Here is a 56754-nt window from a genome sequence, read left to right as displayed (position 1 = left end):
TGCCCAGCGTGTGTGTGTGGGTCGGGTGTGGCAGCGGCTTGCGCAACGTGTTGCGTGAGCCGCGCTGGCTGAGGTTCTTCAATGTGTCGATGGCGGGGCTGCTGGTGCTGTCGCTGTACCCGATGTTGTTTGCCGGTTGAGCGTCACACGGGGGAGATGGTCGCCAGCAGGCCGATGCCGATGGTCAACACCAAAAAGCCGAACAGGAAAAGTGCCATCTTGGTCATAAGGCCTCCGAAGGGAAGGGGGTAGGAATGGCGCTATTGTCCGCCCAAACAGTGTTTCGATACAGACGCAGATAGCGAAGAAAAAACCGTATCAGATGCCGTTGCCACTGTTCTGCTGCGGGCTTGATGCGGTTGCGGTTTGCTCAAGATCAGCGCCTGAGACAACTCACGTGTTTGCCCCTAAGATGGTGCACATTGCATCAACAATAAGAGTGGGCAAACCCTCGATGGAAAGACGTCAATTCAGCGGTGGCATGAAAGGCAAAAACCTGCGCTACCTCAATGAAACCCAGCAGCCGGCCTCGGTCACTCGCGTTGGCTTCCTGTTGCTCGAACACTTCTCCTTGCCCGCATTTACCCAGACCCTCGACACGGTGGTTACCGCCAACCTGCTGCGCCCCGAACTGTTCGCCTCGCGCACCTTCGGTTTGGACGATGGCGAAGTCATCAGCGACCTGGGCCTGGTAATCCGCCCCGACGCGCGCCTTGATGGGGCGGCCCTGCAAGACCTGGAACTGTTGGTGGTCTGCGGCGGTTTCCGTACTGAACTCAAGGCCAGTGAAGACCTCATCCACCTGCTGCGTACCGCCGCCGAGCACGGTATCGGCCTCGCCGGTCTGTGGAATGGCGCCTGGTTCCTCGGCCGCGCCGGCTTGTTGCAAGGCTATCGCTGCGCCATCCACCCTGAACACCGCCCAGCCCTGGCCGAAGTGTCCAAGGCTGCGCACGTGACCAGCGAACCCTACGTGATTGACCGCGACCGCCTCACGGCTTCAAGCCCCTCCGGCGCGTTCCACATGGCGTTGGACTGGATCAAGGGGCTGCACGACAAGGCACTGGTCGAAGGCATCGAAGACATCCTGGCTTTCGAAGAGTCACGTTACCGGCGGATCAAACCCACCGAAAACGTCAGCGTCAGTGCGCCCCTGCGTGAGGTGGTGAAGCTGATGGACGCCAACCTCGAAGAACCCCTGGAACTGGACCAACTGGCCGTCTACGCCGGCCGCTCGCGCCGCCAACTGGAGCGCCTGTTCAAGGAACAACTGGGCACGACACCGCAGCGCTACTACATGGAACTGCGCGTGACCGAAGCGCGGCGGCTGTTGCAGCACACCGAGCTGTCACAGGTGGAGGTGTTGGTGGCGTGCGGGTTTGTTTCGCCGAGTCATTTCAGCAAGTGCTATAGCTCGTATTTCGGATATCGCCCCTCCAAGGAGAAGCGGTTGGTGAAGTGATTGCACTCGATTCCTCCTGTGGTGAGCGGGCTTGCCCCGCGCCGGGCTGCGCAGCAGCCCCAATCAATACAAAATGCGGTGTGTCAGGTGCTCCTCACCGTCTGGTTTTGGGGCTGCTGCGCAGCCCAGCGCGGGGCAAGCCCGCTCAGTACATAGGCTGCGTGTGCTGTTGTCAGAATCGGTCCAGACGATAAGGCGTGAGTGACTGCACTTGATCCTTACCCGCCAACTCTCGCACCATCTCCGCCGTCACCGCCGCCTGCGTCAGCCCCAAATGCTGATGCCCAAACGCAAGCAACACTTTCCCTTCACACACCCGATCAATAATCGGCAGCGAATCCGGTAACGACGGCCGAAACCCCATCCACGGGGTGGCATCCCGTGCACTCAAATCATCGCGGAACAACCCCTTGCTCAGCCGATGCAGTTGCCAGGCGCGTTGCATGTTCGGCGGGCGGTCGAGGCCGGCGAATTCGACGGTGCCGGCCAGGCGCAGGCCGTCGGTCATGGGGGTCATGATGAATTTGCGCTCCAGGGAGGTGACGGCGAATGGCAGGCGATGCTGCTCGTGGGGCAGCATCAGGTGGTAGCCGCGTTCTGTGTCCAGCGGGATTTTTTTGCCGGTGAGCGCGGCGGTGAGTTTGGCCGAGTGGGCGCCGCAGGCGATGAGTACCTGGCGGGCGCTCAAGGGGCCCTGATCGGTGGTCAGTGAGACGCCATGTTCCTCAAGGCGTGCGTCCTTCACCTCGCGCTGGAGGAATTGCACGCCCTGGGCCTTGGCGGCCTGGACCAGTTCGCACACCACGTGGTAAGGGTCGATAAAGTGCCCGGTGCCGGGGAAAAACAGCCCGCCCTGGAGGTGCTCGCTCAGTTGCGGCGCGGCCTGGCGAATGGCATCGCCAGAACAGAACGCCACGGGCACTTGCTGTTGCTGCATGCGCCGTTGCAGGGCCTCAAGGGCCGGGCGTGAGTCGGCCTGTTCAAACACCAGCAGCGAGCCATCCTCGCGCAGCAACTGCGGGCGCCCGATGCTGTGCAGCAAGCGCTGCCAGGCGCCCAGGCTGCCTTCATTGAGCGTGCGTATACCCGCGACCGTGCGCTGATAGCTCGCCGGACGCAGGTTCCACAGCAGGCGCAGGAACCAGGGCAGGGCGTGAGGCAGGTATTTCCAATCCAGGCGCAATGGGCCCATGGGGTCCAGCAGCATGCCGGGCAAGCGCTTGAGGATCGACACGTCGGCAATCGGGAACACCTGTTCTGTGGCCAAGTGCCCGGCGTTGCCATAGGAGGCGCCCCTGCCGGGTGCCTGCTGGTCAACCACCACCACGTGCCGACCGAGGCGCGCCAGTTGCAGCGCGCAGGCGACGCCGATAATACCGGCGCCGACCACTACGATATCGGGATCGGACATCGCCTATGCCTCCCTCTGGCCGTCAAGCAAGCGCCGCAGCAGCAAAGGGTTGCCGTGCTGGAGCGCGGCGGGCAGCAACGCATCGGGGAAATTCTGATAACACACGGGGCGCAAAAAACGCTGGATCGCCGCCGTGCCTACCGACGTGCTGCGCGAATCCGAGGTGGCCGGGAACGGACCGCCGTGGACCATGGCATCACACACTTCCACGCCGGTCGGCCAGCCGTTGACCAGCAGGCGGCCGGCCTTGCGCTCAAGCACCGGCAACAGGGCCTTGGCGTCTGGCAAATCGGTTTCGTCCAGGTGCAGAGTGGCCGTGAGTTGACCTTCGAGATGCTCGGAAACCTGGCGGACTTCCTCGGCATCGGCGCAGACGACCATCAAGGAGGCCGCGCCAAAGACCTCGGCTTGCAGGTGTTCATTGGCCAAAAAAGCCTGTGCCTGCGTCACGAACAGATGCGCCTGGCCTTGGTTAGGACCTTCTGCCGCCAGCCCCTTGGCGGCGACCTCGGCGTGTTCCGTCATTGCCGCCACCCCTGAAGCGTAGGCACTGGCAATCCCCGGTGTCAGCATGGTCTGTGCTGCACAGGTCGGCAGCCGTTCACCCGCAGCCTTGATAAAGCGATCCAAAGCGGGCCCTTGTACCCCTATCACCAGTCCCGGGTTGGTGCAGAATTGCCCGGCGCCTTGGGTCAACGAAGCGACAAAACCTTCGGCCAACGCCTCAGCCCTGGCTGCCAACGCCGCCGGGAACAGGTACACCGGATTGATCGAACTCATTTCCGCGTACACCGGAATCGGCTCCGGCCGCGCCTGCGCCGCTTGGATCAGCGCAAGGCCGCCGCTGCGAGAACCGGTAAAGCCGACGGCCTTGATACGCGGGTCGGTGACCAGCGCAATGCCGACCTCGCGGCCCGAACCGTACAACAGCGAGAACACACCCTCCGGCAGCCCACATGCTTTGACCGCCTGAGCCACCGCTCGGCCGACCCGTTCGCTGGTGCCAGGGTGCGCACCATGGGCCTTGATAATCACCGGGCACCCGGCCGCCAACGCTGAGGCGGTGTCGCCTCCGGCCACGGAAAACGCCAGCGGAAAGTTGCTCGCGCCAAACACGGCCACCGGGCCCAACGCGATGTGGCGCTGACGCAGGTCTGGCCGGGGCAGCGGCTGGCGCTGCGGTTGCGCGGTATCGACCCGCACATCCAGCCATTCCCCGGCGCGGACGGTGCGGGCGAACGTGCGCAGTTGCCCGCAGGTGCGCCCGCGTTCGCCTTGAATGCGCGCGCGGGGCAGGCCGGTTTCGGCAACGGCGCGGTCGATCAGCTCATCGCCCAATGTTTCGATCTGCGCGGCGATGGCTTCAAGCAGCTCTGCGCGCGCTTCCAGCGATGTCTCGCGGTACCCATCAAACGCTGCCCACGCCAAGGCGCATGCCTGCGCGACCTGTTCGCCGTCGCCGCCCTGGTAAGCCGGCTCCAAGGCTGTGTCGGTGGCGGGATTGATCGCCCGGATGGGCTCGCGATTGCCGCCAGTGGCGTGCTGACCGATCAGCATCTTGCCTGTCAGAGTCATGGAATCGTCCTGGAAAAAAGAGGGTGGCCGCTGCGAGCGCCGCAGCGGCACGCAAGGGCTCAGGCGACGTTCTGTTCCGCCGACCAATGGGCGTACCATTGCCGGAACAGCACGTACTGCGTTTCTGCGTAACGGCGCTGAGCGTCGCTGAGCTTATCGGTCTCGTTGAAGTGCAGGGCGTACTCCTTATCGCCGTTAAGCACCATCAGGTGTTTGTAGTACAACACCAGGTCGCAGCCTTCATCGAACGACGACAGCACCGCGAGCGCGGCTTCCAGTTCACGTGCCTGGCGGCGGGCCTTGGCGTCGCCCTTGGCGGCTTTTTTGCTCAGTGCCACCAGTTGCAGGACTTCCCGCGGCAGTGCGTTGCCGATGCCGGTGATCGCACCCGTGGCGTTACAGTTGACGAAGCCGTGCACCACCTGGGTGTCGACACCGACCATCAGGGTCACGTTATCGTCCTGGGAGGTGATGTGTTCGGCGGCATAGCGCAGGTCGGCACCGCCGCCGAACTCCTTGAAGCCGATCAGGTTCGGGTGTTCGCGGCGCAGTTCAAAGAACAGCTCGGCGCGGGTGGCGAAGCCGTAATAAGGGCTGTTGTAGATCACGGCCGGCAGGTTCGGCGCGGCCTTGAGAATCGCCGAGAAGTGCGCCTTTTGCGCGGTGGCCGAGGCACCACGGGACAAGACGCGCGGAATCACCATCAGACCATGGGCGCCGACCTTGGCGGCGTGGGCCGCGTGGGCTACTGCCTCACGGCTGTTGACCGCACCCGTACCGACGATGGTCGGCACGCCGGCCGCCACCAGCCGCGCCACGCCTTCCTGGCGCTCGGCCTCGGTGAGCAACGGCCAGTCGCCCATGGAACCGCAATACACCACGGCGCTCATGCCGATATCGATCAACTCGCGGCCCTTGGCAACCAGGGCATCGAAGTCCGGCTTGCGCGCGGGCGTGCACGGGGTCATCAGGGCGGGGATGCAGCCGGTGAAGATGTTGTCGCTCATTGTGCTAACTCCTGCAATCGTTCAGTTAAAGGTGGCCCGGGCTCAGATGCCCCAGGCGAAAGGGTCCTGTTCGTCGATCAGCAAAGTGCTGTCGGCGGTCATATAGGCGCGGCCGGTGATGAAGGGGCGCACGCGTTCGCCGTCCCACTCATAGCGGCCCTCGAATTGGCTGCCGGTGATGCTCGCTTGTGTCCAGGTTGCTCCGGGCGCAAGTGTTCCATCGGCGGCCAGGCAGGCCAGCTTGGCGCTGGTGCCGGTGCCGCACGGTGAGCGGTCGTAGGCTTTGCCGGGGCACATGACGAAATTGCGGCTGTCAGCGTGATCGTCGTCGGCGAACAGCTCGATATGGTCGATCAGCGCGCCGTCGGCACCGTGGATACCTTGGTCTTCAAGGGCCTTGAGCATCGCCCAGGTGTAGTCGGTGAGGGCATCGACGTTGTCCATCTGCAAGCGCTGGCCGTGTTCGGACACCAGGAAAAACCAGTTGCCGCCCCAGGCGATGTCGCCCAGCACCACCCCGTGGCCCGGTACCTCCACCGGCACTTGGCGGCGATGGCGGTAGGCGGGCACATTGCCCAGGGTCACGGCGCCGTCTTCGTGCAATGTTGCTTCTACCAGGCCGACAGGCGTGTCGATGCGATGCACGCCGGGTGCGATGCGACCCACGTGGTGCAAGGAGGCGACCAGGCCAATCGTGCCGTGCCCGCACATGCCCAGGTAGCCGGCGTTATTGAAGAAGATCACGCCGCAGATGGCGCCCGGCGTGACCGGCTCGCAGTACAGCGCGCCGACCAGAACATCGTTACCACGCGGTTCCAGAATGCAGGCACGGCGCCATTTATCATGCTCGCTGCGCAGGTTATTCAACTGCTCAGCCAGGGTATTGCCGATGAGCTTGGGGAACCCGTCCATCACCAGGCGCGTCGGTTCGCCGCCGGTGTGGGAGTCGATCACATGCAATCGCTTCATAAAACGCTCCAGAATCAGTGGGTGGCCGGGGTCAGCGGGGCACGGCCGAGGGGCTCGTCGACCGCTTCGCTTTCATCGGCTTCGTGTTCCAGGCGCACCAGATGGGCCGGCACGCCAGTGGCTGCGCCCCAGTAGTAAATGCCCAGCGCGCAGACCGCGACGACGAGGGTGTCAAACGGGTGGGCGAGTACGCCGATACCGCCAAAGCTGCCGAGCTTGGAGAGCAAAAGGGTCACCGCATAGAAGCCGATCAGCCACGCGGATGAGCGCACTTGCTGCTTGAGGTTGAGGTGCGCGGTCGGCACCCAGCGCGCGCACAGCAGGTACACCCCGAACATCAGGATTTGCAGGCCGAGCAGCCAGGAAACCGTACTCCAGCCCGACCAATACACGATCAGCGCGGCGATGATGAACGACAGTGGGCCGAGCACCGCCATGCCCTTGACCCGGAACGGCCGCGCCATCTGCGGTGCATTGCGTCGCAGCGCCGCGACGGTGACCGGGGCGACCGCATAGCTGAGGATCAACGCGGCGGACACCACATTGATCAGCGCTTCCCAGGACGGGAACGGCAGGGTCCAGAACACCGACAAGCCAAAGGTCAGCCACAGCGCCGGGCGGGGGATGCCGGATTTCTCATCGATACGCGTGAAAATCTTGAAGAACGTGCCTGTCTGCGCCCAGCCGTACACCACACGCGGGGTGGCATTCATGTAGATGTTGCCGCAGCCGCTGGGGGAGATCACCGCGTCGGCCACCACCAGGTACGCCAGCCAACCCACGCCCAGCGCCAGGGCGATATCCCGATAGGGCAGCGCCAGTTGTTTGCTGATTCCGGCCCAGCCATCGGCAAGCATTTCCGTGGGTACGCCACCGAGGAACGCGGTTTGCAGCAACACGTAAATGGCGGTCGAGAGCAGTACCGAAAGGATCAACGCAATCGGAATGGTGCGTTGCGGGTTCTTCACTTCGCTGGCCACCGAGATGATCGGCGTGAGCCCCAGGTAGGCGAAAATCACGCCGCCGGCCGACACCGCCATCTCAATGCCTGACAGACCAAACGGCGCGAAACCCTGCACTTGGAAATTCGCCGGCTTGAAGAAGGTGAAGAGCACGCCAATCACCAGCAACGGCACAATGAACTTGAACACGCTCACCAGGTTATTGGCGATGGCGAAGGTTTTCACGCTGCGGTAATTGAGGATAAAGAACAGGCACAGCAGGGCGAACTGTACCAGCCAGCCGAGGGTGGTCGGGTCGCTGGAACCGGCTTTGGTCAGCTCGGGAAACCACGCCGCAGCGTATTGGCGCGAGGCGACCACTTCGATGGCCACCAGGCTGGAGAACGCAATCAGCGTGATAAAGCCCATCAGGTAGCCCAGCAGTGGGCCGTGGGAGTAGACCGGGTAGCGCACCACGCCGCCGGCGCGTGGCAATGCAGCGCCCAGTTCGCAGTACACGATGCCCAGCAGCAGCACCGCGAAACCACCGATCAGCCAGGAAATGATGCCCGCAGGACCTGCAATGGCGGAGACGTGACTGGCCGCAAACAACCAGCCCGAACCAAAGATGGCCCCCAGCCCGATAAAGGTGAGGTCCATCAATGAAAGTTGCTTCTTGAACTTGCCTTGACCTGACATAGCGTCGCCTTCTTGTGAGTTATTGGATAGGCATGCAGTGCCCCTACAGTGAACTCATGAACGGCGGCGCGATTGATGTTTTTTGCCGACAACGATGACGAAATCAGCACAGTTTGCACCGCTCGACAGCGCCTCAGGCATCGGGCAATCTGCTACGCGTCGAGGCCGCCAGTGGGGATCAGCCGTCATGATGCAGAGCGCGTTTGCAACCCTTTGCCAAGGGCCTGAGGCCAATCGGCCCCACAGCATCGAGCAGCTATTGGCCGGCGTGGCGCAGTTACTGCCGATGCTCGATGTGATCCCCAATGCGGCGATTTTCATCAAGGACACCGAGGCCCGTTATGTGCTCGCCAACCACACCCTGGTGCAGCGCTGTGGCCTCAAGCACCTGCAACCGTTGCTGGGCAAGACCAGTGCTGAAGTGTTCCCCGCGCAACTGGGGCCGGGTTACACCGAACAGGATCAGCGCGTGCTGGAGCAGGGGTTTGTACTGGAGGACCAGCTGGAATTGCACCTCTATGGCACCCGTGAACCGGGTTGGTGCCTCACCCACAAGTGGCCGCTGTACAACCACATGGGCGCCATCATCGGCCTGGCGGGCATCTCGGTGGACCTGCAAACCGCCAGCGAAAGTCATCCGGCCTACCAACGCCTGGCGGCCGTCGACGCGCACATCCGCGCGCACTTCAATCGCCGCGTCACCCTGGGTGAGCTGACGCGTATCGCAGGCATTTCCGTGGCGCAACTGGAGCGCTACTGCAAACGCGTGTTCCACCTCACGCCCCGGCAGATGATCCAGAAGGTGCGGTTGGAGCATGCCCACCGCTTGTTGCACACCGACATGCCGATCACCGAGGTGGCGCTGCAGTGCGGGTACACCGACCACAGTGCTTTTACTCGCCAGTTCAAGGCCTCGACGGGGTTTACGCCGAGGCAGTATCGGGAGACCTGAGCACCTACCCGCTGGGGTGTTAATGAATACCCAACTGTGTGCAGGCTTCCTGTGGTGAGGGGGCTTGTCCCCCGACGGGTTCACCGCCGACCCAAGGGCTGCTTCGCAGCCCGGCGCAGGGCAAGCCTGCTCACCACAGCAAGCCCGCACGGTGATCGCTTTGTGTCAGTGCGGCCAGCGCAATGCAACGAATAGCCCGCACAACCCTCATATGTTCACGAGTAATGCTTCACGACGACAGGTATCAGGCTTATGACGGCGGCTGAAAACAACCATGTGAACTGGCTGGTGGAACAATCGATGCTGCACGCGGCACGCCAGCGGGCCAAGCTCTATTCGGGCCAAGGCCGGTTGTGGCAGCAACCCTATGCGCAGACGCGGCCACGGGATGCCTCGGCCTTGTCGTCCGTGTGGTTTACCGCCTACCCGGCGTCGATCGTGACCCGTGAAGGCGGTACGGTGTTGGAGGCGCTGGGGGATGAAGCGCTGTGGCATGCCTTGTCGAAGATCGGCATTCAAGGCATCCATAACGGCCCGTTGAAAAAGTCCGGCGGCCTGAACGGCACGGAGCACACGCCCACCATCGACGGCAATTTCGACCGCATCAGTTTCGAGATCGACCCGCAACTGGGCACCGAAGCACAATTGCAGGCGTTGACGCGTATGGCGGCGGCGCACAATGCGGTGATCATCGACGACGTAATCCCGTCCCATACCGGCAAGGGCGCGGATTTTCGCCTGGCCGAGATGGCGTACGAGGATTATCCCGGCCTTTACCATATGGTGGAGATCCGCGAAGAAGATTGGCCATTGCTTCCTGACGTCGCAGAGGGCCGCGATGCGCAGAACCTCAGCCCCGTCCAGGTTGATGCCTTGCGTGACAAACACTACATCGTCGGCCAGTTGCAGCGCGTGATCTTCTTTGAGCCCGGCGTCAAGGAAACCGACTGGAGCGCCACAAACGTGGTGTTGGGCGTGGATGGCAAGCCGCGCCGCTGGGTGTACCTGCATTACTTCAAGGAAGGCCAACCGTCGCTGAATTGGTTGGACCCGACCTTCGCCGCGCAACAGATGATCATCGGCGATGCCCTGCATGCCATCGACGTGATGGGGGCGAAGATCCTGCGCCTGGACGCCAATGGGTTCCTCGGCGTGGAACGCAAGCTGGACGGCACGGCCTGGTCCGAGAGCCATCCGCTGTCGATCACCGGTAACCAACTGCTGGGCGGGGCGATTCGCAAAGCCGGTGGCTTCAGCTTCCAGGAGTTGAACCTCACCGTGGATGACATTGCGTCCATGTCTCACGGCGGTGCCGATCTGTCCTACGACTTCATCACCCGCCCTGCATACCAGCACGCGTTGCTGATGGGCGACGCCGAGTTCCTGCGCCTGATGCTGCGCGAAATGCACCGCCAGGGCATCGATCCCGGTTCGCTGATCCATGCGTTGCAGAATCACGATGAATTGACCCTGGAATTGGTGCACTTCTGGACCCTGCACGCCCATGACACCTTCCTGTACCAGGGCCAGACCTTCCCCGGCAATATCCTGCGCGAGCATATTCGCGAACAGATGTACGAACGCCTGACCGGCGAACATGCCCCCTACAACCTCAAGTTTGTGACCAATGGCGTGTCCTGCACCACCGCCAGCATCATCACGGCGGCGCTGGGGATTCGAGATCTGGAGGCCATTACCGCGGCGGATATTCTGCAGATTCGCCAGATCCATTTGCTGTTGGTGATGTACAACGCCATGCAGCCTGGGGTATTTGCCTTGTCGGGCTGGGACTTGGTGGGCGCGTTGCCGCTGGCCGCCGAAGAGGTCGAGCATTTGATGCAGGATGGCGACACGCGCTGGATTCATCGCGGCGCCTATGACCTGGTGGACCTGAACCCGGACGCAGAATTGTCCGCCGGCCATATGCCGCGCTCGAAAAGCTTGTATGGCAGCCTCAACAGCCAATTGCAGGACCCTGAGTCCTTCGCCTCGCAACTGCAGAAAATCCTCGCGGTGCGCCGGGCCTACGACATCGCCGCCAGCCGCCAGATCCAGGTGCCGGAAGTGCAAAACCCAGGGCTGTTGGTGATGGTCCACGAATTGCCGGCCGGCAAAGGCACGCAAATCACTGCGTTGAACTTCGGCGCCACGCCGATCACCGAGACCCTGCACCTGCCGGATATCGCTGCGGGGATGGTGGTGGACATCATCAACGAACGGGTCGAGGGGGATTTGACGGCGGAGGGAGCGTTCACCATCACGCTGGATGCGTATGAAGGGTTGGCGCTAAGGGTCGTCAGCAGCGCCCCTATCTGACGCCCCGATACCCGGTCACCTTGCGCCTGGCAGCGCAAAGTAACCGGGTGAGTCTGTGCAAGGCGTTCGCAAAGGGTGAGCGGCAGCCTCCGGCAGGCTGCGCTTGGAACGGGCCATGAACCACTCCAGTACCAGGTATTCCGGTAAGCCGCAGCGCCAGTAACGCTCACCGTGGCTGGGCAGGTGCACCTGTTCGCTGTCGGCAGGCCGGCCATAGATAAACACGTTCGCGATGTCGTAGGCATCAAACGCCGAACCCGCTACGCCAGGCTTGCGTACCACGTGGTCAGCGGCCAGCAGCACATCGAAGCGCCTTAGCCCGGCGCGACTCAATTGCCGGCCTTCCCGGTCGCTGCTGGCGGTGGCGATGCAGTGATAGCCCATGCGGTTCAGCAGCTTTTCGATCTGCACGACATGGGCGTGAAGCGAATCCACGATGAGGATCCGCAGGTGTTTGTCGATCATGGCGAGGGTACCTGTCAGCTGTGCGCCGGGCGCGTTCCACATAGGGGTAGGGAAGGGGCCAGCGTACCGATGTCAGGCAGGAGATGATTTAAGACGGGTCTGAAAAAACAGGGAGGCGAGCGAACATCCCGATTCGTGATGCCGCCCGCCACCTACCCGCGATGGGGCTAATCAGTAGCGCTGCGGCACGATGAGTTCCGGCGGCGTCGGGCTGCGCGAATAATCCTCCTGCCTAACGCGCTGCGGCAGTTCGATCACCGGCAGCTCGACTTCTTCATACGGCATCTGCGCAAGCAAGTGGTGGATGCAGTTGAGTCGGGCTTTCTTCTTGTCATCGGCTTGTACCACCCACCACGGCGCTTCGGCGATGTGGGTGCGTTCGAGCATGATTTCCTTGGCCTTCGTATACGCTTCCCAGCGCCGACGCGACTCAAGGTCCATAGGGCTGAGTTTCCATTGCTTGAGCGGGTCGTGAATGCGACTGAGAAAACGCAGGTGCTGTTCCTGGTCGGAGATCGAAAACCAGTACTTGATCAGTTGGATGCCGGAGCGGGCGAGCATCCGTTCGAACTCCGGAACGGTGCGGAAGAACTCTTCGTACTGGTCCTCGTTGCAAAAACCCATGACTTGCTCGACACCGGCGCGGTTGTACCAACTGCGGTCGAACAGCACGATTTCGCCGGCGGCTGGCAGGTGTGAGACGTAGCGCTGGAAGTACCACTGCGTCTGTTCACGGTCATTGGGCGCCGGCAGCGCAGCCACTCGGCAGACCCTCGGGTTCAGGCGCTGGGTGATGCGCTTGATCACGCCACCCTTGCCGGCGGCATCCCGTCCTTCGAACAGGATCACCACCTTGTGGCCGGTCTTGACCACCCAGCTCTGCAATTTCACCAGTTCGCCTTGCAGGCGGAACAGTTCGCTGAAATAAATGCGGCGCGCGGCTTTTTCGCTTCCTTCACCGACGTGCTCATCAAACAGCGCGTTCACGTCATGGCCATCTTCGGATAATTCCAGTTCCAGCTCTTCGTCACTGTGATCGAGCAATTCACGGTGGATGCGCTGTATCAAGGTGTCGTCTAGTGAGGACATGGCGGAACTCGCGTCGTGGGGGATGGCAAAGTCTTAGTCGCATTTTGTTACGAACCAATGACCACAAAATGCGGTGTTGTGGCGGGAGAGGGGGACAACTGGGCGTTTTGCCACTGCACGTTCATAAAACCGTAACAAGATTGTTGCAGAGTTGCCGAGCCCGAAATCACAAGGATTTTCCTTAATGAAACGTCTGATGAAGTCTGCTGCACTCGCCGTTGCGGTTTCTCTCAGTGCCACCTCGGTGTTTGCCGCCGAAAGCATCCGCCTGACCGGTTCCGGTGCGAGTTTCCCAGCGCCGATCTACCTCACCTGGTTCAAGGATTTCAGCAAGAAAACCGAAGGTGTCACGGTTGACTACCAGTCCAAGGGGAGCGGTGCGGGTGTACAGGACTTCCTGAACAAGACCGTCGATTTCGCCGCCAGCGACTCGGCCATGAAAGACGAAGACATCGCCAAGGTGGCCGAAGGCGTGCAACTGCTGCCGATGACCGCGGGTGAAATCGTGCTGGCGTTTAACCTGCCGGGCAATCCTAAAGAGCTCAAATTGCCTCGCGATGTGTACTCGAACATCTTCCTGGGCAAGATCACCAAGTGGAACGATCCAAAGATCGTTGCCGCCAACCCAGGCCTGAAACTGCCTGACATGCCGATCACCGTTGTGGTGCGTGCAGACTCCAGCGGCACCACCGCCGTCTTCACCAAGCACCTGGCGGCGATCAACCCTGAGTTCCAGAAGGACTTGGGCGAAGGCAACACCGTCAACTGGCCCGCCAGCGACAAATTCATCAAGTCGCCGAAGAACGATGGTGTGACCGCCACCGTACGCCAGACCCCAGGCGCAATCGGCTACATCGAGTACGGCTTCGCCAAGCTGGCCAAGGTTGACTTTGCCCAACTGCAGAACAAGGCCGGCAAGTACGTGGTACCGAACGCCGAAAGCGGCGCCGAAGCCCTGGCTGCGGTGAAAATGCCGGAAAGCCTGGTGGCCTGGCTGCCGGATCCGGATGGCGCCAAGTCCTACCCGATCACGTCCTACACCTGGATGATCTTCCGCAAGGACAACGGCAACCCAGCCAAAGCCAAGGCCATGCGTGAAATGGTCGAGTACAGCTTGACTGAAGGTCAGAAAATCGCTGATTCGATGGGCTACATCCCACTGCCGCCATCGGTGGTCGAACAGGTTCGTAAAGCGTCCGCCAACATTAAGTAAGGCTCGCCAGGCCGCTCTCGGTGAGGGTTTCATCCTTGCCGGGAGCGTTCCCCCCTTGTTCCGGAATTAGCCCATGAACACACCTTTTGTCGTACCGGATAACCCGGATTCTGCGTGCCAGCCGCCGTCCACGAAGGACTTCCTGGTTGACCGCACCTTCCGTGCACTTGCACGCATAGGCGTGGTGCTGGTGCTGGCGCTGGTATTCGCGCTGGTCTTCGAAGTAGGGCGCAAGGCACTTCCAGGCATGGAAAAGCACGGCTTTGATGTGCTCATCGGCAGCGTCTGGGACGTTAACCAAGGTAAATACGGCATTCTGCCGGCGATTTGGGGCACGCTGTACAGCGCCTTCATCGCGTTGCTGATCGCCGGTTTTTTTGGCGTCAGCATGGCGATCTTCCTGACTCAGGACTTTTTGCCCGCCAAGCTTGCTGCAGTGTTTCGCACCATCGTCGAGTTGCTCGCCGCGATCCCCAGCGTCGTTTACGGCCTGTGGGGGATCTATGTGGTGATCCCGGCGATTCGCCCGCTGACCGCGTGGTTGAACAGCGAGCTCGGCTGGATTCCGTTTTTCGGCACCTCCTTGAGCGGGCCGGGCCTGCTTCCGGCAGCCCTGGTGTTGGCCATCATGATTTTGCCGACCATCGCTGCCGTCTCCCAGGACGCCCTCACGGGTGTGCCGATGAAAACCAAGCAAGCCGCCTACGGCATGGGTACCACCCACTGGGAAGCGATTCTCAAGGTAATGGTGCCATCCGCCGCGACCGGCATCTTCGGTTCGCTGGTGCTGGGCCTGGGCCGCGCCTTGGGTGAAACCATGGCACTGGCCATGTTGGTCGGTAACGCCAACAACATTTCTCTGTCGCTGTTTGCACCGGCCAACACGCTGGCGGCCTTGTTGGCGCTGAACTTCCCCGAAGCCGGCCCGAACGAGATCGAAGTGCTGATGTACGCCGCACTGGTGCTGATGTTCATCACGTTGCTGGTGAATGTCATCGGTTCGATGATCATGGTCTACGCCCAGCGGGGGACTAAACAATGACTGACCTTTCTTCGCCTATCACCGCGATGCCCAGCCTGCAGCGCCGGTTCGAAGGCCGTGCCCTGCGCAGCCTGGTCCTGACCACCCTGGTGTGGTTCGGGGCGTTGCTGGCCAGCGTGCCGCTGATTTCCGTGCTCTACATGCTGATCACCCGTGGCGGTGCACGCTTGAGTCTGGAAGTGTTCACCGAATTGCCACCCACCGGTTTCGAGACCGGCGGTGGTTTCGGCAACGCCATGGCGGGCACCTTCGTCATGGTCGGTATCGCGGCCGCTATCGCAGTGCCGGTTGGCATTATGGCGGCGATTTTCCTGGCTGAACTCGGGCCAGACAGCAAGCTGGCAAACGCCTCGCGCTTTGCCGCGAAAATGCTCACCGGCTTGCCGTCGATTCTGGCCGGTGTGTTTGCCTACGCCCTGGTGGTGATGACCACCGGCACGTACTCGGCACCGGCGGGTGGCGTGGCGTTGGCCGTGCTGATGCTGCCTATCGTGGTGCTGACGGCCGAAGAGTCGATGAAGATGGTGCCCAAAATCATGAAGGATGCCGCCTACGGGATGGGCTGCACCCGTTCGCAGGTGATCTGGAAAATCGTCTTGCCCACCGGCATGCCCGCGATCCTCACGGGCGTGATGCTCGCCGTGGCACGCGCCGCCGGCGAAACCGCACCGCTGTTGTTCACCGCGCTGTTCAGCAACTACTGGATCTACCACGACGGCAGCCTGGCAGTCATGAATCCGACGGCCTCCCTGGCCGTGCTGATTTACAACTTCTCCGGCATGCCCTTCGACAACCAGCTGGAGCTCGCCTGGGCGGCCTCGTTGGTGCTGGTAATGATCGTACTGGTCGTGAATATCGTGAGCCGTATTTTCGGCAAGCCCAAGTACTAAGAACGGGAGCACCTGAATTTTGAACATGTCATCCGCGCAAATAGCCGCTCCGTTTATCACCCAGTCGCCTGTGGTCATGGACTGCAAGCTGGACAAGATTTTCTACGGCAACTTCATGGCGGTGCGTGACAGCCATGTGCCGATCGAGAAAAACAAGATCACCGGTTTCATTGGCCCGTCCGGCTGCGGCAAATCGACTGTATTGCGCAGCCTCAACCGCATGAACGACCTGGTGAAGGGCTTCCGTTTCGAGGGCCATGTGCATTTCCTCGGCCAGGATGTGTACGGCAAGGGCGTTGACCCTGTAGTCGTGCGCCGTTACATCGGCATGGTTTTCCAGCAGCCCAACCCGTTTTCGATGAGCATTTTTGACAACGTGGCCTTTGGCCTGCGTATCAACCGCTACAAGGGCGACCTGGGCGACCGCGTCAAGCACGCGCTGCAAGGCGCCGCGCTGTGGGATGAGGTCAAGGACAAGCTCAAGGTCAGCGGCCTGTCGCTCTCCGGCGGCCAACAGCAACGCCTGTGCATCGCCCGCGCCATTGCCACCGAGCCGGAAGTGTTGCTGCTGGATGAGCCGTGCTCGGCACTGGACCCGATTGCCACGCGCCGGGTTGAAGAGCTGATGGTCGAGCTGAAGAAGGACTACACCATCGCGCTGGTGACCCACAACATGCAGCAGGCGATTCGTGTGGCCGATACCACCGCGTTTTTCTCGGTGGATATCTCCCAGGGCACGCGCACCGGCTATCTGGTTGAAATGGGCGCCACCACGCAGATTTTCGAGAACCCACGCGAACAAATGACCGGGGACTACATCAGCGGCAAGTTCAGCTGACCGACTCATGCACCGTTTTTCAGGATTGCCAATGTCTGCAACGCATCGTCTTGATCTGGCCGCGATTGAACGCGCACTGCGCGAGGTACAGAGCCGTTTTGCCCAGCTCAGCCGGGACTTTACCGAGCCACGCGACCCGCTGACGGACGAAGTGCTGCAGAATGTGCTTGAAGGCTACGCCCTGATTGACGACTATGTTGCGCGCGGCGTTGACCTGTTCGACCTCCAGCAACTGAACCTGATGCTGGAGATCAATGCCACCGTGCTCTGCGGCAAAGACCCGGTTCGCCGGCAGGAATACGCCCAACACCTGGCGGCCACCGAAGAGCATTTTTTCAACAATGTCGAGGGTGGCATCAAGGATTTATACGGCTGGTACTGCAGGCACCACAGTGAATCGGTGTGGAAGCGCGCCGCCGGTGTCTACGTGCGAGTCCTCAGCAGGCCGCAGTTGTTTGTCGAAGGCAATCACCGCAGTGGGTCGCTGATTGTCAGCTACCTGCTGATGCGCGAGGGCTTGCCGCCGTTCGTACTGACGCTGGACAACGCCGAGGGCTATTTCAACCCGTCCTCGGTCATACGTAACTCCGCCAAACATGGCGTAATGGCATTGTACGAATTGCCCAAGATCAAGAAAAAATATGCAGCGTTCCTGGAAGATAAGGCCCCTGACCCTATGGCGTTTTTCCTGAGCGACACACCGGCGCCCGTCTGCCAAGGGGGCCATTGATGGGAAGGTACCCAGTGCTCGACACAATCAAGCGGGTGTTCAAGCGTCAGCGTATCCGTATCTCTTTTGATATCGACGACACGCTGGCCTGCCAGCTTCACCACAGCGCGACCGAGCACAGCCGTTTGCCGGCATGTGTACACCGTTGGCTGGGCGAGCCGCTGCGCAGCGGCACCCGCGCCCTGACCCGCGAACTGCGTCGCCAGGGTTGCAGCGTCTGGGTCTACACCTCGTCCGGCCGGACCCCGTCCTACATCCGCCGTTGGTTGCTGCTGTATGGCATTCACGTCGATGGCGTGGTCAACAGCGTGCGGCACAATCAAGCGCTCACGGAGCGCGGGCTGTCGAGTACACCGTCGAAATTCCCGCCGGCATTCGACATCGACCTGCATGTCGATGACTCCGAGGGGGTCCAGCTTGAAGGCTTCGATCACGGTTTTCGCGTTGTGGTCGTGGACCCGGAAGACGAGCAATGGGCGCAGCGCGTGCTGGATGCCGTCGCACAGGTCCAGGCGCAGCTCGCCCGGCAGCAACCGCAACGGCACAAGGTGCCTGTGCGGGCCTATCCGGGGCTGACGTTGAACGGATAAGCCATTCCCAGGGCTGAGCAAAAAGGGGGCGACTGATGGATCAGTCGCCCCTTTTTTTGCTTATTTTTCGCGCAACGCCCCAAGGAACTCGGTGTGCCGCAACACCTGCGAAAACATGGGCAGCGTGAAGTTTTCAGCGGCCTTTTGTTGCTCATCGGTGAACGTCGCCGTGCAGTCGCTCAAGGTCACCACGTTATAACCCTTCTCATACCCTGACCGCACCGTACCCTCGACACAGCAGTTGGTCAGGAACCCTGCCACCACCAGGTTCTGGATACCATTGTTGCGCAGCACCAGGTCCAGGCCCGTGGTCGCAAAACCGTCCAGCCCGCGCTTGCCTTCCACGAGAATATCGCCGGTTTCACGGGTGATCGCTTCCGAGATCTCGGCGCCCCAGCTGCCGGTGCGGAACGCGCTGCCGTCGGCGACACCTTTGAGAATCCCGTAATCGCGCGTGGTCAGCTCTGGATAGCCGTCGGCGAACTGGATCGGCAGGTGGATGATCTTCACCCCGAGTGTGCGGGCTTGCTGCACCGTGGTTGCGGTGTTGGCCAGCATGTCGCCGGTGTGCATGACGTCTTTGACGGCGTCATGGAACACGCCGCCGGGCGTGGTGAAGTCGTTCTGGAATTCGATCAAGACAAGGGCGGTGGCGTTTGGATTCATGTTGGGTCTCCGATAGGGGTCACTGTGGGGGAAGTCGGGACGGGTCCTTCAGCATAGTTAACCGCGTTCGTTAAGGCTGGGGATTTAAGGACAATGTACAGCAGCGCAGATCGGTCACGTCAGAATCAAACCAAATGGGCTTTTGGTTATTTGATTAAAAGTTTTATTGACTAAAGAATATTCGTCGGTTAATCATGACCTGGCATCTGCTCGCATGCAGAGTCATTTCCAGGGTTATCCCATGGGTCAGAACATCATGCCGTCATTGGCCAGCCTTTACGTTGAGACGAACGAGTCTTCCACCCAGCCCCGCTTGGCGCCTTTACTGATGCAGGGCTTCCCGGCGGGGCCTAAATACCGCGTCACTTGGCACAACTGGATGCACCCGCCCTTTAACCAGTGGGGGTTTCGCAACCTGGCGCGACTGCGTCCCTCCATCGATGTGCGCGCGGGCGCCGGCCCCGTCGGGCCCTTGAACACCGCGCCACAGGCGTTGGATGCCCTGTACTTCGACAGTGAGTGCGGGTTGAGCGTGAGTGTCATTGAGCATCTGCTGGCCAGCCAGACCGATGCCTTTTTGGTGATGCAGGGTGACACCGTGCTGTTCGAACGCTACTTCAACGGCCAGCGCGCCTGTGACCGGCACATCATGTTCTCGGTGACCAAATCGCTGGTCGGCACCCTGGGCGAAGAACTGGTGACCCGCGGCGTGCTCAACCCCGAGCTGCCCGCCGGGTACTACGTGCCGGAACTGGTGGGCAGCGCGTTTGGTGATGCGACGGTGCGCCAGCTTTTCGACATGGCGGTGGGCATCGATTACAGCGAGGTCTATGACGACCCCAATTCAGAGAGCTCGCAGTACGGCTATGCCTGTGGCTTCCAGCCGGCATTGGCGCAATACGCTCAGTTCGAGTCGTTGTACCAATACCTGCCGTCGCTGAAAAAACGTGGCGTGCACGGCGGGTTTTTCCACTATGTGACCGCCACCACCGAAGCCTTGGCGTGGGTGATGGAGCGGGCTTCGGGCAGCGCCTGCAGTGAGCTGCTGGAGGGTATCTGGCAGCAGTTGGGGTGCGACCGCGACGGGTATTTCATCGCCGATCCGTGGGGGCGTAATGTCGCCGGGGCGGGCTTTAGTGCCACCTTGCGCGACATGGCGCGTTTTGGTCGCCTGCTGGCCAACAACGGCCGCCAGGACGGGGTTGAGCTGCTGTCGCCCGAGACCGTCGCCCGCATCACCGCAGGGGCCGACCCGACGGTTTACGCGCAAAACGCCGAGTTCTCCCACTGGACACCCGGTGCGTCCTATCGAAGCCAGTGGTACGTGTTCAACGACCACAGCCAGGCCCTGATGGCCGGGGGCATTCACGGTCAATACCTGTTCATCGACAAACCGTCGGGCGTGGTGATCGTCAAGCAATCGTCGCTGAACGAGGCGGTCAGCCCGTTCGATACCGACAGCGTGCGCATGCTGCGCGCGATTGCCGCCCACCTGAGCCACTGACCCCGTCAAAAAATAAGAGTTTTGCGTTCTATTCACCTGGCTTGCCCAGGTGTTGGCGACGCCCTGCGTCGCCATTGACTGCCCTGTAACAACAATAATTCCACAGGAGCTTCTTATGGTTTTCACCAAGCGTTTCTCTCGAGCGCTCTTAGCGGTCGGCTTACCCTTGACCACCCACGTCGCATGGGCGGGCTACACCTTTGAGGACGGCAATCTCAAGGGTGAAGTCAACCTCACGGTGGGCGGGGCGACGCTGTTTAGTCGTGGCGTCAACTTCGGCAGCGGCCGTGTGGATGCGCGCAACGGCAAAAACGGCGGCGCCCGGATCAACTGGCAAGAGTTCTACGTAAAACCGGGCGCCAAATTTGAGTACGCGGTGCAACCCGATTTCAGCCTGCTGGCGGGCGGTTCGCTGGTGGCGGCAAGCACGTTCGGCGACGGTGATGCCGGTGGCTTCACCCGCAGTTCCGACGGCAAGGTCGCGGCCGAAGAACTCTACGGTGGTTTCCGCGCTGGCGAATGGAAGCTGACCGCCGGCCGCCAGAACTACATGATCGGCACGGGGTTCATCGTCATGGACGGTAACCTCGACCAGCACAAAGACGCTGCCTACTGGCTGGGCCCTCGCACCGCCTTCAAGGACTCGGCGATCCTGGCCTGGGACCACGGCGCACTGAAGTCTCAGGCGTTCACCCTGCGCACTGATGATGATCTGGGCGATTTCCGGATGACCGGCGTCAACCTCGATTACAACCTCGATGACCAGGTGACGCTGGGTGCGATGGCGTTGAAGGTCAATGCCCTTGGCCCGAGAGGCAGCACGCTTCCCCGTCGCCGGGACGGCATGCGGGTGTACAACCTGAGGGCGCTCAATGCCAAGGTTCCCGGCATGCCGGCACTGACCTTGAACGCCGAATACGCGTTGGAGCGCGGCAGCGGCGAGGGGGTCGATTACGCGGCCAATGCCTGGTATGGCCAGGCGGACTATGCGTTCAGCACATTGCCGCTGACCCCGATCATCGGCTACCGCTACGCGAGTTTTTCCGGCGACGACAACCTCTCCGACAACCGGCAAAAAGCCTGGGACCCGCTCAGTAAGGGCTTTGTCGACTGGAGCACCTGGCTGATCGGCGACGTGGTGGGTAACTACCTGCTGTTCAACAGCAACGAAAACGTCCAGCAGTTTTCCCTCAAGACCCACCTCAACGAAACCGTGACCCTCGGTGCGATTCACTACCAGTTCTGGCTGGACGAGAAAAACTACATGGGTGCACCGGTCAACGATCGGCGCTTTGCCGACGAGAGCGTGGTATTCCTCGACTGGACGCCCACGCCGTCGTTCTATACGTCGCTATCGTACAACTGGGTCAAGCCACTGGCCGCCGCCAAACAGGTGTTCGGCGATGACCAAACGTTCAGTGCGCTGGAGCTGTATTTCACCTATCGCTATTAAGTGCTGCGAGCCATCGTGGCCGCGCTGGAGTGTTTTCACCATGAACAGTTTTTTGCGTAACACCGTGCTGGGCACTGTCGCTTTGTTGTTGATCAGTGGTTTTTGCCTGGCTGAAGAACGCACCGTACGGATCTACAACTGGATCGAATACCTGCCACCCGAGGTGCTCAAGAGCTTCCAGGAGGAAACCGGCATTCGCCCGATTTACGATGTGTTCGACACCGTCGAAACCATGGAGTCCAAGCTGCTGACGGGCAACTCCGGGTATGACGTGGTGTTTCCCGGCTCCTCCAACCTGGGACGCTTGATCACGGCCGGTGCAGTGCAGCCGCTGGATCGCAAGCAGTTGCCAAACTGGCAGCACCTGGACCCGCAATTCATGCAAACCCTGGAAACCGCAGGTGACTCCGGCAATCGCTACGCCGTGCCTTACCTGTGGGGCACCACGCTGATCGGCTACAACGTCGACAAGGTGTGCAAAGCCCTCGGCCCTGACGTGCAGATGAACAGCTGGGACATCATCTTCAAGGAAGAAAACCTCGCCAAGCTCGCTAGTTGTGGCGTGGGTTTCCTCGACGCCGCCAACGAGATCCTGCCGATTGCCTTGCACTACAAGGGCCTCGACCCCAATAGCCAGAAGCGCGAGGACTATGTACAAGCCCAGGCCCTGATGATGAAGATTCGCCCTTACGTCAGTTACTTCAACTCGTCGCGCTACGGCATGGACCTGGCCAACGGTGATATCTGTGTGGGCGTGGGCTGGTCCGGCGGTGTCGCACTGGCCGCACGACTGGCGGATGCCGCCGGCAAGGGCGTCAAGGTCGAGATGGCGCTGCCCAAGGAAGGCGCGCCGATGTGGTCTGACGTGATGACGATCCCGGCCAAGGCCCCCGATGTGGCGGAGGCCCATGCGTTCATCAATTACATCCTGCGCCCGGACGTGATTGCGCGTATCAGCAACAAGATCGGCTACCCCAACCCGAACAAGGACGCCACTGCGCTGGTGGACGCCAGCATCCGCAACGACCCGAACATGTATGTGCCGGACGAAGCGCGCAAGACCCTGTTCGCCCTCGAGCCGATCCCGGCTGCCGCGGAGCGCATCCGTACCCGCACCTGGACCGCCATCAAGAGCAACCGCTGATCAGTGTGGCCCGGTGCGTGCCCGCCGGGCCCGAGCCTGGAAGCTGTCAGGCCCATTGATCTATACATTTCGATGAAGACATAACCTGAGAACATGAGGTGCTTGTGGTGAGCAGGCTTGCCCAGCGCGGTGCAAGCCCTAATGCCAGTCAGTTAATAAGCAGTAAGAGCGAAAAGTAACCCGTGGCGAGGGAGCTTGCTCCCGCTGGACTGCGCAGCAGTCCCAGTCTTTTGAAACAAAGAACTGGGGCCGCTTCGCGACCCAGCGGGAGCAAGCTCCCTCGCCACAGCGTTATGTGTCAGCGTTTAAGATTTATATACATGCCTATGCCCTCAGGCCTGCATGCCGTAGAACAGCAACTCGGTGATACGCCTGACCTGCGTAGAGTGCGCATCGATATCCGGGTGTTCCTGGTTGACCAGCCTGAACAGTTGCAGGTGTGAGTAGTCGTTCAACAGGAATGCGGCCAGTTCCACATCGAGTTGCGGGCGCAGCTTGCCGGCCCGTTGCAGCTCCCTCAGCAGTTCACTGATTTGCGCCCTGAGGGCATCGTTCATGGCCCGATAACCTGCGGGCAGTTCATTGCTGCCACCGAACAGGATCAGCGGCAACAGTTCGCGCCACAGGCTGGGATGCATGACTTCGAGGGCATAGCCCGTGAGCAGCCGTTCCAGGTGGCAGAGCGCGTCGACCGGGTCGTCTATTGTGTGGATCAGGCTGCGGGTATCAGTGATGGCCCGCTGATCGGCGTGGCGCAGGATCTCCAGGATGATTTCCTGTTTGTTGCCGAAATACTTGAACACCGTGGGCGGCGACACGCCGGCCTGACTGGCGATCTGTTCGATGGTGGTGTTCTGGAAGCCCTGGCGCTCAAACAGTTCGATCGCCGCCTGGCTGATGGCTTGGCGGCGTTCGGCTTTCTGACGTTCACGCAGTCCGCTCACAGGAGATCCTTGTCACGAGTAGGAAAAAAGGGCGCTTGTAGCCCGGTACCTCTGCAAAATACTTAATTGGGTAAAGCTTTTAAAGCACTCATTTCCAATCACGAGGTTTGCCGCTGATGCTTCTTCAGCCGGTAGGCAAATTGCGCACGGCTGAGGCCCACGAGCCGGGCGGCGGCCGCGAGGTTGCCGGCGTTGTGTTGCAGCGCCTCATTGATCAGGCGCGACTCCAGGCCATCAATGGAAAAGCCCTGGTCCAACTGGCCAAGGGTGTCCAGCAGCGCGGGGCGTGGGGCTTGCAGTCCCGTGTTGGACAGGCTGCCATGGTCGTCCAGGCCATAGGGATCCGTCGGCATGGGTTCGTTGCGAAACAGATGCACCAAGTCAATGGCTTGGCCTTCGTCGCTGGCAATCAGGCCGCGTTCGATCAGGTTTTGCAGCTCGCGCACATTGCCCGCGAAGTCGTAGCGCAGCAGTACCTTCAGGGCGCGCATGGTCAGGCCCGCCGGGGTTCGGGCGTATTCCTGGCAGAAGCGCGTGAGGAAGGCGTTGATCAGCAACGGAATATCATCCCGGCGCTCACGCAGGGGCGGCAGGGCGATGGGGTAGACATTCAACCGGTAGAACAGGTCTTCACGAAACGTACCGTCAGCCACGGCTTTGCGCAGATCAATATTGGTGGCGGCTACCACCCGCACATCCACCTTGATCCCACGCACGCCGCCGACCCGTTCGATTTCGCGTTCCTGCAAGGCACGCAGCAATTTGCTTTGCCCTGCCAGGCTGAGGCTGGTGATTTCGTCGAGGAACAGTGTCCCACCCTGGGCCCGCTCGAAACGCCCGGGGCGCGAGTGCGTGGCGCCGGTATACGCGCCGCGCTCGACGCCGAACAGTTCGGCTTCGATCAGGTTGTCCGGGATGGCGGCGCAATTGAGCGCCACAAACGGGCGCTCGTGCCGGTGACTGAGCTGGTGCAATTGGCGCGCAAACATCTCCTTGCCCACCCCGGATTCACCGCTGATCAGCACCGTCGCCGGGGTCAGCGCAACGCGTTGCAGGGCTTGCGTTGCGGCGTTAAACGCCGCGCTGGCGCCCACCAGCGCTTGCGGCGGGTTGACCCAGGCGCCGTGGTTCACTGGGTGGTCGGGAGTGGTGGAGGGGGCGGGGCTGGTGACGGCCTGGGACACGTTCAGGTAGCGCAGGTCTTGCTCGACGTCACCCCATTGTTCAGCCGTCTTGCCGACCACCCGGCAGCATCGATGGCCCATGCCCCGGCATTCCACTTCGCGGAAAATCACCATTTGCCCGAAGAGGCCGCTGACAAACCCGATGGCATAGCCGGTTTCAGTCCAGCACACCGGGTCCTGGCCGAGGCCATAGGCGCTCACGTGCTCATCGGCTTCGCAGGAGTGATGCCAGAGAAACTCGCCTTCGTAGAACCCCGAGTCGGCATCGAACTTGAAATGCAGCGGTTCGACCTTGGTCATGCCTTCCAGGGTGTGCAGGTGGGTCCCGGCGCGAAACACCGCGGCGGCATCGGCCTGTGGCCAGCGCTCGCGTATCAGCCGCGCATCCCGCGCGCCGGAGGCGTAACCGGTGCGGGTGAACAGGCCGCGCGCCTGCTCCAGCCCCAGGCGCTCGATGACTTCCCCGCGCAGGGCGCCGAACGAGGAACTGTGCAGCAACATCATGCGTTGGTCGTTGAGCCAGATGCGCCCGTCTTCTGGGGAAAAGAACAGGCAGTCGGCCAGTTCTCCAGGCGTCGGCGAGCTGCTGTCGCTGAGTTGGCGGCTGTCGCCCCGTGGATGATAGGGCGCGGTGGCCACCCGATCATCGGGCAGCGCGCTGTGGGGATTAGTCATTGTTATGCCCCTGCAAAGCGAATGAACGATTTGAGTAACTGCTCAGATAGTTATTAAACATAACCTTATCAATTGAACAAGTGGCGAGGCCGTGGTTTTTGCCACGGACCGACGCCTGATGGCTGAGTGGTACGTGGCGGGCCCCGGCATAGAGCCTTCGGCGATTTATGTCAGCGTCGCCGCGCGCAAGCGGCATAGCCTTTGCTCAAGACCTGATGCGGCGTTTGCCTATGTGCAGGCGATGACAATTACAAGAACCGGGAGTTGCCATGTCAGTGTCTGAAACCACCCACCTGTTACAGCGGGCCCTTGAGTCCGAATGCCTGTTCAACGGCGATTGGATACCCGCCTCGGGGTCCGTGATGCCTGTGATCGAACCTGCCACCGGCGAGCCCTTGATGCGGTGCGCCATGGCCAACGCGGCCGACATCGCCGTCGCCAGTCGCAGCGCGGCCCTGGCCCAGCCGGCATGGGCCGCACTCGGCCCACGGGAACGCGCCGCCGTGTTTCGCAAGGCGGCGGACCTGGCTCAGCAGTGCTTCGCCGAACTTGCGCTGTATGTCGCCCGCGAAACCGGGGGCGCGCTGTTCAAAGGTGAGCACGAAGTGCGCGAGGCGATCGTGCTGCTGCACCAGGCGGCGGGCCTGTTGTCCCAGCCGCACGGGCTGGTGCTGCCCAGTGCGGCCGGGCGCCTGTCCTATGCGCGGCGCCAGCCCCATGGCGTGGTCGGGGTGATTTCACCGTTCAATTTCCCCCTGGTGCTGTCGCTGCGTTCGGTGGCGCCAGCCTTGGCGGCGGGCAATGCGGTGGTACTCAAGCCCGACCCGCAGACCCCTGTCAGCGGCGGTTTTCTGATCGCCCGGCTGTTCGAGGAAGCGGGCCTGCCCAAGGGCCTGCTGCACGTGTTGCCCGGTGCTGCGCCGGTCGGTGAAGCGCTGTGCCGTGACCCGAATGTGCAGATGATCACCTTTACCGGCTCCACGGCGGCAGGGCGCAAAGTCGCCGAGGTGGCCGGGCGTCACTTGAAAAAAGTCGCGCTGGAACTGGGTGGCAAAAACCCGTTGATCATTCTCGACGACGCCGACCTCGACCTGGCGGCAAGCAATGCGGCCTGGGGCGCCTGGCTGCACCAGGGGCAAATCTGCATGGCGACCGGCTTGATTCTTGCCCATGAATCCATCGCCGAACGTCTCACGCGCAAGCTGGTGGACAAGGCCCGGGCGCTCACCGTGGGCAATGCCGCCCGGGGTGAAGCAGCGCTCGGCCCGTTGATCAACCCGCGGCAATTGCAGCGCGTGCACGAGATCGTCAGCGACAGCCTGCAAGCAGGCGCACGCTTGGAGGCTGGCGGCGAATATGACCAGTTGTTCTACCAGCCCACCGTGCTCAGTGGCGTGCGGCCGGGCATGCGCGCCTTTGAGGACGAAGTGTTCGGCCCGGTGGCCAGCGTGGTCAGTTTTGCCACCGACGAGGAGGCCATCGAGCTGGCCAACCGCACTGAGTATGGACTCTCGGCCGCCATCATCTCGCCGTCCGTCGGGCGCGCCATGGCGATTGGCGAGCGGCTGAATTGCGGCCTGTTGCACATCAACGACCAGACCGTGGCCGACGAATGCATCAACCCCTTCGGCGGGCGCGGCGCTTCCGGCAACGGCGGCAGCGTCGGCGGGCCGGCCGACTGGGACGAGTACAGCCAGTGGCAGTGGGTTACGGTGAAAAACACGCCGCCTGTCTATCCGTTCTGAGTTTCGGCCGTACTGAGTCGTGGCCGTACTGAGCCCTGGCTCATCGGTTTGCTCCACCCATGCCTATACAAAAACAAGAGGGCTTGAACATGAACCTGCATAACAAAACCCTGGTTGTCACCGGTGTCGCCTCCGGCATTGGCGCCGAATTGGCGCGGCTCGCGCGTTTCCAGGGCGCCACGGTGATCGGCGTTGATCGCCATGAACCGCAATTGACCCTGGATGGATTCTTCCAGGCGGACTTGGGTGACCCTGCCAGCATCGATGCCTTGGCGGCGCGCCTGCCGGCACGGGTCGACGGGTTGTGCAACATTGCCGGCGTGCCCGGTACGGCACCCGCGCAGACGGTGGCCGAGGTCAATTACCTGGGGCTGCGGCATCTTACGCAAGCGCTGCTGCCCCGCATGCCGGCGGGCGGCAGCATCGTCAATGTCGCGTCGGTGCTCGGCGCGCAATGGCCGCAACGGCTGGAACTGCACAAGGCCCTGGCCGCCACGCAAGACTTCGCGGCAGGGCAGCAGTGGCTGGCGGCCAATCCGGTGGCGCAGGCCACCTGTTATCAGTACTTCAAGGAAGCGCTGATTGTGTGGAGCTTCCAGCAAGCCCAAGGCTGGTTTCGCGATCACTCGGTGCGCATCAACTGCGTTGCGCCGGGGCCGGTGTTTACCCCGATCCTGGGCGACTTTGTCAGCCTGCTCGGGCCGGAGCGGGTGGCCGAGGACAGCCAGCGCATGACCCGTCCAGCCCTGGCCGATGAGGTGGCGGCGGTGATCGCCTTCCTTTGCTCGGACGCCGCACGCTGGGTCAACGGGGTCAATCTGCCGGTGGACGGTGGGTTGGCCGCCACCTACGTGTAGGGCCTGCAACCGCGGTAAACCCCGGCGCGGATCCACCGTGCCGGGGGTCTTGAACAACAACAAAAATACAGGACACACAAGATGCTCAAGCCTATCTTGCGGGCAGTTGCGGCCATGACCTTTGTCGCACTGTCATCGACTGCACACGCTTACGATTTGCCCGGACTCAACCTGGGCAGCACCAGTTTCTACGACGGCTCACCGGCACCGGCCGGCCCTGGCTGGTACCTGGAGGAGTACCTGACGTACTCCCGCGCCAGCCGTTTCAACGACGCCAACGGCCACAAGCTGGCATTGCCCAAACAGGATCTGGAAGTGGTGGCGCCGACCACGCAGATCATCTACCTCGGTCAACCTTTGGCCAATGGCGCCATGCCCGGCTTCACCTTGATCAACACCTCGCTGGCCCATGTGGATGTCGATGATGGTTTGCATAACGCCGCGTTGAGTGCTCGTGAAGGCTTTGGCGACGTGACGCTTGGCGCCTTCCTGCAACTGCCGACACTGAGCCGGGCCGATGGCAGCCCACTGTTGACCCAGCGCGTCGAGGCCGATGTGTCGGTGCCGGTGGGGGCCTATAACCGCAATCGTTCGATCAACCCCGGCAGCAACTTCTGGTCATTCAACCCGTATTATGCGGCGACGTACTGGTTCAACCCGAAATGGTCGGCGAGCGGGCGTTTCATGTACCTGTGGAACGGCAAGAACGATGATCCACAGGCAGGCTTCGGGGATGTTTCCGATACCCAGGCCGGCCAGGCCTTGCATGCCAACCTGACGCTGCAATATGCCTTGAACCAACAACTGAGCGTGGGGGTGAATGGCTACTGGTTGAAGCAGATCACCGACACCCAGGTCGATGGGCACGACGTGAGTGGGCGGCGGGAAAAGGTCTGGGCCATGGGCCCAGGCCTGGTCTATGCCTTCAACAAGGAAAACGTGCTGTCGGTGAACGCCTACTTTGAGCAGCAGGCTGAGAACCGCACCCAGGGCAACAAACTGGTGCTCAATTGGCTGCACAAGTTCTAGGTGGCGCGGCCCGCACCATCACGCTGATGATGGTCAGCGCGGCAATCACCACCCCGGGGGAGGTCGCCAACAGGACCCCCGCAGTGCCGGCGCCGGCTGCGAGCAGTTGGCCGGCCGCCAGCGGCCCGGCCACCGAACCCAGGCGGCCGACGGCTACCGCGGCACCGACGCCGGTGGCGCGTACCGAGGTGGGGTAGGAGGGCGGTGCCGAGGCGTACAGCACCAACTGCGCGGCCATGACGAACAAGCCGGCGGCAAAGCCGGCAATCGCCATGGGCACGATGCCCACTGAGAGTCCCACGCCCGCGAGGGCCGCCAGCAACCCGGCGTACACGCACAACACCACTTTGACGGCATTGCAGCGGTCCAGCAGCACGCCGCCAAGCAGTGAACCCAGGGCGCCGCCGATATTGAAGAGCATCTGCACCATGCCCGCCTGGGGTTTACTGAAGCCTTGTTCCAGCAACAGCGACGGCAGCCAGTTGAGCAGCATGTACATCACGGTCAGGGTGAAGAAGTAGCTGAGCCACAACGCCAGTGTGGTGCGCGCGCGACCCTCGCCGAACAGCGCCTGGGACGTGGTGGGGCGGGCGCCGGGGGTGTTGTCGCGCTGTTGGCGAAAGGCGCTGGATTCAGGCAGCAACAGGATCATCAACGGCACGGCCAGCAAGGGCGCCAGGCCGCCGATGATAAAGGTGGTTTGCCAGTGTTCACTGGAAAACATCGCTACCACGGCAGCCAAGGCGCCACCCAGCGGTACGCCGCAGTACATCACGCTGATGGCGGTGCCGCGCTTGTGCTCACTCACCGCTTCGGCGCACAGAGCGATCAGGTTGGGCAGTGCCGCGCCCAGCCCCAGGCCGGTCAGGAAGCGCACCAGCAACAGGCTCGAATAGCTGTCGACAAACGCGGTGCTCAGGGAAAACACCCCGAACAGCAGCACTGCCATCACCAGGATTTTCTTGCGCCCGATGCGGTCGGCGACCCAACCGCCGAAGAACGCCCCCGGCAGCAGGCCAATGATGCCGACGCTGAAGACCCAGCCGAGCATCTTCGGATCCAGGGCGAACGTTTGACGTAATCCGGCGGCGGCGGTGCCGGCGGCTTGCAGATCGAACCCCTCGATCAGCGCAACGATAAAGCACAACGCAATAGTCAGCGTCGAACGACGCGATGGACTGTCCATGGGCAAACCTCATTGTTGTTTTTATGGGGATGGCGAGCTTCAGTGGCTGCTGGCGATTAAGATAATAAAGATAACTAAAAAATGAATCGAGGATAAAAAACCTTGAAAAACAAGAATAAAGCGATCAAAAACATGTAGTTATGATTGAGATCCATATGAGGCTGAAAAATAGATAGTTTTATTAATGTTCGATTATCGCTCAGTTGCAGTTGACGAGCGCCCTCGGCTGTTTCCATTCTTGGCTCGCAAAGCCGACTGGGCCGAGCGTGTGACACCCCAAAAACAACAACAAAAAATGGACATCGAACATGCCAGAACTCCCGATGGAGGACGCCGTTGCGGCTGCGTCAGTCTCCTGTGTGTCGAACAACATTCCACGCCTGCTGCTGGCGTCGCTGGCCTTGAGTGTGCTGCCCACCCCACTGTGGGCGGCATGCTTTATCGACGACAGCCACGGTACCTTGACCCTGCGCAATTACTACCTGGACCGTGACTACAAGGACGACGGTGCGAAGACGGCCGCACGGGAATGGGCCCAGGCGTTCATCCTCAACCTGGAATCGGGATACACCCCAGGCCCAGTGGGTTTTGGCCTGGATGTGCGTGGGTTGATGGGGGTCAAGCTCGATTCGTCACCGGACCGCAGCGGCACCGAGTTGTTGCCGGTGTCGGCCAGCGACAAGCGTGCCGCCGATGAATACGCGCGCCTGGCCCCGACCGCCAAGCTGCGGTTTGCCCAAACCACGGTGAAGGCGGGTGACGTGTCGATCTTCCTGCCGTTCGCCTTCGCCAGCCCGTCGCGCCTGCTGCCGCAGACCTTTCGCGGCACCACCCTGAGTTCCAAGGACATCGAGGGCCTGACCCTCAACACCGGCTATATCGACCGTATCAACAAGCGCGACTCCACGGACTACCAGGCCATGACCGTGGCCTCGCCCAACCGGCGTTTCAATGCCACCGCCACCACCTCGCACCTGGCTTACGTCGGCGGTGACTACCAGGTCAACAAAGACCTCAGCCTGCGCGTTTATCACTCGCAGGTCGCGGACCTCTACCAGCAGGACACCCTGGCGTTGCTGCATAACCTGCCGGTGGGGGATGGCGTGCTCACCAGTGACCTGCGCAGCTTCTTCAGCCGCGAGGACGGCAGTGCCAAGGCCGGGAACGTGGATAACCGCAACCTCTCGGCGCTGTTTGGTTACCGCCTGGGCGGCCACCGCGTGAGCCTTGGCTACATGCATTCAAGCGGCGAGACCGCCACGCCCTATATTTCCGGCACCGAGTTGATGGGCATGAGCGAGCTGACCATGAGTTCGGACTTTCTCAACGCCAAGGAGCGCACCTGGCAGGCCATCTATGACTACGATTTCGCCGCAGCGGGTGTGCCGGGGCTGAAAAGCCGGCTGCGCTATGTGCGCGGCGACAACATCGAATTGGCGGCTTTCAACGCCGAGGATCGCAAGGAGCGCGAGTTCCAGATGGAGCTGGGCTATGTGATTCAGAGCGGCCCGCTGAAGAACGTCGGGTTCATGGCGCGCAAGTCGATCTACCGCAATGACTTCCCCAGCGGCGCAGCCTTTCGCGACGAAAACCAGACCCGCTTCCTGGTGCTCTACACCGTGGCGCTCTGGTAGGCCGATCAGTCCTGGTAGACCTTCTTGAGCAAGCGCAGCAGTTCTTCACGTTCCTGGCTGTCCAGGGCGGCCGTGGCGTCCTGGTCGCTCTGGGCGGCGATTTCCTTGAGCGCTTTGAGCAGGGTTTCGCCGGTCTTGCTGAGGAAGATCCCGTAGGAGCGTTTGTCGGGCTTGCAGCGGACCCGCACGGCGAGGGCGCGGCTCTCCAGCTTGTTCAGCAGGGGCACCACCTGGGGCGGCTCAATCGCCAGGGCACGGGCCAGGTCGGCCTGCATCAGCCCAGGGTTCTGCTCGATGATCGCCAGGGCCGAGAACTGCGCGGGACGCAGGTCGTGGTCCGACAGCCGGCCGATCAGGTTCTGGAACAGCTTGAGCTGGGCGCGGCGCATGGCGTAACCGATCAGATCGTCCAGGGCTGAATCCAGCGGCGGCCGCACCTCCTCGTTGTCGGGCAGGGCCGGGCTGGGGGCGGCGATGTTGGAAGGCTTGGCCATTAACAGTGCAATCCTCAAGAGGTGGAGGTTAAGAAGGCTATCTAGTTTGCCGAGGTTGGCGAGCCCTGGCTATGCCGACGTTTCACAACACCAGAAAAACGCAGGTTTTACACCGGAAAAATATTGGTTATCCAGATTAATAGTTAATTGACATAACTATATTTGCGGTTTAATTTCGACTCATCTTCACACCAGAACAAGAGCGTACCGCCATGAGCAATTACGAAGGCCGTTGGACCACAGTCAAGGTTGAGATCGAGGAAGGCATCGCCTGGGTCATCCTCAACCGTCCGGAAAAACGCAACGCCATGAGCCCGACCCTGAACCGGGAAATGATCGACGTACTGGAAACCCTGGAGCAGGATCCTGCCGCCGGCGTACTGGTACTGACCGGTGCCGGCGAAGCCTGGACGGCCGGCATGGACCTCAAGGAATACTTCCGCGAAGTGGATGCCGGGCCGGAGATCCTCCAGGAAAAAATTCGCCGCGAAGCCTCGCAATGGCAATGGAAACTGCTGCGCATGTATGCCAAGCCGACCATTGCCATGGTCAATGGCTGGTGCTTCGGCGGCGGCTTCAGCCCACTGGTGGCGTGCGACTTGGCGATCTGCGCTGACGAAGCCACCTTCGGCCTCTCGGAAATCAACTGGGGCATCCCGCCGGGCAACTTGGTGAGCAAAGCCATGGCCGACACCGTGGGCCATCGCCAATCCCTGTACTACATCATGACCGGCAAGACCTTCGGCGGGCAGAAAGCCGCCGAAATGGGCCTGGTCAACGAAAGCGTGCCCCTGGCGCAACTGCGCGAAGTGACCATCGAACTGGCGCGCAACCTGCTCGAGAAAAACCCGGTGGTGCTGCGCGCGGCCAAGCATGGCTTCAAGCGCTGCCGCGAACTGACCTGGGAGCAGAACGAGGATTACCTCTACGCCAAGCTCGATCAGTCGCGCCTGCTCGACACCGAAGGCGGTCGCGAGCAGGGCATGAAACAGTTCCTCGACGACAAGAGCATCAAGCCTGGCCTGCAGGCGTATAAACGCTGAAGGGCGCGGCCGCCTGGCCGCGCCGCTGTACCCCGCTTGAACGTATTCCCGATAAAGACAAGAAAGAGGAATCACCATGCTGGACGTGCCCCTGTTGATCGGCGGCCAGTCGTGCGCCGCCCGCGACGGTCGAACCTTCGAGCGCCGCAACCCGGTGACCGGTGAAGTCGTCTCGCGGGTCGCCGCAGCGACCCTGGAAGATGCCGACGCCGCCGTCGCCGCCGCTCAAGCCGCGTTCCCCACCTGGGCAGCGCTGGCCCCCAACGAGCGCCGCACCCGTTTGCTCAAGGCGGCCGAGCAATTGCAGGCGCGCAGCGCGGAATTTATCGCTGCTGCCGGTGAGACCGGCGCCATGGCCAACTGGTACGGCTTCAACGTGCGCCTGGCGGCCAATATGCTCCGCGAAGCCGCGTCGATGACCACCCAGATCACCGGCGACGTCATTCCCTCCGATGTCCCCGGCAGTTTTGCCATGGCCCTGCGTCAGCCCTGCGGCGTGGTGCTGGGCATCGCGCCGTGGAATGCCCCGGTCATCCTCGCCACGCGAGCTATCGCCATGCCGCTGGCCTGCGGCAATACCGTGGTGCTCAAGGCCTCGGAATTGAGCCCGGCGGTGCACCGCCTGATTGGCCAGGTGCTGCAGGACGCCGGGCTGGGCGATGGCGTGGTCAACGTGATCAGCAATGCGCCAGAGGATGCCGCCGCGATTGTCGAGCGGCTGATCGCCAACCCGGCCGTGCGCCGGGTCAACTTCACGGGTTCGACCCACGTGGGGCGGATTGTCGGCGAACTCTCGGCGCGTCACCTCAAACCGGCCCTGCTGGAGTTGGGCGGCAAGGCGCCGTTGCTGGTGCTCGACGACGCCGACCTCGACGCAGCAGTGGCGGCGGCAGCATTTGGTGCCTACTTCAACCAGGGGCAGATTTGCATGTCCACTGAACGCTTGATTGTCGATGCCAAGGTCGCTGATGCGTTCACCGCCAAGCTGGCGGCCAAGGTCGCGACCCTGCGCGCGGGCATCCCCGAGGCGGCGGATTCAGTGCTGGGGTCGCTGGTGGACGCGCGTGCCGGCACCCGCATCAAGGCCTTGATCGACGATGCCCTCGCCAAAGGTGCACGGCTGGTGGTGGGCGGCCAATTGGACGGCAGTATCCTGCAGCCGACCCTGATCGATGGCGTCACCGAACACATGCGTTTGTACCGCGAAGAGTCCTTCGGCCCGGTGGCGGTGCTGCTGCGCGGTGACGGAGACGAAGCCTTGCTGCGCCTGGCCAACGACTCCGAGTTCGGCCTGTCGGCGGCGATCTTCAGCCGCGACACCGGGCGTGCGCTGGCCCTGGCGCAACGGGTGGAGTCGGGCATTTGCCATATCAACGGCCCGACCGTGCACGACGAGGCGCAGATGCCGTTTGGCGGGGTCAAGTCCAGCGGCTACGGCAGCTTTGGCGGCAAGGCTTCGATTGAACACTTTACGCAATTGCGTTGGGTCACCTTGCAGAACGGGCCGCGGCATTACCCGATCTGAGCAAGGCGCGGCGACATAACAATAACAAGGCGGCGTTGATCTGCCTTGATGGAGGACATCCTTGTGAGTTCCGAATTCCGACCGCAACCCCAGCCCACGCCGCGATACCGCGAGGTGTCCATCGGCCACGCGCCGGTGCAGGTCACTGAAGAACAGGGCGTGCTGCACATGCGTTCCCTGGAGCCGCTGGGTGAATTACCGGCACGCTTGCTCGATCGTTTGGTGCATTGGGCCCAGGTGCGGCCCGAGCAAACATTTATCGCCGCACGCCAGGCCGGTGGTGATTGGCGTCGTGTCAGCTACAGGGAAATGCTCGACAGCGTGCGCGCGATTGCCCAGGGCCTGCTGCGTTACGGCCTCTCGGCGGACAAACCGCTGGCATTACTGTCTGGCAACGACATCGAGCATCTGCAGGTGGCTCTAGGCGCGATGTATGCCGGAATCCCTTACTGCCCGGTGTCGCCGGCGTATTCATTGTTGTCCCAGGATTTCGCCAAGCTGCGGCATGTGTGCAACCTGCTGCAACCGGGCTTGGTGTTCGTCAGCGACGCGTCTGCTTACCAACGCGCAATCGACGCCGTATTGCCGGTCGAGACTCCGTTGATCAGCGTGCGCGGCCACGCGCCGGGGCGCACTCAGGCCAGCTTCGCCAGCCTGCTGCAAACGCCGGGTGGCGCTGAGGCCGAAGCGGCGTTCAAGGCCACCGGCCCCGACAGCATCGCTAAGTTTCTCTTTACCTCGGGCTCCACCAAGTTGCCCAAAGCGGTCGTCACCACCCAACGCATGCTCTGCGCCAATCAGCAGATGCTGCTGCAGACGTTTCCGGTGTTCGGTGAGGAACCGCCGGTACTGGTCGACTGGCTGCCGTGGAACCACACCTTCGGCGGCAGCCACAACGTCGGCATTGTGCTCTACAACGGCGGTACGTTTTACCTCGACGACGGCAAGCCGACGGTCCAGGGCTTTGCCGAGACCCTGCGCAACCTCAAGGACGTGTCGCCCACGGCCTACCTGACGGTGCCCAAGGGCTGGGAAGAACTGGTCAACGCCCTGGAGCAGGACGCTGAGTTGCGCGAGCGCTTTTTCGCACGGATGAAACTGTTCTTCTTCGCCGCCGCCGGCCTGTCGCAAAGTATCTGGGACCGCCTCGACCGCGTGGCCGAGCGGCACTGCGGTGAACGTATCCGCATGATGGCCGGGCTGGGCATGACCGAAGCCGCGCCGTCCTGCACCTTTACCACCGGGCCGCTGTCGATGGCCGGGTATATCGGGTTACCCGCACCCGGCTGCGAGGTGCGCCTGGTGCCGCTGGACGGCAAATTCGAAGGACGCTTTCGCGGGCCGCACATCATGCCCGGTTACTGGCGGGCGCCCGAGCAGACCGCCGAGGTGTTCGACGAACTGGGTTTCTATTGTTCGGGCGACGCGATCAAGCTCGCCGACCCGCAGCAACCGCAACTGGGGCTGATGTTCGATGGACGCATTGCCGAGGACTTCAAGCTCTCCTCAGGCGTGTTTGTCAGCGTTGGGCCGCTGCGCAATCGTGCGGTGCTCGAAGGCTCGCCCTATGTGCAGGACCTGGTGATTGCCGCGCCGGACCGCGAATGCCTGGGTGCCCTGGTGTTCCCCAGGCTCTACGAGTGTCGCCGGCTGGCGGGCTTGAGCACCGACGCCAGTGACGCCGAGGTGCTGGCCAGCGCGCCGGTGCGCGCGTGGTTCGGTGACTGGTTGGCGCGGCTCAATCGCGAGGCCACCGGCAATGCCAGTCGCCTGGAGTGGATTGCCGTGCTGGAGGAGCCGGCGTCCATCGACCGTGGGGAAATCACCGACAAAGGCTCGATCAACCAGCGTGCGGTGTTGCAATGGCGCGCGGCGAGGGTCGAGGCGTTGTATCGCGGTGAAGACCCGACCATCCTGCGCGCCGGACCCAAGCCTTGAGCGGCGCCGGGCAGTATTCGGCGTTTGCCGACGCGGCGATTTTCGAGGCGGTGCGCACCCCGTGGGTCGACCTTGGCGGCGCGCTGTCCCAGGTGTCGCCCATCGATTTGGGGATCAAGGTGGGCCGCGAAGTGCTGGCGCGAGCCGGCATGGAGCCTGGGGCGGTGGACAGCGTACTGGCCGGCTCCATGGCCCAGGCTAGCTTCGATGCCTACTTGCTGCCACGGCATATCGGCTTGTACAGCGGGGTGGCGCAATCGGTGCCCGCGCTGGGGGTGCAGCGCATCTGCGCCACCGGTTTCGAGCTGTTGCGCCAGGCCGCCGAGCAACTGCGTGACGAGGTGCAACTGGCCCTGTGCGTGGCCAGTGAATCGATGTCGCGCAACCCGATTGCCGCCTACACCCACCGGGGCGGCTTTCGTCTCGGCGGCGAAGTGCAGTTCAAGGATTTTCTCTGGGAAGCGCTGTACGACCCGGCCCCGGGCCTGGACATGATCGCCACGGCCGACAACCTCGCGCGCCGTTATGGCTTGAGCCGCGAGGCGGTGGACCGCTACGCCTGCGACAGCCATCAGCGCGCCTTGCAGGCACAACGTGACGGCGCCTGGGCTGAAGAAATCGTCACGGTCGATCACCAGGTGTTCGCGCTTGAGGGCTATCAGCCCAGAGGGATCAGCCTGGCACGCCGCGCCAGTGCCGTCAGCGCCGACAGCCACCCACGGCCCACCGACCTGGCGGCCTTGGCGCGTCTGCACGCCGTGCATGCCGACGGTGTACAAACCGCCGGCAACAGTTGCGCGGTGGTCGATGGCGCGGCGGCCGCCCTGGTGGGCCGCGCCTCGGCCTGCACGCGTGCGCCCCTGGCGCGGCTGCTGTCCAGCGCAGTGGTCGGGGTGGCCCCGGAGTTCATGGGCATCGGTCCGGCACCGGCAATTCGCCTGCTGCTGCAACGCAGCGGGTTGAGCCTGGACGACATCGGCCGTTTCGAGATCAACGAAGCCCAGGCCGCCCAGGTGCTCGCGGTGGCTCAGGAATTGGAACTGGACAGCGCCCGGCTCAACGTCCAGGGCGGCGCCCTCGCGCTGGGGCATCCGCTGGCCGCCACCGGCCTGCGCCTGGTCATGACCCTGGCCCGGCAATTACGCCAGCACCACCTGCGCTACGGGATTGCCGCCGCGTGTGTGGGCGGCGGGCAGGGCATGGCGTTGTTGATCGAAAACCCTGCCTATCGCGCTTGAAGCGCACGATTCTTCGATGAGGTGTGCCGATGTGGAGCTATGAGGCGCCTTTGCGCGATATGCAGTTTGTGCTTGAGCACTGGTTGCAGGCACCCGACACGTGGCGCCGCAGCCCGGCGTTCGAGGCCCTGGACCTGCCGCTCGCGCTCCAGGTGCTGGAAGAGGCGGCGCGCTTCAGTCAGGGCGTGCTGGCGCCGTTGAACAGCCAGGGTGATCGCCAGGGCTGCCGGTGGCAGGCGGGCCAGGTCAGCACCCCGGACGGCTTCGTCGAGGCCTATCGCGCCTATGTCGAGGGTGGCTGGCCCGCGCTGGCGTGCGCCGAGGCGGCGGGCGGGCAGGGCTTGCCGCAACTGCTCGATGCGGCGCTGCAAGAGATGCTCTACGCCAGCAATCACGCCTGGGCCATGTACACCGGCATCGCCCACGGCGCGTACCTGTGCCTCAAGGCCCACGCCGCCCCCTGGCTGCAGGCGCGCTATTTGCCCGAGATTGTCAGCGGCCAGGCCTTGCCCACCATGTGCCTGACCGAACCCCAGGCTGGCAGCGACGTCGGCTTGCTGCGCTGCCGCGCCGAGCCCCAGGCGGATGGCAGCTATCGCCTGAGCGGCAGCAAAATATTTATCTCCGGTGGCGAGCACGACCTCACGGCCAACATCCTGCACCTGGTGCTCGCGCGCGTGCCCGATGCGCCGCCAGGCAGCCGTGGCGTTTCGCTGTTCCTGGTGCCTAAGCAGCTGGACGATGGCCAGCCCAATGGCGTGCGGTGTGACGGCATTGAACACAAGATGGGCATCAAGGGCAGCGCTACGTGCTCGCTGGTATTCGACGGTGCCCAAGGCTGGCTGATCGGCGCGGCTAATCGCGGCCTGGCGGCGATGTTTGTGATGATGAATTCGGCGCGCCTGCATGTCGGCCTGCAAGGCTTGGGGCATGTCGAGGCGGCTTGGCAGAACGCCCGCCAGTACGCCGCCGAACGCTTGCAGATGCGTGCGCCGTCAAGGCCGGAAGAGGTGGTCGCCCAGGCGGCTGACCCGATCCGTTACCACCCGGCCATGCGCCGCGTGTTGCTGGAGCTGCGCACCACCAGCGAGGGCATGCGCGCCATCGGCTATTGGGCGGCGCACCTGCTGGATCAGGCCGAGCATGACCAGGACTCGTCGGCCGCGCAGTTGGCGCCGTTGCTGACGCCCATCATCAAGGCGTTTTTCACCGAACAGGGTTTTCGGCAGGCCAGCCATGCGCTGCAGGTGTTCGGCGGTTACGGCTACGTCACCGAGTTCGCCATCGAGCAAACCCTGCGCGACAGCCGTATCGCGATGATTTACGAGGGCAGTAATGAGATCCAGGCCAATGACCTGTTGCTGCGCAAGGTGCTGGGGGATGAGGGCCGCGCCTTCGGCCTGCTGCTGGACGCGTTTCGCGCCGAGGCCGGGCAGGGCGGACAGTCTGTCGAATGCGCAGGCTTTTGCGGTGCGTTGGGTAGCCTGTGCGACGCGTTGGCCCGTGTGGTGAGCGCCATACGTGAACGCGCGCACGAGGACAGTGAATACCCCTATCGGGCGGCACCGGATTTCCTCCAGCTCTGTGGCGTCGCGTTGCTGGCCTTTGCCTGGGCGCGGGCCGCGCGGGTCTCCAGGGCACTGCCCGACGATGATCCCTTGCGTGCCGCCAAGCTGCAAAGCGCCGGGTTTTTTTTCGATTACCTGCCGTCGCGGCTGGCGCAGCACCTGGGCGCCATAGACGGGGCACGGGCAGCGCTGGCGTTCATCTGACGCGGCCAGGTGCTTGCGGTACTGACTAGACGCTTGCGGTACTATGGCAGCCCACGTGTTCTGGAAGTTGCCTGGATGAGTAAACCCGGTCAATTGGTGCTGGTTGCACTGCGCAAGATGATCGCCAGCGGGGAGCTGGCGGCGGGCGAGCGCTTGATGGAGATTCCTACGGCGCAGCTGTTCGGCGTGTCGCGCATGCCCGTGCGCATGGCGTTCCGTACCCTCGAGCAGGAAGGGCTGCTGGTGCCATTCGGCGGGCGCGGCTATCAGGTGCGCTCGGTCAGCCCCAGCGACATTGCCGGCGCGGTCGAAGTGCGTGGCGTGCTAGAGGGCTTGGCGGCGCGTCAAACTGCCGAGCGGGGGTTGTCCGACGAGGCGCGCAGGGTGCTTGAACGCTGCCTGGTGGAGGGCGATCAACTGTTCGAAAAAGGTTACGTGACCGAGGATGACCTTGAGGTTTATCACGACCTGAACATGCGCTTTCACCAGGTGATCGTGGAAGGCAGCCACAACCCGGCGATCGCCGATGCGCTGGCGCGCAATGATCACCTGCCGTTTGCGTCGGTCACCGCGTTGGCGGTGGATCGCGACGACATGGCCCGTGAATACCGGCGCTTCAACTATGCTCACCTGCAACACCATTCGGTGTTCGACGCCCTGGTCAATCGCCAGGGCGCTCGGGCCGAAGCCATCATGCGCGAACACGCCAATGCCACCTTGCGTTATGCCGAGATCTTCAGTTCGGCCACCGCCGATGCGCGCATGAAGGTCATCTTGCCCAGCGCATGACGGGGCTCAGATATCGAGCACCAACAGCGGGGTTTTCGAGCGCGAGCAGCAGGGGGTGAACTGGTCATTGAGGGCCTGCTCCTGCTCGGTCATGAACAGGTCGCGGTGTTCCGGGATGCCGTCGAGCACACGGGTCAGGCAGGTGCCGCAAATCCCCTGTTCGCAGGACACGGCAATCTCGATGCCATGGCTTTCCAGAACCTGGACCACGGTCTTGTCGGCGGGGATTTCAAAGACCTGGCCGCTGCTGCCGAGCTTCACCGAAAAGCCGCCGTCGAGGCTGCTGTCCACCGGTGTCGCGCTAAAGTATTCGCGGTGCAGACAGTCTTCCTGCCAGCCCTGTGCGCGTGCGCTGTCGAGCACATGCTGCATGAACCCGCCAGGGCCGCAGACATACAGGTGCACGTCGTCTGCGGGCGCCGCCAGCACCTCGGCAGCATTCAAGGCCGTGTGCGGCTGCTCATCGAAATGCAGGAACACCCGCTCGGCAAACGGCGACGCCTTGAGCCTCTGCACAAACGCCGCACGCTCACTGGAGCGGGCGCAGTAATGCAGTTCGAAGTCGGCACCCGCGTGGGCCAGGCGTTCGGCCATGCACAGGATCGGAGTGATGCCGATGCCGCCGGCAAACAGCAGGCTGCGGCGCGCGTCGTGGGCCAGGGGGAACAGGTTGCGTGGTTCGCTGATCGCCAGGCGCGTGCCCTCGTGAACCTGCTCGTGCAGGCTGCGCGAGCCGCCCCGGGAGGCAGGGTCCTTGAGCACGCCGATCAGGTAGCGATGACGTTCTTCGGGGTGATTGCACAGGGAATATTGCCGGATCACCCCATCGGGCAGGTGCACGTCAATGTGCGCACCAGCACTGAAGGTCGGCAGCGGCTGGCCATCGACACTGGCCAGTTCATAGCTGCAAATGTCCTGGGCTTCGGTGTTACGGGATACCACCACCACATCGATCATGTTCAGTCCTCGCAGAGTTATCGTGTTGTTCAGGCGGTGGTGGTCGTGATCAGTTGCGGTTCGAGGGCGCGTTCCTTGGCAATCAGTCGCTCCAGGATCTTGCGCGACTGCACACCGCCCGCATCGATATTCAGCTTGAGCAGGGTGCGTTCCGGGTGAGCCAGCAGGTTCTGTTGCTGGCGCTCGAGCATCTCCAGGTCTTCGCTGAAAATCTTGCCCTGGCCTTCGCGAATGCTGGCGGTCAGTGCCTCATCCTGCGGGTTGAAGTTGCGCGCCATGCCCCAGAAGTACCAGATGGAGGTATCGGTTTGCGGGGTGATGAAGTCGACTACGATGCTCGCAGCCTTGTGTTCGGGAGCGGCGTTGTAGCCACCCTTGCCGGCATGGGCCACGCCGACTTCGATCAGCACATGGCTGGGTGGGGTGAAGCGGCAGATCTGCCAGCGGTCCACCGGCACGTCATCGGCAAGGTTGTTGCCGCGTAAAGCCATGCGCCAGAACGGCGGAGCCATGATGTTTTCCATGTGCCGTGCGGTGACGACTTCATCGTCTTGCACCGTGGTGACGGGCGGCGCTTCGTCGATTTCCTTCTGGCCGATGCTGGAGGCATGCACGTAGGTTTCGTGGGTCAGGTCCATCAGGTTGTCGATCATCAGGCGGTAATCGCACTGGATATCAAACAGCCCGCCGCCATAGGCCCACTCATCGCTCACGGCCCATTCCAAGTGGTGGATCAGTGCCGGGTCGGCCTGGCTCTGATCGCCGGGCCACACCCAGATGAAGCCGTAACGCTCAACCACGGCAAAGGTCTTGTTGCAGGGAAAACCACGCACCCGCTGGCCGGGCATTTCCACCGTCTTGCCGTCGCCGCCCATGACCAGGCCGTGATAGCCGCAGACCAGGTTGCCGTTGTCGACATAGCCCAGCGAGAGCGGCGCGCCACGATGGGGGCAGAAGTCCTCCACGGCCACGACGGCGCCTTCCTGGCCACGATAAAACACCATTTTTTCGCCGCAGATCTGTCGACCCAGGGGCTTTTGCGCGATTTCATCGGGGGTGCAGGCGACATACCACGTGTTCTTGGGGTACATGACGACTCTCCAGGCAATGGATTATTTTTATTTAATGGATCCATTAAATGGCGTGAAGGTTAGTAGGTCAATCTTTTTACGGTTATTAATAGGGCGATTATCGGCCATTCTAAAAATAATGGATCCACAGTTGGATTGATCTTCCGAGCACTGAATGACTTGACTCTGTCCCATGGGACACCTCGTACCCTTTTTTCAAGCGCCCACGCTGGCGCGCTGACAAAAGGAGCTGCTGTGAAAGGTTTATGTTTGGTGACGGGGGCCAACGGCCACCTGGGTAATAATTTAGTGCGCGCGCTGATCAGCCAGGGCTATCGGGTTCGAGCCGGCGTTCGTGACCTCAGTAATCACACGCCCTTTGCCGGGCTGGACTGCGAATTGGTGTATGCCGAGTTGCAGGACAGTGCGGCCCTGGACAAGGCATTGGAGGGCGTAGAGGTGCTGTTTCAATCGGCCGCCGTGTTCAGGCACTGGGCGCGCAACCCGCAGGCCGAGATTGTCGAGCCGAATATCCAGGGCGCGCGACGTGTGCTGGAAGCTGCTTCACGGGCAGGTGTACGGCGTGTGGTCTACGTCAGTTCGGTGGCCGCCGTCGGTCATGATGGTACGGCGCTGGATGAGGCACACTGGAATACGGAAAGCGAAAACGCCTACTACACATCGAAGATTCTCTCCGAGCAGGCGGCCTGGCACTGTGCGGAGGCGTTGGGGTTGAGCATGGTGTCGGTATTGCCTTCGGCCATGGTCGGCCCCAATGCCGGCTACCTCACGGATACCATGGGGTTTCTTCAATCCGTTCGGCAGCGGCAGATGCCTTTTGACCCGGGATTTCGTTTCAACTTCGTGGATGTTCGCGATGTGGCCGACGGGATGATACTCGCCGCCGAAAAGGGCCGGCCAGGGCAGCGCTATATCCTCGCCAATGAGCGTTCGTCGCCGCTCAGCGATTTGATCGAGGCTGCCAACACCCAAGCGCCTGGGTATCGCCCGCCTGTCTCAGCCCCACGCTGGTTACTGCTGGGCGTGGCCTGGCTCCAGGAGCGCCGGGCGCAATGGGGTGGCAAGCCCGCTCAGTTGCTTTTGAGCCAGGTGCGCCTGTTTCACAACGTGGCGCAGGAATACACCATCACCAAGGCGAAAAACGAATTGGGTTTCAACCCTCGGCCGCCTGAAGTGGCGTTGAAGCAAGCGTTTGCTTATCTGCACAGACAGGCGCATCAACCTTATCAAGACCCGCGTCAGGACGAGGCGCAAACATTGAGTTCATCTCGCGTTTGAGTCCAATCAAGTGAAGATCAAGCGCCTGCAGTTCGGTGATTTTGTCCTGGACCTGCCGGCGCTTGTCGTCGACGGCCTGGTTGGCCAATGCCAGCGGAAAGGATTTCAACGTGTTTTTTGCGGCAATCAGCGGGTTCATCTCGGCCAGCTTGAACCCGGCCACTTGCGCCTTGCGTATGAGGTGGACGATTTCCAGGTGGTGAGCGTTGTAGAGGCGATACCGCCCCTCACGTTCCGGCGCGTTGATCAGGCCTAGTTGCTCGTACAGTCGAATGGCTTTCGGCGTGCAGCCGGTCAGCTTGGCGAGTCGTCCAATGAACATCTGTCAATTCCTTATGTGAGACAGCAATCACTTTAGCGGTGTTTTATCGGCAGAGCTGCACCCGCTGCCCCTTGCCAGTCGAAAAATATCGAGGTGGGCTCAGTAGCGAATCATCACCGACTTCAGCTCGGTGTAATCCTCAATGAATGCACTGCCGAACTCCCGGCCGATGCCCGAGGATTTGTTGCCGCCAAACGGCACCGCCGGGTCCAGCATCGTGTGCATGTTCACCCACACCGTGCCGGACTCGATGGCGGGCACCATGCGCAGGGCCTTGCCCAGGTCGTTGGTCCAGAGGCTGGCGCTCAAGCCGTAGGGCGTGTTGTTCATCAATGCCAGCAGTTCGTCTTCAGTGTCGTAGGGGAAGAAGGTTGCAATGGGGCCGAATGTTTCTTCGTTGAGCAAGGTGTCGTTGACGCTGTTGGCGAGGATGATCGTCGGCTCGACGTAGCAACCCGGACGGTCGATCAAGTGGCCACCGTGAATGATGGTGTTGTTTTCGGCGCGGGCCTTGGCGAAGAACTCGCCGAGTTTGAGTTGATGCTGGCGGTGAGTGACCGGGCCGAATTCGGTGCGCTCATCCAGGGGCGAGCCAATATTCAGCGCGCTCAAGCGCTGCGCCAGTTTGGCCATGACCGCGTCGATCTGCGAGCGATGCACGAAGAACCGTTCGGCCGCCGCGCAGATTTGCCCGGAGTGCAGAAAGCCCGCTTCGATGATGCCGCTGACAGCCTTATCCAGCGCCACATCGCGCAGGAACCCGGCCGAGTTTTTCCCGCCCAACTCAAGGGTGGCCCGCGTCAGGCCAGCGCCGATGGCACTCTGGCCCACCGCAACCCCGGTCGGCACGGAGCCGGTAAACGACACTTTGTTGGTGCCAGGGTGTTCGATCAGGCCTTTGCCTACCGAGCCGCCCCCGGTCAAGACGTTCAGCGCCCCGGCGGGAAGACCGGCTTCAATCGCCAGCTCGGCAATGCGCAGGATGGTCAGCGGTGTAAATTCGCTGGGTTTGATGATGATGCTGCAACCGGTCACCAGCGCCGAGGCGAGTTTCCAGATGGCAATCATGGTCGAGAAATTCCACGGCACGATGCCGACCACCACACCGACGGGCTCGCGCAGGGTGAAAGCGGTATAGCGCTCACCGGCGAAGGAGGGCAGTGACGGGGTGATGGTCTGGCCGCTGATCTTGGTAGCCCAGCCGGCGTAGTAACGCAGGAAGTGCGCGGCCTGGTCGACTTCGAAGGCTCGGGCAATCTGGATGATCTTGCCCGATTGGCAGGTTTCGATCTGCGCCAGTTCTTCGCGATGCTGCTCCAGCAGGTCGGCGAGTTTGAACAGCACGGCGCCACGCGTTGCCGGAGCTGCTTGTGACCACCGTTTGAAGCCGCGCCGCGCCGAGGCCACGGCCGCATCGATATCGACCGGGTCGGCGTCGGCGACTTGGGCGATGACCTGGCCGGTCGCCGGGTTGATCACCTCTACTGTCTGGCTGGAATGACTCTGGACGTAGCCGCCGTCGATGAACAGCGCATGGGGTCGACTGAGGAAGGCTTCAACGTGGGGCAGCAGTGGAATATCGCTCATGGGGGTTTCCTGGTGGCAGACATTGCAAAGCTCGAGCGTAATCCCAGTGACCGCACCGGGCTTGACTGTGGCTGCCGAGCGACATGTCTGTGGCTGCCAGCGCCTGCGGTCGGCTGACCACGTTAAGGCTATGAAAAGTACAATCTTGACTCTGGAAGGTGCATGTTCCGCCAGCCAGGCTCGCACCATACTGGCCCTGCATCCGGCGCCACTTCTCGATTTCACCAGTGGCCTGGACATCCAATAATAAGCAGGGCCATCCATGAAAAAGCCAAACCCGCTCCTCGAAGACCTCACGTCCATCTTGCCGACCATTGCGGCCAACGCGTTCATGGCCGAGCAGGACCGCAAGGTGCCTGCCGAAAATATCGCACTGCTCAAAAGCATCGGGCTGCACCGCGCCTTTCAACCTAAAGCGTTCGGCGGCATGGAGTTGTCATTGCCACAGTTTGCCGACTGCATCGCCTTGCTCGCCGGGGCCTGCGCCAGCACCGCCTGGGCCATGAGCCTGCTGTGTACCCACAGCCATCAATTGGCGCTGTTCTCGGCCCAGTTGCAGCAGGAGGTCTGGGGCACCGACCCGAATGCCACGGCCAGTAGCAGCATTGCGCCGTTCGGGCGCACCGAGGAAGTCGACGGCGGGGTGTTGTTCAGCGGCGAAATGGGCTGGAGCAGCGGCTGTGATCACGCTGAGTGGGCGATCGTGGGGTTTCGCCGCAACAATGCACAGGGCACTCAGGATTACTGCTTCGCGGTGCTGCCGCGCAGCGATTATCAGATACGCGATGACTGGTTTGCGGCAGGCATGAAAGGCAGCGGCACCAAGACGTTGATCATCGACAAGGTCCGGGTGCCCGAACACCGCATCCAGAAGGCCAAGGACATGATGGAAGGCAAGTCCGCCGGCTTTGGTTTGTACCCCGACAGCAAGATTTTCTACTCGCCCTACCGGCCTTATTTTGCCAGTGGTTTTTCCACGGTCAGCCTGGGTGTTGCCGAGCGGATGCTCGAGGTGTTCCGCGAAAAAACCAAGACCCGCGTGCGTGCCTACACCGGTGCCGCCGTCGGTGCCGCCACCCCGGCGTTGATGCGCCTGGCCGAGTCGACTCACCAGGTCGCCGCCGCGCGTGCCTTTCTCGAAAAAACCTGGAACGAACACGCCGAACACAGTGAGCAGCAGCGTTATCCCAGCCGCGAAACCCTGGCGTTCTGGCGCACCAACCAGGCTTACGCTACTAAGATGTGCATCCAGGCGGTGGACCGCCTGTTCGAAGCCGCCGGCGGCAATGCCTGGTTCGAACACAACGAAATGCAACGCCTGTTCCGCGATTCGCACATGACCGGCGCTCATGCCTACACCGACTACGACGTGTGCGCGCAGATCCTCGGCCGCGAGCTGATGGGCCTGGAACCCGACCCGAGCATGATCTGAACCGGCGTTTTGATAACAACCATCAGGGCTGCGCCTGACGCAGTCCGGGAGTCTTGCATGTCTGAATCGACCTTTGACCCACGCGCCTTTCGCCGGGCCCTGGGCAACTTTGCCACGGGCGTGACCGTGGTGACTGCCGCAGATGCCTCTGGCCGCAAGGTGGGCGTCACCGCCAACAGTTTCAACTCGGTGTCCCTGGACCCACCGCTGGTGTTGTGGAGTATCGACAAACGTTCGAGCAGCCACGGCGTGTTCGAGCAGGCCAGCCATTTTGCGGTCAACGTGCTGGCCGCTGACCAGATCGACCTCTCGAACAATTTTGCCCGGCCCAAGGACGACCGGTTCGCCGCGATCGAGTACCAGTCGGGGCAGGGCGGGGCGCCGGTGTTCGCCGATTGCTCGGCGCGGTTTCACTGCGAGAAATACCAGCAGGTGGACGGCGGCGACCATTGGATCATGATCGGCAAGGTCGTGGCCTTCGATGATTTCGGCCGTGCGCCGCTGCTTTATCATCAGGGCGCTTATTCGATGGTCCTGCCCCATACCCGCATGACCCAGCGCGACGAAGGGCAACCGCCCAGCAGTCATTTTCAGGGGCGCTTGAGTCACAACCTGTATTACCTGATGACCCAGGCGGTACGCGCCTACCAGTCCAGCTATCAGCCCCGGCAATTGTCCACCGGCCTGCGCACCAACGAGGCGCGGATGCTGATGGTGCTGGAGAACGACGCACGGCTGAGTGCCAGTGAATTGTTGCGGGAAGTGGCGATGCCGGTGCGGGAAATCGAGGACGCCGTGGCCAACCTCAAGCGCAAAGGGCTGGTGGCCGACGACGACGGCGTCTATTTGACGTCGGCCGGTATCGAACAGACCGAAGACCTCTGGGCCATCGCCCGTGAGCAACAGGAGAAAGTATTCGCCGAGTTCAGCCAGGACCAGATCGAAACCTTCAAGACGGTATTGAAGCAACTGATCAGCCACTGCTGACCACCAGGAAGATGAACCCTGAACCTGTGGCGAGGGAGCTTGCTCCCGCTGGACCGCGAAGCGGCCCCAAACCATGAGACTGCTACGCAGTCCAACGGGAGCAAGCTCCCTCGCCACCGATGACTTTTTGTACCTGTTCTGCTGACCTTGAACGCCGCTATTGAAGCGGCCAGGGTCGGCGAGGTCGGGCGCGGGTTTTCGGTGGTAGCGCCGAGTTCAGCCAGGACCAGATCGAAACCTTCAAGACGGTATTGAAGCAACTGATCAGCCACTGCTGACCACCTGGAAGATGAACCCTGAACCTGTGGAGCTGCATCGCGCAGCTCCTGAAGGCCTTCAGAAAGGCACGGCCACGGTCAGTTGGCTATAGAGGTTGGTGCCATTGCCGCCCACCTGGTTACCCCCGGTGTCGGCATCCTTCTTGGGTTGATAAATACCCACCAGCGGGCTGATGATCAGGTGGCTGTTGACTGCCCACTCGGCGTACAGGTCCAGCTCACGGGCATCCAGGTTCAATGCATCGTTTTTGCGCAAGGTAGTGAAGTCGAAGTACAACGCGCCGACCGTCAGGTTCTCCAGCGGTGTCGCCTTGAAACCAACGTGATGCACACCGGTGTTGCTGTTGAACGGGCCGGCATAATTGGAGGCCACTTCGCCCTGGAACCAGGTGCCGTAACCGGTGCTGAGTCCGGTGAACAGCGGGTCCCATTTTTGTGAGTAGCGTGTGTAGCGGTAGGTCAACTTCGGCGCCCAGCCGACATCGGCGAAGGTGTAGCCGGCTTCGGCGTACCAGGCTTTTTGCGGCCCTGCATCCTTGTCTTGCCAGGCGTATTCGAAAGCGAAGCTGGCGTTGTCGATGCCCGCGCTGCCTTCGCCGCGCAGGCTGTAAGTGTTCAGGCCCTCGCGCTGTTTCTGGAAATCGCTGGCCCACTGGTCGGTGACGCTTATGCCATGAACCCAGGTCAACCCCAGCGTACCGGCGGCACCCGTGTAGTCGAGGGTGCCCGCCGCCAGCTCGGTTTCAGCCTGGGCACGGTTATCCGACTTGAGCCACAGCACCGAGCCGTGCAGCCCCTCTTGCCCACCCAGGCGCAACACGGCGGTGCGGTCGAACGCGTGACGTGCTGCGAGGTAGTAGGCGCCACCGCGATTCAACGCACCGTCCGCCGGGCCGTTGCCCAGGTTGGGGCCGTCGTCGTTGATCAGGAACCCTCGTCCGATCTTGACCACTTGGCGGCCGAGGGAAAAGTCCACACCGTCCTTGCCCAGCGCCGGAAACAGGTCAGCCGAGCGCCACCCCAGGTAGGCGTCTTCGATTTTGGTCGTGCGCTCGCTGCCATCGGTGTTGCCCGCCGCGTCGCCGTCGCCCCAGGTGCCGGAGCTGACCCAATTGAGCGCGCCGTATGCGGTGCCGTTACCGGACAGGCCCTGATCGCCGCTCAACCCATACTTGATGAACCCTTCGCGCCAGGTCGAGCCGCCCGGCGTGCCATCGTAGTTGTGACGGCTGTTGAACATCCCGTATACGGCCAGGAAGTCCGCGTTCAGGTGTGTGTCATCGTCGGCATACAGCGCATAGGCCTGGGCCGAAGAGTGGCCGACCAACAGTGCGATACCCAGGCCGACGGCCTTGGACAACCTGCGTGTTTTTTGTGTGTGCTCCATTGTTACGTTCCCCAGCGTGGTTGGACAGCCAATAGGTCGAGGACGCATTAAGATGATCCGCAGCGGGGGAAGTCTTTCACCTGCGTGCCACGTAATTGATCCTGCCCGCCAAGCCATAGGCCTTGGCAGGCAGCTGCAAAAGCGACGGCAGACATGGGCAAGACGATCAGCGCGTGTGAGGCGCACAGTGATTTTGCGCACGATGCCGTTTCGATCAGGGACTGGCTGGGGAGGGCTTTATCGCCGGCTCCTTGTACGGCTCGATGCATCCACTCAGAAATCCGCTTTCGAGGATCCGTACCATGTCGATCAATGACCGGCTCACACAGCATTTGAAACGGGGCAGCGTCGGTTTTCCGACCGCGCTGGCCAGCACCATCGGCCTGATCATGGCCAGCCCGGTGATTCTCACCGCGACCATGGGCTTCGGCATCGGCGGCAGCGCGTTCGCGGTGGCCATGCTGATCGCGGTGGTGATGATGCTGGCCCAGGCGACCACCTTTGCCGAAGCCGCCTCAATCCTGCCGACCACCGGCTCGGTCTACGACTACATCAACTGCGGCATGGGCCGTTTCTTTGCCATTACCGGCACCTTGTCGGCGTACCTGATCGTGCATGTGTTTGCCGGGACGGCGGAGACGATTCTGTCCGGGGTCATGGCCCTGGTGAACTTCGAGCACCTCAACACCCTGGCGGAGTCTGCCGGCGGTTCGTGGTTGCTGGGGGTGGGGTTTGTGGTGGTATTCGGCATTCTGAATGCCTTTGGCGTCAGCGCCTTTGGCAGGGCCGAGATCATCCTGACCTTCGGCATGTGGACCACGCTGATGGTGTTTGGCGTGATGGGCCTGATCGCGGCGCCGGCGGTGCAGCTCGAGGGTTGGTTCGGCGTGTCGCTGGTGGGCACCGACCTGATCACCATTCTGTCGCTGGTGGGCATGGCGATGTTCATGTTCGTCGGCTGCGAGTTCGTCACGCCGCTGGCGCCGGACCTGCGCAATTCGGCCAAGGTGATGCCCAAGGCGATGATTTTCGGCTTGTTGAGCGTGGCCACCTGCATGTTCATCTACGGCGCCGCGATGAAGCGCCAGGTGGAAAACGTACTGCTGGATGCCGCCACCGGCGTGCACTTGTTGGACACGCCCATGGCGATTCCACGCTTTGCCGAGCAGGTCATGGGGGATATTGGCCCGTTGTGGCTGGGCCTTGGCTTTCTGTTCGCCGGCGCCGCCACCATCAACACGCTGATGGCGGGCGTGCCACGGATTCTCTACGGCATGGCGGTGGATGGCGCGCTGCCCAAGGTGTTCACTTACTTGCATCCGCGCTTCAAGACGCCGCTGTTGTGCATCCTGGTGGCGATGCTGATTCCGTGCCTGTATGCGCTGTGGCTCGGCGGCAACACCGACAACATCATGCACCTGGTGCTGGCCGCCGTGTGTGCGTGGAGTTTTTCCTACCTGCTGGTGACGCTGTCGGTGGTTATCCTGCGTATTCGTCGTCCTGACCTGCCACGGGCTTATCGGTCGCCGTTGTTCCCGTTGCCGCAGATTCTTTCCAGCGTCGGCATCTTGCTGGGCATGTGGTTCATCACCCCGCCGGGCATGAACCCGGCGGATATTTATGTGCCTTTCGGGGTAATGCTCGGGATCACGGCGGCCTACGCGTTGTTCTGGACATTGGTGGTGCAGAAGGTCAATCCATTCAAGCCCGCTTCGGTCGAAGAAGTGCTGGCCAAGGAGTTTTCTCATGAGCCTGGTAACGTTCACAACGCTTATCTCGAGCAGGCTGCAAAAGCTGTCTGAGCTGTTCAGTGCCCAACGGGCGCCGGCCGGTTACCGGCCGGGGGTCACGCTTGAATATGTTAGGCGTAACCTCGGGCTGGCGAGTTTCGCCTCGACCGGGCCTGCCCGTGCAGCGTTTCGCTTGGACGATACCGGCCTGCAAGTGGACGTTGCCGAACGCACCGAATCGCAACTGCTGATGCACCTGGTCATGACCGAATTCATGCTTACGGTGCCCGCCACAGAGCAGGGCAGTGCGCGCTTTGAGCTGCACCACCGCGGGTCGATTCGACGCACGGGGCTGGCGTGTCGGCAACGCTCGGGAGAGCCGGCTTTACTCGCCAGGCTCGAGGCGGCTTTGAACGACGACCTCAGCCTGCATCAAGCGCTGATGGGGCTCGACTTCAAGCGCCTGCACATCGCGTTGAGCGGGCATCAATGGCAGGTGCGGCTGGAACACATCGGCGGCAGCGAGGTGGTCAACCGCATGCCGGTGTTTCGTCGCTACATTCCTTTGAGTGACGCTCAACGGGCAGGGTTGTTGACTGTTTTGGCGGGCTTGCAGCGGGTATTGGGCGCCGTCTGATCGGGATACTTGGCATCATTAGTGCTTCCACAGTCGCTATCACGGACTTGTTGCGCCCATATAGATAACATGTTAACTATTGGCCAACAAAAACAAGAAGCCATTGTGGAGATGCCATGAGCACTTATCAGTCTGCGCACTATGGGTTGGAAACCTGGACTCGGGACCTGCGAGCGGCCTGCGGCCATTTCGACACGGAACTGGCCTTCAACCGTTCGCTGTTCATCGGTGAAGTGTCCAAGCACTCCCGGGGCGGCCTGTCACTGGCCAACCTGCGGACCAATGCCGGGCTGATCAAGCGCGAGCGACCCAACGCCGATCACGATATGGACCAACATTGTTTCCTCGTCAGTCAGCGCAGCGGCTATTGCCAGATCACCCAGAACGACCAGGTCATCCAGTTGGCCCCCGGCGATATGTTGCTGATGGACTCCACGGGCTCGATCGAGATCAGCCCGTTCGGCCTTATCGAACATGCGTCCTTGGCACTCTCACGCCACGAAGTGTGCAAGCAACTGGGTGGTGCACCGAAAACCTTCGGCAAGATCTCTTCGACCAAAGCCTGCGGCCGCATGCTCCATGTGTTGATGGACCAACTGTGCCGAGAAGGCCTGGAGGGGCAGGACTCGATTGAAGAGGCCGAGGCACTGCAAGCGGCGTTTGTCTCCTTGCTCGGGTCAGCCTTTGAATTGCACGACGCGCCGGGCGACTGCGCGGCGTCGTTGCAGGGCAGTAACCTGCGCAGCTACGTACAGAAAGTCATCGACGAATCGCTGACCCAGCCCGGCTTGAGCCCGGTGGGCCTGGCCAATCGTTTGAACATCTCGGTGCGGCATTTGTACCGTTTGTTTGAAGAGCAGGACGACAGCGTCTGCCGCTACATCCAGCGTGCCCGGCTAAAACGCAGCGCGGATGATCTGACCAACCCCTTCCTCAAACGTGAGTCGATCACCTCGATCGCCTACAAATGGGGCTTCACCGATTCCGCGCACTTCAGCCGCTCGTTCAAGAAGCAATTCGACCTGTCGCCCAAGGACTTTCGGTCTACCCACCTGCAGCAAACGGTCGGGGCGGCGTAGGTTCGCATCGATCAATGAAACCGCTCACCCTGTCGGCCCATAACATTTGTACCGTGGCGGTCGAACACTTTGCCGATCACGGCTACGACGCCTCCTCGCTGAGCGCAATCGCAGAGAGGGCCGGCATGCGCAAGGCGTCGCTGTATGCGCACTTTGTCAGCAAGGATGCGCTGTTTCAGAAGGTCTTCGAGATTGCCTTGGCCCATGAGCACTCGTACATCGCGCAATGCTTCAAGGAGGAAGCCGGATACACCGGCGTGCCGGGGCAGTTGCACCTTGAACGGTTGAGCGGGCGTTATGAAGGGTCGGCGCACCTGCGCTTCCTGTTGCGCACGGCGTACTTTCCGCCGACGGACATTCGCGGCGTCATCACCGCAGGATTCGAGGGTTACCTGGCGCGCATTCGCGATGACTTTCAGCGTGCAGCGCAAGGTCGGTACAGCACAGTGCAACCCGAGGCGCTTGAGGTGTTTTGCGACGCCTACCTGGGTATCGTCGACAGCCTGCATGTGGAGCTGATCTACTCGACGCCCCAGGGTTACGTCAAACGGCTTGCGGCCTTGTCGCGGGTGTTGAGTGATTCACTGTCGATGCTCTAATGGGGGGACAGTTCTTCAGCGGATACACCCCGATCAAAATGTGGGAGGGAGCTTGCTCCCGCCGGGCCGCGAAGCGGCCCCAGCTCTTTGCTCGAAAAAACCGGGACTGCTGCGCAGTCCAACGGGAGCAAGCTCCCTCGCCACAGGTACAGTGTTTGCCCTTAATTGACTGGCATTAGGGCAAGCCTCGTCCCACAGTTGATCCGGTTTACAGCCCGCCATCCACCAGACGGGTCTGCCGGGTGATGCAGACCATTACTGTCGATGCTTGAAAGGGCCGAGCGTTATTCAGCTGATACACCGCTATCAACAGGTGGGAGGGTGCTTGCTCCCGATGAGGGCGTGTCAGTGGGTGCATCCGGTGATTGACCCACTGCCATCGAGGGCAAGCCCTAATGCCAGTCAGTTAAGGCGTAGAAAGGGTAAAAAATAACCTGTGGCGAGGGAGCTTGCTCCCGTTGGGCCGCGAAGCGGCCCCAGCTCTTTGTTTCAAAAGACTGGGACTGCTGCGCAGTCCAACGGGAGCAAGCTCCCTCGCCACAGGTACAGTGTTTGCCCTTAACTGACTGGCATTAGGGCAAGTCCCCTCCCACAGTTGATCCGGTTTACAGCCCGATAGAGGTCACTTCACCTCAGGCAAAGTCGACCCGCCATCTACCACGATGGTCTGCCCGGTGATGTAGGCCGCCAGGTCGGACGCCAGGAACAACATGGCCCCGGCAATATCTTCCGGAGCACCGAGCCGTCCCAGGGGCACGCGGGTGGCGATGTCGGCATTGACCTGGTTGTCGCCCAGGTTATCCATGGCCGGCGTGGCAATCATCCCGGGCTCCACGCCGTTGACGCGCACCTGGTAGGCGGCCAGCTCCAGCGCCGCATTGCGGATAAAACCGTTCACCCCGGCCTTTGACGCCGCGTAGTGGCTGAGCCCTGGGTAGGCTACCCGTGGTCCGGTGACCGACGACGTAACCAGCACACAGCCGCCGCCCTGGCGTTGAAACATGGGCAAGGCGGCCTGGGTCAACCAGAACAGGGCTGAGAGGTTGACCGCCAACGTGCGCTCAAGAATGGCCGGGGTGATCTGTGCGAATGGCGTCAACGGAAAGTAGCCGGCGTTGTGCACCAGGATATCCAGGCGGCCCCAGCTGCGTTCGATTCCCTTCACCCATTCGAGTACCGCCGCCGCATCGGCCAGGTCAACCTCGATGGCCGCGACCTGGCACGCTCGCGCCGTCAGGTCGTCGGCCAGCGCCTGGGCTTGCGCCAGCTGAAGGTCGGCAATCATCACGCGCGCGCCGCGCACAGCAAACGCCTCGACGATGGCCCGGCCGATGCCCTGCGCGCCACCAGTGACCAGCACGGTTTTGCCGCTGAAATTCAAGTCGTCAGGCATGTGCGCGCTCCATGTGGGCATAGGCCAGTGTCGGCACATCGACGATGCTCGAACCGCCGTCGGCGACCACGCTGGCCCCGGTGATGATCGAGGCATCGCGGCTGGCCAGGAAGCGACAGACCTTGGCGATTTCTTCGGCGCTGGCGGGGCGTCGTAACGGTACGTCGGCGCATACGCGGGCATAGGCTTGCGGCAGTGTGTCCCCATAAAAGCTCATCAGCGGTTGCATTTCTTCGTCGGCCATCGGCGTAGTGACCCAGCCTGGGCACACCGCGTTCACGCGCACGCCGCGTGGGCCGTAATCCCGCGCCAGGGAGCGATTAAGCCCGAGCAACGCGTGCTTGGCGGTGGTGTAGCCGCACACTTCGGGACCGGCGGCCAGGGAGGCGATGGAGCCGAGCAACACGATAGTGCCGGCGCATTCGATCAGCAGCGGCAGGCAGGCGCGGGCGCTGTAGAACGCACTGTCCAGGTTGCTGCGTAAGGCCGCCTCCCAGGTGGGGGGGCTGGTCTGGGTGGCGCTGCCCACACCATGCCCACCGGCGCAGGCTAGCAGCACATCGAGGCGGCCGTAGCGCTCACGGATCTGTGCGACGAAGCCTTCCCAGCTGTCCGGACAGGCTGCGTCGCCGACCAGGACCAGGCCGCCGGTGTCCCCGGCCACCTGCTCCAGAGGCTCGCGGCGCCGGCCGATCAGCACCAGGTTGGCGCCCTCGGCGGCGTAGAGCCGGGCGCAGGCGGCACCGATGCCCGTGCCGGCCCCGGTGATCACAACGGTACGTGGATCAGGCATCGGGATACTCCGTGCGGTTGAGCACTTGGCAGTAGGAGCTGACCGGAAAGTTCGACAGCTCATCGAAGGCCGCGCCGGCATAGCCGAAGATCTTGCCGTCGCTGCGGTGCTGTTGCAGGTCGATCAGGACCAGACCGAGGGTGGGGATGATCTTTTCGCGCCAGACGAACAGGTACAACTGATCGGCAATCTTGT

The 56754-nt window shown here is 62.1% G+C and carries 49 protein-coding genes and 2 pseudogenes (2 of these 51 only partly in view); 31 read left to right on the top strand and 20 right to left on the bottom strand.

What is annotated here, in order from left to right; genetic code table 11:
- Positions 1 to 140, top strand: the end of a protein-coding gene (locus BM403_RS26190; protein ID WP_093545805.1) for a LysE family translocator. Its footprint begins 469 nt before the window's first position; only the last 140 of its 609 coding nucleotides appear in the window; its start codon lies off the left edge, out of view; the stop codon is at positions 138 to 140.
- A 341-nt stretch (positions 141 to 481) separates the two neighbouring features.
- Positions 482 to 1462: a GlxA family transcriptional regulator gene (locus BM403_RS26185; protein WP_043205407.1), complete on the top strand. Its 981-nt coding sequence runs from the start codon at positions 482 to 484 to the stop codon at positions 1460 to 1462.
- Positions 1463 to 1634: 172 nt separating this feature from the next.
- Here BM403_RS26185 and BM403_RS26180 read toward each other — a convergent pair whose 3' ends face one another.
- From BM403_RS26180 to BM403_RS26160, 5 genes are read right to left on the bottom strand one after another with little or no spacing between them, the layout of a single operon-like run.
- Positions 1635 to 2873, bottom strand: coding sequence for an NAD(P)/FAD-dependent oxidoreductase (locus tag BM403_RS26180; protein ID WP_093545802.1), 1239 nt, complete (start codon positions 2871 to 2873; stop codon positions 1635 to 1637).
- 3 nt (positions 2874 to 2876) lie between these two features.
- A complete protein-coding gene (locus tag BM403_RS26175; RefSeq protein WP_093545799.1) occupies positions 2877 to 4448 on the bottom strand; it encodes an aldehyde dehydrogenase (NADP(+)) in 1572 nt (523 codons plus the stop codon).
- A 59-nt stretch (positions 4449 to 4507) separates the two neighbouring features.
- Positions 4508 to 5455: a dihydrodipicolinate synthase family protein gene (locus tag BM403_RS26170; RefSeq protein WP_093545796.1), complete on the bottom strand. Its 948-nt coding sequence runs from the start codon at positions 5453 to 5455 to the stop codon at positions 4508 to 4510.
- Between the two features lie 42 nt (positions 5456 to 5497).
- Positions 5498 to 6424, bottom strand: coding sequence for a 4-hydroxyproline epimerase (locus BM403_RS26165; protein ID WP_046036131.1), 927 nt, complete (start codon positions 6422 to 6424; stop codon positions 5498 to 5500).
- A gap of 14 nt (positions 6425 to 6438) precedes the next feature.
- Positions 6439 to 8064, bottom strand: a complete 1626-nt coding sequence (locus BM403_RS26160) for an APC family permease (RefSeq protein WP_093545793.1) — start codon at positions 8062 to 8064, stop codon at positions 6439 to 6441.
- Between the two features lie 187 nt (positions 8065 to 8251).
- Between BM403_RS26160 and BM403_RS26155 the strand changes: the two genes are divergently transcribed.
- The gene (locus BM403_RS26155) at positions 8252 to 9016 is read left to right on the top strand and encodes an AraC family transcriptional regulator (RefSeq protein WP_012724483.1); all 765 of its coding nucleotides are present in this window, start codon (positions 8252 to 8254) and stop codon (positions 9014 to 9016) included.
- A 252-nt stretch (positions 9017 to 9268) separates the two neighbouring features.
- The gene (gene treS / locus BM403_RS26150) at positions 9269 to 11332 is read left to right on the top strand and encodes a maltose alpha-D-glucosyltransferase (protein ID WP_093545790.1); all 2064 of its coding nucleotides are present in this window, start codon (positions 9269 to 9271) and stop codon (positions 11330 to 11332) included.
- Positions 11333 to 11347: 15 nt separating this feature from the next.
- On the opposite strand, the gene BM403_RS26145 is transcribed toward treS, so the two are convergent.
- Positions 11348 to 11797 (bottom strand): response regulator, encoded by a 450-nt coding sequence (locus tag BM403_RS26145; RefSeq protein ID WP_052958940.1) that lies wholly within the window; start codon positions 11795 to 11797, stop codon positions 11348 to 11350.
- Positions 11798 to 11968: 171 nt separating this feature from the next.
- Positions 11969 to 12886 (bottom strand): polyphosphate kinase 2, encoded by a 918-nt coding sequence (gene ppk2 / locus BM403_RS26140; RefSeq protein ID WP_093545787.1) that lies wholly within the window; start codon positions 12884 to 12886, stop codon positions 11969 to 11971.
- A gap of 184 nt (positions 12887 to 13070) precedes the next feature.
- On the opposite strand from ppk2, the gene pstS reads away from it, so the two are divergent.
- From pstS to BM403_RS26110, 6 genes are all read left to right on the top strand, one after another.
- A complete protein-coding gene (pstS, locus tag BM403_RS26135; RefSeq protein ID WP_012724479.1) occupies positions 13071 to 14099 on the top strand; it encodes a phosphate ABC transporter substrate-binding protein PstS in 1029 nt (342 codons plus the stop codon).
- Positions 14100 to 14172: 73 nt separating this feature from the next.
- On the top strand, positions 14173 to 15141 hold the full coding sequence (gene pstC, locus BM403_RS26130) for a phosphate ABC transporter permease subunit PstC (protein ID WP_093545783.1): 969 nt from the start codon (positions 14173 to 14175) through the stop codon (positions 15139 to 15141).
- The gene (gene pstA / locus BM403_RS26125; RefSeq protein WP_012724477.1) at positions 15138 to 16031 is read left to right on the top strand and encodes a phosphate ABC transporter permease PstA; all 894 of its coding nucleotides are present in this window, start codon (positions 15138 to 15140) and stop codon (positions 16029 to 16031) included. The genes pstC and pstA overlap by 4 nt, the downstream gene beginning before the upstream one ends.
- 76 nt (positions 16032 to 16107) lie before the next feature.
- Positions 16108 to 16869: a phosphate ABC transporter ATP-binding protein PstB gene (pstB, locus tag BM403_RS26120; protein WP_218189871.1), complete on the top strand. Its 762-nt coding sequence runs from the start codon at positions 16108 to 16110 to the stop codon at positions 16867 to 16869.
- Between the two features lie 31 nt (positions 16870 to 16900).
- On the top strand, positions 16901 to 17599 hold the full coding sequence (locus BM403_RS26115; protein ID WP_064053503.1) for a hypothetical protein: 699 nt from the start codon (positions 16901 to 16903) through the stop codon (positions 17597 to 17599).
- Positions 17599 to 18189 (top strand): hypothetical protein, encoded by a 591-nt coding sequence (locus tag BM403_RS26110; protein ID WP_012724474.1) that lies wholly within the window; start codon positions 17599 to 17601, stop codon positions 18187 to 18189. Before BM403_RS26115 ends, BM403_RS26110 begins: the two co-directional genes overlap by 1 nt.
- A 60-nt stretch (positions 18190 to 18249) precedes the next feature.
- Here BM403_RS26110 and BM403_RS26105 read toward each other — a convergent pair whose 3' ends face one another.
- A complete protein-coding gene (locus BM403_RS26105; protein WP_012724473.1) occupies positions 18250 to 18855 on the bottom strand; it encodes a cysteine hydrolase family protein in 606 nt (201 codons plus the stop codon).
- Between the two features lie 241 nt (positions 18856 to 19096).
- Here BM403_RS26105 and BM403_RS26100 point away from each other — a divergent pair, with 241 nt between their 5' ends.
- From BM403_RS26100 to BM403_RS26090, 3 genes are all read left to right on the top strand, one after another.
- Complete coding sequence (locus BM403_RS26100) at positions 19097 to 20359, top strand: serine hydrolase domain-containing protein (RefSeq protein ID WP_093545859.1); 1263 nt, start codon at positions 19097 to 19099, stop codon at positions 20357 to 20359.
- A 115-nt stretch (positions 20360 to 20474) separates the two neighbouring features.
- Entirely contained in the window at positions 20475 to 21812 is a 1338-nt protein-coding gene (locus BM403_RS26095; protein WP_093545777.1) for an alginate export family protein, read from the top strand.
- A gap of 40 nt (positions 21813 to 21852) precedes the next feature.
- Positions 21853 to 22956: a polyamine ABC transporter substrate-binding protein gene (locus tag BM403_RS26090; RefSeq protein WP_093545774.1), complete on the top strand. Its 1104-nt coding sequence runs from the start codon at positions 21853 to 21855 to the stop codon at positions 22954 to 22956.
- Positions 22957 to 23288: 332 nt separating this feature from the next.
- On the opposite strand, the gene BM403_RS26085 is transcribed toward BM403_RS26090, so the two are convergent.
- Together BM403_RS26085 and BM403_RS26080 are read right to left on the bottom strand one after the other, a co-directional pair.
- Positions 23289 to 23900 carry a TetR/AcrR family transcriptional regulator gene (locus BM403_RS26085; RefSeq protein WP_012724469.1) on the bottom strand — a complete coding sequence of 204 codons (612 nt, stop codon included), beginning with the start codon at positions 23898 to 23900 and terminating at the stop codon, positions 23289 to 23291.
- Positions 23901 to 23998: 98 nt separating this feature from the next.
- Positions 23999 to 25759: a sigma-54-dependent Fis family transcriptional regulator gene (locus BM403_RS26080; protein WP_093545772.1), complete on the bottom strand. Its 1761-nt coding sequence runs from the start codon at positions 25757 to 25759 to the stop codon at positions 23999 to 24001.
- A 269-nt stretch (positions 25760 to 26028) separates the two neighbouring features.
- On the opposite strand from BM403_RS26080, the gene BM403_RS26075 reads away from it, so the two are divergent.
- The 3 genes from BM403_RS26075 to BM403_RS26065 all read left to right on the top strand — a co-directional run bounded on the left by BM403_RS26075 (position 26029) and on the right by BM403_RS26065 (position 29390).
- Positions 26029 to 27504, top strand: coding sequence for a benzaldehyde dehydrogenase (locus tag BM403_RS26075; protein ID WP_012724467.1), 1476 nt, complete (start codon positions 26029 to 26031; stop codon positions 27502 to 27504).
- Positions 27505 to 27593: 89 nt separating this feature from the next.
- On the top strand, positions 27594 to 28361 hold the full coding sequence (locus BM403_RS26070) for a coniferyl-alcohol dehydrogenase (protein WP_093545769.1): 768 nt from the start codon (positions 27594 to 27596) through the stop codon (positions 28359 to 28361).
- A gap of 81 nt (positions 28362 to 28442) precedes the next feature.
- Entirely contained in the window at positions 28443 to 29390 is a 948-nt protein-coding gene (locus BM403_RS26065) for a SphA family protein (protein ID WP_012724465.1), read from the top strand.
- Here BM403_RS26065 and mhpT read toward each other — a convergent pair.
- The gene (gene mhpT / locus BM403_RS26060) at positions 29368 to 30576 is read right to left on the bottom strand and encodes a 3-(3-hydroxy-phenyl)propionate transporter MhpT (protein WP_093545766.1); all 1209 of its coding nucleotides are present in this window, start codon (positions 30574 to 30576) and stop codon (positions 29368 to 29370) included. The two genes, BM403_RS26065 and mhpT, sit on opposite strands and share 23 nt — an antisense overlap.
- Before the next feature lie 308 nt (positions 30577 to 30884).
- Here mhpT and BM403_RS26055 point away from each other — a divergent pair, with 308 nt between their 5' ends.
- Positions 30885 to 32210: an OprD family porin gene (locus BM403_RS26055; RefSeq protein ID WP_093545764.1), complete on the top strand. Its 1326-nt coding sequence runs from the start codon at positions 30885 to 30887 to the stop codon at positions 32208 to 32210.
- 5 nt (positions 32211 to 32215) lie between these two features.
- Here BM403_RS26055 and BM403_RS26050 read toward each other — a convergent pair whose 3' ends face one another.
- Positions 32216 to 32704 carry a MarR family winged helix-turn-helix transcriptional regulator gene (locus BM403_RS26050; RefSeq protein ID WP_012724462.1) on the bottom strand — a complete coding sequence of 163 codons (489 nt, stop codon included), beginning with the start codon at positions 32702 to 32704 and terminating at the stop codon, positions 32216 to 32218.
- A 212-nt stretch (positions 32705 to 32916) separates the two neighbouring features.
- On the opposite strand from BM403_RS26050, the gene BM403_RS26045 reads away from it, so the two are divergent.
- The 6 genes from BM403_RS26045 to BM403_RS26020 all read left to right on the top strand — a co-directional run bounded on the left by BM403_RS26045 (position 32917) and on the right by BM403_RS26020 (position 41009).
- The gene (locus BM403_RS26045) at positions 32917 to 33747 is read left to right on the top strand and encodes a p-hydroxycinnamoyl CoA hydratase/lyase (protein WP_010567568.1); all 831 of its coding nucleotides are present in this window, start codon (positions 32917 to 32919) and stop codon (positions 33745 to 33747) included.
- A gap of 76 nt (positions 33748 to 33823) precedes the next feature.
- Positions 33824 to 35272 (top strand): aldehyde dehydrogenase, encoded by a 1449-nt coding sequence (locus BM403_RS26040; RefSeq protein ID WP_093545761.1) that lies wholly within the window; start codon positions 33824 to 33826, stop codon positions 35270 to 35272.
- Between the two features lie 63 nt (positions 35273 to 35335).
- A complete protein-coding gene (locus tag BM403_RS26035; protein WP_093545856.1) occupies positions 35336 to 37210 on the top strand; it encodes a feruloyl-CoA synthase in 1875 nt (624 codons plus the stop codon).
- The gene (locus BM403_RS26030; RefSeq protein ID WP_093545758.1) at positions 37207 to 38448 is read left to right on the top strand and encodes a thiolase family protein; all 1242 of its coding nucleotides are present in this window, start codon (positions 37207 to 37209) and stop codon (positions 38446 to 38448) included. The genes BM403_RS26035 and BM403_RS26030 overlap by 4 nt, the downstream gene beginning before the upstream one ends.
- 29 nt (positions 38449 to 38477) lie before the next feature.
- Positions 38478 to 40220 carry an acyl-CoA dehydrogenase gene (locus BM403_RS26025; RefSeq protein ID WP_093545755.1) on the top strand — a complete coding sequence of 581 codons (1743 nt, stop codon included), beginning with the start codon at positions 38478 to 38480 and terminating at the stop codon, positions 40218 to 40220.
- A gap of 75 nt (positions 40221 to 40295) precedes the next feature.
- Positions 40296 to 41009 (top strand): GntR family transcriptional regulator, encoded by a 714-nt coding sequence (locus tag BM403_RS26020; protein ID WP_046036116.1) that lies wholly within the window; start codon positions 40296 to 40298, stop codon positions 41007 to 41009.
- Between the two features lie 6 nt (positions 41010 to 41015).
- On the opposite strand, the gene BM403_RS26015 is transcribed toward BM403_RS26020, so the two are convergent.
- Both BM403_RS26015 and BM403_RS26010 read right to left on the bottom strand, forming a co-directional pair.
- Positions 41016 to 41966, bottom strand: coding sequence for a PDR/VanB family oxidoreductase (locus BM403_RS26015; protein WP_093545752.1), 951 nt, complete (start codon positions 41964 to 41966; stop codon positions 41016 to 41018).
- Positions 41967 to 41995: 29 nt separating this feature from the next.
- Positions 41996 to 43057: an aromatic ring-hydroxylating oxygenase subunit alpha gene (locus BM403_RS26010; RefSeq protein WP_093545749.1), complete on the bottom strand. Its 1062-nt coding sequence runs from the start codon at positions 43055 to 43057 to the stop codon at positions 41996 to 41998.
- 234 nt (positions 43058 to 43291) lie between these two features.
- On the opposite strand from BM403_RS26010, the gene BM403_RS26005 reads away from it, so the two are divergent.
- Positions 43292 to 44335, top strand: a complete 1044-nt coding sequence (locus BM403_RS26005) for an NAD-dependent epimerase/dehydratase family protein (protein ID WP_012724454.1) — start codon at positions 43292 to 43294, stop codon at positions 44333 to 44335.
- A gap of 13 nt (positions 44336 to 44348) precedes the next feature.
- Here BM403_RS26005 and BM403_RS26000 read toward each other — a convergent pair.
- Together BM403_RS26000 and BM403_RS25995 are read right to left on the bottom strand one after the other, a co-directional pair.
- A pseudogene (locus tag BM403_RS26000) lies at positions 44349 to 44657 on the bottom strand (MerR family transcriptional regulator); the annotation flags it as partial.
- A gap of 99 nt (positions 44658 to 44756) precedes the next feature.
- Positions 44757 to 46244, bottom strand: a complete 1488-nt coding sequence (locus tag BM403_RS25995) for an aldehyde dehydrogenase family protein (protein WP_093545746.1) — start codon at positions 46242 to 46244, stop codon at positions 44757 to 44759.
- Between the two features lie 262 nt (positions 46245 to 46506).
- On the opposite strand from BM403_RS25995, the gene BM403_RS25985 reads away from it, so the two are divergent.
- The 3 genes and pseudogenes from BM403_RS25985 to BM403_RS32295 all read left to right on the top strand — a co-directional run.
- A complete protein-coding gene (locus BM403_RS25985; RefSeq protein ID WP_093545743.1) occupies positions 46507 to 47676 on the top strand; it encodes a p-hydroxyphenylacetate 3-hydroxylase oxygenase component in 1170 nt (389 codons plus the stop codon).
- A gap of 57 nt (positions 47677 to 47733) precedes the next feature.
- Positions 47734 to 48663 (top strand): p-hydroxyphenylacetate 3-hydroxylase reductase component, encoded by a 930-nt coding sequence (locus BM403_RS25980; RefSeq protein WP_093545740.1) that lies wholly within the window; start codon positions 47734 to 47736, stop codon positions 48661 to 48663.
- Between the two features lie 138 nt (positions 48664 to 48801).
- Positions 48802 to 48873: pseudogene (locus BM403_RS32295) on the top strand (methyl-accepting chemotaxis protein); the annotation flags it as partial.
- 126 nt (positions 48874 to 48999) lie between these two features.
- Here BM403_RS32295 and BM403_RS25970 read toward each other — a convergent pair.
- Entirely contained in the window at positions 49000 to 50328 is a 1329-nt protein-coding gene (locus tag BM403_RS25970; RefSeq protein WP_093545737.1) for an alginate export family protein, read from the bottom strand.
- 302 nt (positions 50329 to 50630) lie between these two features.
- Here BM403_RS25970 and BM403_RS25965 point away from each other — a divergent pair, with 302 nt between their 5' ends.
- From BM403_RS25965 to BM403_RS25950, 4 genes are all read left to right on the top strand, one after another.
- On the top strand, positions 50631 to 52130 hold the full coding sequence (locus tag BM403_RS25965; RefSeq protein WP_012724449.1) for an APC family permease: 1500 nt from the start codon (positions 50631 to 50633) through the stop codon (positions 52128 to 52130).
- Positions 52075 to 52695 (top strand): DUF3156 family protein, encoded by a 621-nt coding sequence (locus BM403_RS25960; protein WP_093545734.1) that lies wholly within the window; start codon positions 52075 to 52077, stop codon positions 52693 to 52695. The genes BM403_RS25965 and BM403_RS25960 overlap by 56 nt, the downstream gene beginning before the upstream one ends.
- A 116-nt stretch (positions 52696 to 52811) precedes the next feature.
- A complete protein-coding gene (feaR, locus tag BM403_RS25955; protein WP_012724447.1) occupies positions 52812 to 53774 on the top strand; it encodes a transcriptional regulator FeaR in 963 nt (320 codons plus the stop codon).
- Between the two features lie 14 nt (positions 53775 to 53788).
- The gene (locus tag BM403_RS25950) at positions 53789 to 54373 is read left to right on the top strand and encodes a TetR/AcrR family transcriptional regulator (RefSeq protein WP_012724446.1); all 585 of its coding nucleotides are present in this window, start codon (positions 53789 to 53791) and stop codon (positions 54371 to 54373) included.
- 622 nt (positions 54374 to 54995) lie between these two features.
- On the opposite strand, the gene BM403_RS25945 is transcribed toward BM403_RS25950, so the two are convergent.
- The 3 genes in view from BM403_RS25945 to BM403_RS25935 are tightly spaced (each overlapping or abutting the next) and all read right to left on the bottom strand, a layout consistent with a single transcriptional unit that may run on beyond the window.
- Positions 54996 to 55766: an SDR family oxidoreductase gene (locus BM403_RS25945; RefSeq protein ID WP_064053530.1), complete on the bottom strand. Its 771-nt coding sequence runs from the start codon at positions 55764 to 55766 to the stop codon at positions 54996 to 54998.
- Positions 55759 to 56559, bottom strand: coding sequence for an SDR family NAD(P)-dependent oxidoreductase (locus BM403_RS25940; protein ID WP_046036106.1), 801 nt, complete (start codon positions 56557 to 56559; stop codon positions 55759 to 55761). Before BM403_RS25940 ends, BM403_RS25945 begins: the two co-directional genes overlap by 8 nt.
- Positions 56552 to 56754, bottom strand: partial view of a molybdenum cofactor biosynthesis F family protein gene (locus BM403_RS25935; RefSeq protein ID WP_043205393.1) — the end only. 619 nt of this gene lie beyond the right edge of the window; 203 of the gene's 822 nt are visible here — the last part of the coding sequence; its start codon lies beyond the right edge, outside the window — the gene reads right to left on this strand; it ends in the stop codon at positions 56552 to 56554. Before BM403_RS25935 ends, BM403_RS25940 begins: the two co-directional genes overlap by 8 nt.

Origin of the sequence: Pseudomonas sp. OV546, from assembly GCF_900116845.1 — a bacterium.
Classification (GTDB): Bacteria; Pseudomonadota; Gammaproteobacteria; order Pseudomonadales; family Pseudomonadaceae; genus Aquipseudomonas; species Aquipseudomonas petroselini.
Note: the sequence above shows the minus strand (reverse complement) of the source record. Positions and strands in the feature narration are given on the sequence as shown.

Bases quoted from the DNA above. Each gene is read 5' to 3' on its own strand.
- BM403_RS26185 (WP_043205407.1), top strand. From the start codon at position 482: ATGAAAGGCAAAAACCTGCGCTACCTCAATGAAACCCAGCAGCCGGCC.
- BM403_RS26180 (WP_093545802.1), bottom strand. From the start codon at position 2,873: ATGTCCGATCCCGATATCGTAGTGGTCGGCGCCGGTATTATCGGCGTC.
- BM403_RS26175 (WP_093545799.1), bottom strand. From the start codon at position 4,448: ATGACTCTGACAGGCAAGATGCTGATCGGTCAGCACGCCACTGGCGGC.
- BM403_RS26170 (WP_093545796.1), bottom strand. From the start codon at position 5,455: ATGAGCGACAACATCTTCACCGGCTGCATCCCCGCCCTGATGACCCCG.
- BM403_RS26165 (WP_046036131.1), bottom strand. From the start codon at position 6,424: ATGAAGCGATTGCATGTGATCGACTCCCACACCGGCGGCGAACCGACG.
- BM403_RS26160 (WP_093545793.1), bottom strand. From the start codon at position 8,064: ATGTCAGGTCAAGGCAAGTTCAAGAAGCAACTTTCATTGATGGACCTC.
- BM403_RS26155 (WP_012724483.1), top strand. From the start codon at position 8,252: ATGATGCAGAGCGCGTTTGCAACCCTTTGCCAAGGGCCTGAGGCCAAT.
- treS (WP_093545790.1), top strand. From the start codon at position 9,269: ATGACGGCGGCTGAAAACAACCATGTGAACTGGCTGGTGGAACAATCG.
- BM403_RS26145 (WP_052958940.1), bottom strand. From the start codon at position 11,797: ATGATCGACAAACACCTGCGGATCCTCATCGTGGATTCGCTTCACGCC.
- ppk2 (WP_093545787.1), bottom strand. From the start codon at position 12,886: ATGTCCTCACTAGACGACACCTTGATACAGCGCATCCACCGTGAATTG.
- pstS (WP_012724479.1), top strand. From the start codon at position 13,071: ATGAAACGTCTGATGAAGTCTGCTGCACTCGCCGTTGCGGTTTCTCTC.
- pstC (WP_093545783.1), top strand. From the start codon at position 14,173: ATGAACACACCTTTTGTCGTACCGGATAACCCGGATTCTGCGTGCCAG.
- pstA (WP_012724477.1), top strand. From the start codon at position 15,138: ATGACTGACCTTTCTTCGCCTATCACCGCGATGCCCAGCCTGCAGCGC.
- pstB (WP_218189871.1), top strand. From the start codon at position 16,108: ATGGACTGCAAGCTGGACAAGATTTTCTACGGCAACTTCATGGCGGTG.
- BM403_RS26115 (WP_064053503.1), top strand. From the start codon at position 16,901: ATGTCTGCAACGCATCGTCTTGATCTGGCCGCGATTGAACGCGCACTG.
- BM403_RS26110 (WP_012724474.1), top strand. From the start codon at position 17,599: ATGGGAAGGTACCCAGTGCTCGACACAATCAAGCGGGTGTTCAAGCGT.
- BM403_RS26105 (WP_012724473.1), bottom strand. From the start codon at position 18,855: ATGAATCCAAACGCCACCGCCCTTGTCTTGATCGAATTCCAGAACGAC.
- BM403_RS26100 (WP_093545859.1), top strand. From the start codon at position 19,097: ATGGGTCAGAACATCATGCCGTCATTGGCCAGCCTTTACGTTGAGACG.
- BM403_RS26095 (WP_093545777.1), top strand. From the start codon at position 20,475: ATGGTTTTCACCAAGCGTTTCTCTCGAGCGCTCTTAGCGGTCGGCTTA.
- BM403_RS26090 (WP_093545774.1), top strand. From the start codon at position 21,853: ATGAACAGTTTTTTGCGTAACACCGTGCTGGGCACTGTCGCTTTGTTG.
- BM403_RS26080 (WP_093545772.1), bottom strand. From the start codon at position 25,759: ATGACTAATCCCCACAGCGCGCTGCCCGATGATCGGGTGGCCACCGCG.
- BM403_RS26075 (WP_012724467.1), top strand. From the start codon at position 26,029: ATGTCAGTGTCTGAAACCACCCACCTGTTACAGCGGGCCCTTGAGTCC.
- BM403_RS26070 (WP_093545769.1), top strand. From the start codon at position 27,594: ATGAACCTGCATAACAAAACCCTGGTTGTCACCGGTGTCGCCTCCGGC.
- BM403_RS26065 (WP_012724465.1), top strand. From the start codon at position 28,443: ATGCTCAAGCCTATCTTGCGGGCAGTTGCGGCCATGACCTTTGTCGCA.
- mhpT (WP_093545766.1), bottom strand. From the start codon at position 30,576: ATGGACAGTCCATCGCGTCGTTCGACGCTGACTATTGCGTTGTGCTTT.
- BM403_RS26055 (WP_093545764.1), top strand. From the start codon at position 30,885: ATGCCAGAACTCCCGATGGAGGACGCCGTTGCGGCTGCGTCAGTCTCC.
- BM403_RS26050 (WP_012724462.1), bottom strand. From the start codon at position 32,704: ATGGCCAAGCCTTCCAACATCGCCGCCCCCAGCCCGGCCCTGCCCGAC.
- BM403_RS26045 (WP_010567568.1), top strand. From the start codon at position 32,917: ATGAGCAATTACGAAGGCCGTTGGACCACAGTCAAGGTTGAGATCGAG.
- BM403_RS26040 (WP_093545761.1), top strand. From the start codon at position 33,824: ATGCTGGACGTGCCCCTGTTGATCGGCGGCCAGTCGTGCGCCGCCCGC.
- BM403_RS26025 (WP_093545755.1), top strand. From the start codon at position 38,478: ATGTGGAGCTATGAGGCGCCTTTGCGCGATATGCAGTTTGTGCTTGAG.
- BM403_RS26020 (WP_046036116.1), top strand. From the start codon at position 40,296: ATGAGTAAACCCGGTCAATTGGTGCTGGTTGCACTGCGCAAGATGATC.
- BM403_RS26015 (WP_093545752.1), bottom strand. From the start codon at position 41,966: ATGATCGATGTGGTGGTGGTATCCCGTAACACCGAAGCCCAGGACATT.
- BM403_RS26010 (WP_093545749.1), bottom strand. From the start codon at position 43,057: ATGTACCCCAAGAACACGTGGTATGTCGCCTGCACCCCCGATGAAATC.
- BM403_RS25995 (WP_093545746.1), bottom strand. From the start codon at position 46,244: ATGAGCGATATTCCACTGCTGCCCCACGTTGAAGCCTTCCTCAGTCGA.
- BM403_RS25985 (WP_093545743.1), top strand. From the start codon at position 46,507: ATGAAAAAGCCAAACCCGCTCCTCGAAGACCTCACGTCCATCTTGCCG.
- BM403_RS25980 (WP_093545740.1), top strand. From the start codon at position 47,734: ATGTCTGAATCGACCTTTGACCCACGCGCCTTTCGCCGGGCCCTGGGC.
- BM403_RS25970 (WP_093545737.1), bottom strand. From the start codon at position 50,328: ATGGAGCACACACAAAAAACACGCAGGTTGTCCAAGGCCGTCGGCCTG.
- BM403_RS25965 (WP_012724449.1), top strand. From the start codon at position 50,631: ATGTCGATCAATGACCGGCTCACACAGCATTTGAAACGGGGCAGCGTC.
- BM403_RS25960 (WP_093545734.1), top strand. From the start codon at position 52,075: ATGAGCCTGGTAACGTTCACAACGCTTATCTCGAGCAGGCTGCAAAAG.
- feaR (WP_012724447.1), top strand. From the start codon at position 52,812: ATGAGCACTTATCAGTCTGCGCACTATGGGTTGGAAACCTGGACTCGG.
- BM403_RS25950 (WP_012724446.1), top strand. From the start codon at position 53,789: ATGAAACCGCTCACCCTGTCGGCCCATAACATTTGTACCGTGGCGGTC.
- BM403_RS25945 (WP_064053530.1), bottom strand. From the start codon at position 55,766: ATGCCTGACGACTTGAATTTCAGCGGCAAAACCGTGCTGGTCACTGGT.
- BM403_RS25940 (WP_046036106.1), bottom strand. From the start codon at position 56,559: ATGCCTGATCCACGTACCGTTGTGATCACCGGGGCCGGCACGGGCATC.